This window comes from Dongia sp. P2_B8, from assembly GCF_056404715.1.
In genome coordinates this window covers 228,423-286,093 of sequence record NZ_JBFUDM010000003.1, presented here as the reverse complement: position 1 = coordinate 286,093, position 57,671 = coordinate 228,423, and the positions used below count along the sequence as shown (strand labels likewise).

Annotated in this window: 51 protein-coding genes (2 of these 51 cut by a window edge); 19 read left to right on the top strand and 32 right to left on the bottom strand. The window is 61.5% G+C overall.

Translation table 11 applies throughout. The features are described 5' to 3' along the window. Window positions 1-709: the beginning of an alkaline phosphatase D family protein gene (locus AC1DWZ_RS08935; protein ID WP_477168532.1), read on the bottom strand. Its footprint begins 998 nt before the window's first position; the window shows 709 of its 1,707 coding nt (coding positions 1-709); the start codon lies at window positions 707-709; the stop codon falls past the left edge of the window. A gap of 207 nt (window positions 710-916) precedes the next feature. Between AC1DWZ_RS08935 and AC1DWZ_RS08930 the strand changes: the two genes are divergently transcribed. Together AC1DWZ_RS08930 and AC1DWZ_RS08925 are read left to right on the top strand one after the other, a co-directional pair. Next, window positions 917-2,710: an acyl-CoA dehydrogenase gene (locus tag AC1DWZ_RS08930; protein ID WP_477168531.1), complete on the top strand. Its 1,794-nt coding sequence runs from the start codon at window positions 917-919 to the stop codon at window positions 2,708-2,710. 3 nt (window positions 2,711-2,713) lie between these two features. Further along, complete coding sequence (locus tag AC1DWZ_RS08925; RefSeq protein WP_477168530.1) at window positions 2,714-3,346, top strand: HAD hydrolase-like protein; 633 nt, start codon at window positions 2,714-2,716, stop codon at window positions 3,344-3,346. Window positions 3,347-3,355: 9 nt separating this feature from the next. Here AC1DWZ_RS08925 and AC1DWZ_RS08920 read toward each other — a convergent pair whose 3' ends face one another. The 5 genes from AC1DWZ_RS08920 to AC1DWZ_RS08900 form a co-directional block, all read right to left on the bottom strand. Beyond that, window positions 3,356-4,453, bottom strand: coding sequence for an ABC transporter ATP-binding protein (locus tag AC1DWZ_RS08920; protein WP_477168529.1), 1,098 nt, complete (start codon window positions 4,451-4,453; stop codon window positions 3,356-3,358). A 28-nt stretch (window positions 4,454-4,481) separates the two neighbouring features. Beyond that, on the bottom strand, window positions 4,482-5,267 hold the full coding sequence (locus tag AC1DWZ_RS08915; protein WP_477168528.1) for an ABC transporter permease: 786 nt from the start codon (window positions 5,265-5,267) through the stop codon (window positions 4,482-4,484). After that, a complete protein-coding gene (locus tag AC1DWZ_RS08910; protein ID WP_477168527.1) occupies window positions 5,264-6,169 on the bottom strand; it encodes an ABC transporter permease in 906 nt (301 codons plus the stop codon). Before AC1DWZ_RS08910 ends, AC1DWZ_RS08915 begins: the two co-directional genes overlap by 4 nt. 145 nt (window positions 6,170-6,314) lie before the next feature. Next, a complete protein-coding gene (locus AC1DWZ_RS08905; RefSeq protein ID WP_477168526.1) occupies window positions 6,315-7,427 on the bottom strand; it encodes an ABC transporter substrate-binding protein in 1,113 nt (370 codons plus the stop codon). Window positions 7,428-7,677: 250 nt separating this feature from the next. Next, window positions 7,678-8,865: an ABC transporter substrate-binding protein gene (locus AC1DWZ_RS08900; RefSeq protein ID WP_477168525.1), complete on the bottom strand. Its 1,188-nt coding sequence runs from the start codon at window positions 8,863-8,865 to the stop codon at window positions 7,678-7,680. Between the two features lie 443 nt (window positions 8,866-9,308). On the opposite strand from AC1DWZ_RS08900, the gene AC1DWZ_RS08895 reads away from it, so the two are divergent. Next, on the top strand, window positions 9,309-10,871 hold the full coding sequence (locus AC1DWZ_RS08895) for an alkaline phosphatase family protein (protein ID WP_477168524.1): 1,563 nt from the start codon (window positions 9,309-9,311) through the stop codon (window positions 10,869-10,871). 134 nt (window positions 10,872-11,005) lie between these two features. Here AC1DWZ_RS08895 and AC1DWZ_RS08890 read toward each other — a convergent pair whose 3' ends face one another. From AC1DWZ_RS08890 to hisD, 5 genes are all read right to left on the bottom strand, one after another. Then, the gene (locus AC1DWZ_RS08890; protein ID WP_477168523.1) at window positions 11,006-13,213 is read right to left on the bottom strand and encodes a N,N-dimethylformamidase beta subunit family domain-containing protein; all 2,208 of its coding nucleotides are present in this window, start codon (window positions 13,211-13,213) and stop codon (window positions 11,006-11,008) included. 65 nt (window positions 13,214-13,278) lie between these two features. Further along, window positions 13,279-13,593 carry a N,N-dimethylformamidase alpha subunit family protein gene (locus AC1DWZ_RS08885; protein WP_477168522.1) on the bottom strand — a complete coding sequence of 105 codons (315 nt, stop codon included), beginning with the start codon at window positions 13,591-13,593 and terminating at the stop codon, window positions 13,279-13,281. A gap of 76 nt (window positions 13,594-13,669) precedes the next feature. Then, on the bottom strand, window positions 13,670-15,316 hold the full coding sequence (gene pgi / locus AC1DWZ_RS08880; protein ID WP_477168521.1) for a glucose-6-phosphate isomerase: 1,647 nt from the start codon (window positions 15,314-15,316) through the stop codon (window positions 13,670-13,672). Continuing rightward, the gene (locus AC1DWZ_RS08875; RefSeq protein ID WP_477168520.1) at window positions 15,313-16,953 is read right to left on the bottom strand and encodes an alpha-D-glucose phosphate-specific phosphoglucomutase; all 1,641 of its coding nucleotides are present in this window, start codon (window positions 16,951-16,953) and stop codon (window positions 15,313-15,315) included. Before AC1DWZ_RS08875 ends, pgi begins: the two co-directional genes overlap by 4 nt. 4 nt (window positions 16,954-16,957) lie before the next feature. Then, window positions 16,958-18,313 (bottom strand): histidinol dehydrogenase, encoded by a 1,356-nt coding sequence (gene hisD / locus AC1DWZ_RS08870; protein WP_477168519.1) that lies wholly within the window; start codon window positions 18,311-18,313, stop codon window positions 16,958-16,960. A gap of 878 nt (window positions 18,314-19,191) precedes the next feature. On the opposite strand from hisD, the gene rimO reads away from it, so the two are divergent. Further along, on the top strand, window positions 19,192-20,520 hold the full coding sequence (gene rimO, locus AC1DWZ_RS08865) for a 30S ribosomal protein S12 methylthiotransferase RimO (protein WP_477168518.1): 1,329 nt from the start codon (window positions 19,192-19,194) through the stop codon (window positions 20,518-20,520). On the opposite strand, the gene AC1DWZ_RS08860 is transcribed toward rimO, so the two are convergent. Continuing rightward, complete coding sequence (locus tag AC1DWZ_RS08860; protein ID WP_477168517.1) at window positions 20,521-21,234, bottom strand: substrate-binding periplasmic protein; 714 nt, start codon at window positions 21,232-21,234, stop codon at window positions 20,521-20,523. 250 nt (window positions 21,235-21,484) lie between these two features. Here AC1DWZ_RS08860 and AC1DWZ_RS08855 point away from each other — a divergent pair, with 250 nt between their 5' ends. The 8 genes from AC1DWZ_RS08855 (at window position 21,485) to infA (ending at window position 29,283) form a co-directional block, all read left to right on the top strand. Then, window positions 21,485-22,492 carry an arginase family protein gene (locus tag AC1DWZ_RS08855; RefSeq protein WP_477168516.1) on the top strand — a complete coding sequence of 336 codons (1,008 nt, stop codon included), beginning with the start codon at window positions 21,485-21,487 and terminating at the stop codon, window positions 22,490-22,492. A gap of 19 nt (window positions 22,493-22,511) precedes the next feature. Continuing rightward, a complete protein-coding gene (locus tag AC1DWZ_RS08850; protein ID WP_477168515.1) occupies window positions 22,512-23,216 on the top strand; it encodes an alanyl-tRNA editing protein in 705 nt (234 codons plus the stop codon). Between the two features lie 278 nt (window positions 23,217-23,494). Then, window positions 23,495-25,057 carry an ABC transporter substrate-binding protein gene (locus tag AC1DWZ_RS08845; protein ID WP_477168514.1) on the top strand — a complete coding sequence of 521 codons (1,563 nt, stop codon included), beginning with the start codon at window positions 23,495-23,497 and terminating at the stop codon, window positions 25,055-25,057. Window positions 25,058-25,189: 132 nt separating this feature from the next. After that, the gene (locus tag AC1DWZ_RS08840) at window positions 25,190-26,212 is read left to right on the top strand and encodes an ABC transporter permease (protein WP_477168513.1); all 1,023 of its coding nucleotides are present in this window, start codon (window positions 25,190-25,192) and stop codon (window positions 26,210-26,212) included. A gap of 12 nt (window positions 26,213-26,224) precedes the next feature. Next, the gene (locus AC1DWZ_RS08835; protein WP_477168512.1) at window positions 26,225-27,127 is read left to right on the top strand and encodes an ABC transporter permease; all 903 of its coding nucleotides are present in this window, start codon (window positions 26,225-26,227) and stop codon (window positions 27,125-27,127) included. A gap of 7 nt (window positions 27,128-27,134) precedes the next feature. Then, the gene (locus AC1DWZ_RS08830) at window positions 27,135-27,992 is read left to right on the top strand and encodes an ABC transporter ATP-binding protein (RefSeq protein WP_477168511.1); all 858 of its coding nucleotides are present in this window, start codon (window positions 27,135-27,137) and stop codon (window positions 27,990-27,992) included. Beyond that, complete coding sequence (locus tag AC1DWZ_RS08825; protein ID WP_477168510.1) at window positions 27,989-28,777, top strand: ABC transporter ATP-binding protein; 789 nt, start codon at window positions 27,989-27,991, stop codon at window positions 28,775-28,777. The genes AC1DWZ_RS08830 and AC1DWZ_RS08825 overlap by 4 nt, the downstream gene beginning before the upstream one ends. A gap of 230 nt (window positions 28,778-29,007) precedes the next feature. After that, window positions 29,008-29,283, top strand: a complete 276-nt coding sequence (gene infA / locus AC1DWZ_RS08820; RefSeq protein WP_477168509.1) for a translation initiation factor IF-1 — start codon at window positions 29,008-29,010, stop codon at window positions 29,281-29,283. Window positions 29,284-29,308: 25 nt separating this feature from the next. On the opposite strand, the gene AC1DWZ_RS08815 is transcribed toward infA, so the two are convergent. Next, window positions 29,309-30,196 (bottom strand): LOG family protein, encoded by an 888-nt coding sequence (locus AC1DWZ_RS08815; protein ID WP_477168508.1) that lies wholly within the window; start codon window positions 30,194-30,196, stop codon window positions 29,309-29,311. Between the two features lie 73 nt (window positions 30,197-30,269). Between AC1DWZ_RS08815 and AC1DWZ_RS08810 the strand changes: the two genes are divergently transcribed. After that, on the top strand, window positions 30,270-32,348 hold the full coding sequence (locus tag AC1DWZ_RS08810) for an aminotransferase class III-fold pyridoxal phosphate-dependent enzyme (RefSeq protein WP_477168507.1): 2,079 nt from the start codon (window positions 30,270-30,272) through the stop codon (window positions 32,346-32,348). A 10-nt stretch (window positions 32,349-32,358) separates the two neighbouring features. Continuing rightward, on the top strand, window positions 32,359-32,991 hold the full coding sequence (locus tag AC1DWZ_RS08805) for an FkbM family methyltransferase (RefSeq protein WP_477168506.1): 633 nt from the start codon (window positions 32,359-32,361) through the stop codon (window positions 32,989-32,991). Here the strand turns inward: AC1DWZ_RS08805 and AC1DWZ_RS08800 are convergent. The 17 genes from AC1DWZ_RS08800 to AC1DWZ_RS08720 all read right to left on the bottom strand — a co-directional run bounded on the left by AC1DWZ_RS08800 (window position 32,988) and on the right by AC1DWZ_RS08720 (window position 49,739). After that, window positions 32,988-33,266, bottom strand: coding sequence for a hypothetical protein (locus AC1DWZ_RS08800; RefSeq protein ID WP_477168505.1), 279 nt, complete (start codon window positions 33,264-33,266; stop codon window positions 32,988-32,990). The genes AC1DWZ_RS08805 and AC1DWZ_RS08800 overlap by 4 nt on opposite strands. Next, window positions 33,263-33,940, bottom strand: a complete 678-nt coding sequence (locus AC1DWZ_RS08795; protein ID WP_477168504.1) for a hypothetical protein — start codon at window positions 33,938-33,940, stop codon at window positions 33,263-33,265. Before AC1DWZ_RS08795 ends, AC1DWZ_RS08800 begins: the two co-directional genes overlap by 4 nt. Before the next feature lie 142 nt (window positions 33,941-34,082). Next, window positions 34,083-35,501 (bottom strand): APC family permease, encoded by a 1,419-nt coding sequence (locus tag AC1DWZ_RS08790; protein WP_477168503.1) that lies wholly within the window; start codon window positions 35,499-35,501, stop codon window positions 34,083-34,085. Window positions 35,502-35,504: 3 nt separating this feature from the next. Next, window positions 35,505-35,675, bottom strand: coding sequence for a hypothetical protein (locus AC1DWZ_RS08785; RefSeq protein ID WP_477168502.1), 171 nt, complete (start codon window positions 35,673-35,675; stop codon window positions 35,505-35,507). 52 nt (window positions 35,676-35,727) lie between these two features. Next, window positions 35,728-36,159 carry a hypothetical protein gene (locus AC1DWZ_RS08780; RefSeq protein WP_477168501.1) on the bottom strand — a complete coding sequence of 144 codons (432 nt, stop codon included), beginning with the start codon at window positions 36,157-36,159 and terminating at the stop codon, window positions 35,728-35,730. Between the two features lie 67 nt (window positions 36,160-36,226). Then, complete coding sequence (locus AC1DWZ_RS08775) at window positions 36,227-36,505, bottom strand: hypothetical protein (protein ID WP_477168500.1); 279 nt, start codon at window positions 36,503-36,505, stop codon at window positions 36,227-36,229. 306 nt (window positions 36,506-36,811) lie between these two features. Continuing rightward, window positions 36,812-38,119, bottom strand: a complete 1,308-nt coding sequence (glnT, locus tag AC1DWZ_RS08770; protein WP_477168499.1) for a type III glutamate--ammonia ligase — start codon at window positions 38,117-38,119, stop codon at window positions 36,812-36,814. A 69-nt stretch (window positions 38,120-38,188) separates the two neighbouring features. Continuing rightward, window positions 38,189-39,520 (bottom strand): FMN-binding glutamate synthase family protein, encoded by a 1,332-nt coding sequence (locus tag AC1DWZ_RS08765; RefSeq protein WP_477168498.1) that lies wholly within the window; start codon window positions 39,518-39,520, stop codon window positions 38,189-38,191. A 15-nt stretch (window positions 39,521-39,535) separates the two neighbouring features. Further along, window positions 39,536-40,219: a protein glxC gene (locus tag AC1DWZ_RS08760; protein WP_477168497.1), complete on the bottom strand. Its 684-nt coding sequence runs from the start codon at window positions 40,217-40,219 to the stop codon at window positions 39,536-39,538. 1 nt (window position 40,220) lies between these two features. Then, entirely contained in the window at window positions 40,221-41,120 is a 900-nt protein-coding gene (locus tag AC1DWZ_RS08755; protein ID WP_477168496.1) for a class II glutamine amidotransferase, read from the bottom strand. 230 nt (window positions 41,121-41,350) lie between these two features. Then, the gene (locus tag AC1DWZ_RS08750) at window positions 41,351-42,112 is read right to left on the bottom strand and encodes a helix-turn-helix domain-containing protein (protein WP_477168495.1); all 762 of its coding nucleotides are present in this window, start codon (window positions 42,110-42,112) and stop codon (window positions 41,351-41,353) included. Between the two features lie 117 nt (window positions 42,113-42,229). Further along, window positions 42,230-43,222, bottom strand: a complete 993-nt coding sequence (locus AC1DWZ_RS08745) for a GlxA family transcriptional regulator (RefSeq protein ID WP_477168494.1) — start codon at window positions 43,220-43,222, stop codon at window positions 42,230-42,232. Between the two features lie 15 nt (window positions 43,223-43,237). Further along, window positions 43,238-43,972 carry a hypothetical protein gene (locus tag AC1DWZ_RS08740; RefSeq protein ID WP_477168493.1) on the bottom strand — a complete coding sequence of 245 codons (735 nt, stop codon included), beginning with the start codon at window positions 43,970-43,972 and terminating at the stop codon, window positions 43,238-43,240. Window position 43,973: 1 nt separating this feature from the next. Continuing rightward, on the bottom strand, window positions 43,974-46,892 hold the full coding sequence (locus tag AC1DWZ_RS08735; RefSeq protein WP_477168492.1) for a 2Fe-2S iron-sulfur cluster-binding protein: 2,919 nt from the start codon (window positions 46,890-46,892) through the stop codon (window positions 43,974-43,976). Beyond that, a complete protein-coding gene (locus tag AC1DWZ_RS08730) occupies window positions 46,892-47,209 on the bottom strand; it encodes a sarcosine oxidase subunit delta (RefSeq protein WP_477168491.1) in 318 nt (105 codons plus the stop codon). The genes AC1DWZ_RS08735 and AC1DWZ_RS08730 overlap by 1 nt, the downstream gene beginning before the upstream one ends. 14 nt (window positions 47,210-47,223) lie before the next feature. Continuing rightward, window positions 47,224-48,480: an FAD-dependent oxidoreductase gene (locus tag AC1DWZ_RS08725; RefSeq protein WP_477168490.1), complete on the bottom strand. Its 1,257-nt coding sequence runs from the start codon at window positions 48,478-48,480 to the stop codon at window positions 47,224-47,226. 326 nt (window positions 48,481-48,806) lie between these two features. Beyond that, a complete protein-coding gene (locus AC1DWZ_RS08720; protein WP_477168489.1) occupies window positions 48,807-49,739 on the bottom strand; it encodes a LysR substrate-binding domain-containing protein in 933 nt (310 codons plus the stop codon). A 243-nt stretch (window positions 49,740-49,982) separates the two neighbouring features. Between AC1DWZ_RS08720 and AC1DWZ_RS08715 the strand changes: the two genes are divergently transcribed. Both AC1DWZ_RS08715 and AC1DWZ_RS08710 read left to right on the top strand, forming a co-directional pair. Continuing rightward, window positions 49,983-51,161, top strand: a complete 1,179-nt coding sequence (locus tag AC1DWZ_RS08715) for an aromatic ring-hydroxylating oxygenase subunit alpha (protein ID WP_477168488.1) — start codon at window positions 49,983-49,985, stop codon at window positions 51,159-51,161. 81 nt (window positions 51,162-51,242) lie between these two features. Beyond that, window positions 51,243-52,940, top strand: coding sequence for a glycosyltransferase family 4 protein (locus AC1DWZ_RS08710; RefSeq protein ID WP_477168487.1), 1,698 nt, complete (start codon window positions 51,243-51,245; stop codon window positions 52,938-52,940). Here AC1DWZ_RS08710 and AC1DWZ_RS08705 read toward each other — a convergent pair. Both AC1DWZ_RS08705 and bioB read right to left on the bottom strand, forming a co-directional pair. After that, entirely contained in the window at window positions 52,937-54,235 is a 1,299-nt protein-coding gene (locus AC1DWZ_RS08705) for an adenosylmethionine--8-amino-7-oxononanoate transaminase (RefSeq protein WP_477168486.1), read from the bottom strand. The two genes, AC1DWZ_RS08710 and AC1DWZ_RS08705, sit on opposite strands and share 4 nt — an antisense overlap. Continuing rightward, entirely contained in the window at window positions 54,228-55,226 is a 999-nt protein-coding gene (gene bioB, locus AC1DWZ_RS08700; RefSeq protein WP_477168485.1) for a biotin synthase BioB, read from the bottom strand. Before bioB ends, AC1DWZ_RS08705 begins: the two co-directional genes overlap by 8 nt. A 148-nt stretch (window positions 55,227-55,374) precedes the next feature. Between bioB and bioD the strand changes: the two genes are divergently transcribed. From bioD to AC1DWZ_RS08685, 3 genes are all read left to right on the top strand, one after another. Then, window positions 55,375-56,046 (top strand): dethiobiotin synthase, encoded by a 672-nt coding sequence (gene bioD / locus AC1DWZ_RS08695; RefSeq protein ID WP_477168484.1) that lies wholly within the window; start codon window positions 55,375-55,377, stop codon window positions 56,044-56,046. Then, window positions 56,043-57,317 (top strand): flavin monoamine oxidase family protein, encoded by a 1,275-nt coding sequence (locus tag AC1DWZ_RS08690; RefSeq protein ID WP_477168483.1) that lies wholly within the window; start codon window positions 56,043-56,045, stop codon window positions 57,315-57,317. Before bioD ends, AC1DWZ_RS08690 begins: the two co-directional genes overlap by 4 nt. A 67-nt stretch (window positions 57,318-57,384) precedes the next feature. Next, a protein-coding gene (locus tag AC1DWZ_RS08685) for a PAS domain-containing protein (RefSeq protein ID WP_477168482.1) crosses the window boundary here: on the top strand, window positions 57,385-57,671 show its 5' portion. It continues 217 nt past the right edge of the window; only the first 287 of its 504 coding nucleotides appear in the window; it begins with the start codon at window positions 57,385-57,387; its stop codon lies beyond the right edge, outside the window.

The window sequence follows — 57,671 nt, the reverse complement described above, 5'->3', positions numbered from 1 at the left end:
CCGAATATGTGTCGGCGCGTCCGACGGGAATCATGCGGTTGAGCAGGTCCGCATAGATCTGGTCTCCCGCCATGACGGTGAACCGTGCTGCCGGCATCTCGGCGGTCCCCGCGAGATGCCGCGCCATCGGCCGGAAGATCTGATCTGCTTCCTTCGTCTTCCACAGCAGGCCGGGATAGCGGCACGATCCCAGCAGGAATGCCATGGGCGCCTTGGCATCAGGTTTCGGTGACGTACGGAAAGTTACCTCACACCCTTCGGCCGGCAATTCCAAGAGACCGAATTTGATGCTGTCGATGGCCGGCAGCCTCTGGACCAGATCGAAATCGGTGACATTCTCGCTGTCGCCTAAGGGATCGTCGATCGAGAGTGTGCCAACCCGGGCTGAATATTGCGTGTCCGATTGAAGCGGCACGGGCGTATCCTGCAGTTCCGGCGGCACGTCGTTCATGTGATGGCCGAGGGCCACATCCTTGCCGAGCGTGAAGATACCTGTCCGGTCGAATTCACGGTGCAGGCGGAAATAAAATGCGTCGGCGACCGATTGCCGGTCCGGCGTCATCAGGCCGATAACGCCGATCGTGCGCCGGTTGGAATTGAATGACGTGCCTTTGTCTTCGGGATCAGCCGCCTGGACCCAGATACGGCAGCTTTCATGCGTCGTGTGGCCGATGATCGGGCCCAATCCTGGTATGCGCAGGGCAGTCATATTACACATCTCCAAAAGATTGCATGACGGTCCACCACGTTATTTATACGTGTATTCCTTTTGCGACCTTTGATCAAGTGGATATATAAAATATCAACTTTTACGTTTTACTCGAATATTCAAGCAGATAGGTCAGCCGGCCATTGCTTGCGGCAGCTGTCCGCACCTGCAATGATTCAAGAAATCGAGTCACTGCGGGGGAACGTCATGAGTGCCTATGAAGCACCGTTGAAAGAGATCCTGTTTGCCCTGGACGAGGTGGCGGGCTTGCCCGACATCGCGAAGCTACCGGGTTATGAAGAGGCTGGCGCGGACACCATCGCCGCCATTTTAGAGGCAGCCGGCACGTTCTCCGGCGAGGTGTTGGCGCCCATCAACAAGAATGGCGACAAGGGCTGCAGCCTCAAGGATGGCAAGGTCACGACAGCTGAGGGCTACCGCGATGCCTATCAGCGTTTCGTGGCCGATGGCTGGAATGCGGTTGCCTTCGATCCTGCCTTCGGCGGCCAGGGCATGCCCTGGGCGGTGACGACGGCGCTGCAGGAAATCTGGAACAGCGGCAGCGTCGCCTTCGCCGCTTGCCCGATGCTGACCCAGGCCGCGGTCGAGGCGATCTATCATCACGGCACTGAGGTGCAGAAGGCGAAGTATCTGCCCAAGATGGTCAGCGGAGAGTGGACCGGCACCATGAACTTGACCGAGGCGCAGGCCGGCACCGATCTTGGTGCCATCCGCACGCGCGCCGAGGAAGATGGGAAAGGCGCCTATCTGCTCAAGGGGCAGAAGATCTTCATCACCCATGGCGAACATGATTTCGTCGAAAACATTATCCATCTGGTATTGGCGCGTCATCCCGGCGGACCGGCCGGTCACAAGGGCCTCTCACTGTTCGTCTGTCCGAAATTCCTGGTCAATGACGATGGCAGCCTGGGTGCGCGCAACGATGTCACCTGCGTCTCGATCGAGCACAAACTGGGCCTCCACGGATCGCCCACCTGCGTCATGGCCTATGGCGACAAAGGCGGCGCGCAGGCCGAGCTGATTGGCGAAGCGCTGCAGGGCCTGCCGCACATGTTCACCATGATGAACAATGCGCGCCTCACCGTCGGCGTCCAGGGTCTGGGCATTGCCGAGCGCGCAACGCAGCATGCGGCCCATTACGCCCGCATCCGCGTGCAGTCGGCCGTGGTGGGGGCACCCACCGGCGCCGGCAACCTCCCGATCCTTCACCATGCCGATGTGCGCCGCAATCTCGCCACCATGCGGGCGCTCACGCAAGGGTCGCGGGCTCTTGCCTATTTCACAGCCGGCGCACTCGACCGGGCCAAGCATCATCCGGATGCCGATGAACGGAAGCGGCAGCAGGCGCTCCTTGATCTCATGATCCCGATCGTGAAGGCCTGGAGCACCGATAATGGTGTCCGCACCAGCTCGCTGGGCGTGCAGGTTCATGGTGGTGCCGGCTATATCGAAGAGACGGGAGCGGCGCAATTCTATCGCGATGCCCGCATCTTCCCGATCTATGAAGGCACCAATGGCATCCAGGCCATTGATCTGGTCGGCCGCAAGATCCAGCGCGACGATGGCCGCACGATGCATGATCTGATCAGCCTCATGACCGCCAATCTCAACGAGCTTGGCATCAAGGGTGAGGAACTGCCAGCCCTTCATGACCGGCTGATGCCGGCCTTGCAGCGGCTGGGGTCTGGCACCGATTACATCCTGATGGCTGGCAAGACCGATCCCAATTTGGCGCTTGCCGTGGCACAGCCTTATCTCAATTTGTGTGGGACCGTGATTGCCGGCTGGCTACTGGCGAAATCGGCGCTGGCGGCATCGCGGCGCCTGGAGGCCGGCGATAGCGATGTCGGTTTCATGAAAGCCAAGATCGCCATGGCCTGCTTCTATGCCGACAATATCCTCGCTGAGAGTGCCGGACACCTGTCGCAGATCACGAATGGTGCCAAGAGCCTGCTCGCCATCGATCCGGAGAGTTTGTAAGGATTGCGATACAAGCTCGCCATTTTCGACTTCGACGGAACGCTGGCCGATAGCGTCGGCTGGTTCATCCCCGTTCTCAACGAGCTGGCGCCACGCCACGGCTTCCGCAGCGTGAACGCGGCCGAAATAGAGGATTTGCGGCATTGCGACAACCGCGAGATCATGCGGCGCCTTGGCGTCCCCATGTGGAAGCTGCCACGCATTGCCGATGAGGTACGAGCGCGGATGGCGCGAGATGCCGACCAGATTCAGCTGTTCGAGGGCATGGCGGCGCTGCTCGAAACTCTGCATCGCGCCAAGGTCATCTGCGCCATCGTCAGCTCGAATGCAGAGGCCAATGTGCGCAAGATCCTAGGTCCCGACAGCATCGCCGCCGTCACGCATTTTGATTGCGGCGCCAGCTTGTTCGGCAAGGATAAGAAATTCCGCCGGACCATCAAGAGGGCCGGCGTTCCTCCCGACCAGACGATCTGCATTGGCGATGAGCAACGCGACGTCGAGGCTGCCCATTCAGCGGGCGCCGCCTCCGGCATCGTGATGTGGGGCTATGCCAGCCCCAGCCTGTCGGCTCGTTGTGGCGCGACACTCACCTTCGAGAAGCCGCAAGACATCGCACGAGCGCTCCTGCCCGCGTGAGTGTTCGCACTACTTCCCTTCCAGCACCAGCAGATCCGCTGGCGAGAAGGTGACGGTCGCCTGCGCGCCGCGTTCCGGCGGGGTGACGCCGGGATTGTTGAACGTATCCAGCGACAGCAGATTGTCGCCGAGGCGCACCTTGATGCGGATGACGGACCCGAGGAAGGCCACGTCTTCGATGGTGCCCTGCAGGCGGTTGCGCTCGGCACGATCTGCCATGTTGGTGGTGGCACCCTGGCCACCGAAGCCTTCCAGGCGCGCCGCTTCCGGCCGCAAGGAGACGGCGCAAGTGTCACCCGCCGTGGCTCCCGGGAAACCGCGGCCGGCCACGATCTTCTGCCCGCCGACCTCAAGCACGCCGCTCGCCGCATCGACCACCTTGCCGCTCAGCACGCTCAGCGTTCCCACGAAGGATGCGACGAAGCGTGTCTTGGGCTGGTTGTAGATCTCGAAAGGAGCGCCCACCTGGTCGACGCGACCCTCGTTCATGACCACGATGCGGTCCGACATGGAAAGGGCCTCTTCCTGGTCGTGGGTCACATAGATGGTGGTAATGCCGAGCTTGCGCTGCAGGTTGCGGATTTCTTCGCGCAGGGAAACGCGGATCTTGGCGTCGAGGGCCGAGAGCGGCTCGTCGAGCAACAAAACTTGCGGTTTCACGGCAAGCGCACGGGCTAGCGCCACGCGCTGCTGCTGTCCACCGGAGAGCTGGTAGGGATAGCGGGTAGCGAGATGCGGCAGCTTGATGATGTTCAGCATTTCCTCGACACGCGGCGCGATCTGGGCCGCCGACCATTTGGCGACCTTGAGGCCGAAGGCGACATTTTCCGCCACCGTCATGTTGGGAAAGAGCGCGTAGGATTGGAACACCATGCCGACATTGCGCTGGTTGGGCCGCAAATGCGTGATGTCCTTGCCGTCGATGCGGATCGTGCCGGCAGTCGGCAATTCGAAGCCCGCGACCATGCGCAAGGTCGTGGTTTTGCCGCAGCCCGATGGCCCCAGGAACGACACGAATTCGCCGCGCTCGATGGCGAGGTCGACATTCTGCACCACGACATTCTGCGCAAAGGCCTTGCGGACCTGGCTGATTTCGAGAAACGCCATACTCATACCCTCTTGATACAAGCGCCGGTCACGGCGCGTGTTTGATCTGTTTGGCGCGGCCAAAGACATTGATGAGCCCCATGCACGCCCAAGTAAGGACGAAGGCCATCACCGCCAAGGCCGACGGTTCGTAGGCGCGGTTGGCGCCGATAAGCTGCAGATAGGGACCGAAGGCCGGCCGGTTGAGGAGGCTCGCCATGGTGAACTCGCCGATCACGATGGCAAAGGTCAGGAAGGCACCAGAGAGGATCGCGGTGCGCACATTGGGCAGGATCACCTTGAACAGGATCGTGGCCCATCCGGCACCGAGATTTTCCGCAGCTTCGGTCAGCGTGCGCACATCGATGGCGCGCAACCCCGTATCGACTGCGCGGTACATGTAGGGCAGCGCCAGCGTGACATAGGAGAAGGTCAGCAACACGTTGGTTGACCAGATCTCCGCGGTGAGGGGCAGGAAGGACGAGCTGTTATAGAGCCGCAGATAGCCGAACACGATGACGATGGCCGGAATGACCAGCGGCAGCAGCGTGATGAATTCGATGAGCGGCCGCAGCTTGCGCAATCGCAGCTGCACCCAATAGGCCGTCGGCACCACAAGCAGGACCCCAACGACGATCGTGGCCAGGGCCAGCAGCGTCGAATAGAGAAAGGATTCCTGGAACGCCGAATCGGCAAAGACCGAGCGATAGGCATCGAGACTGTATTCGCCGCGCCGCATGCGCAGTGAGAATTCAAAGGTCCCGGCCAGCGGCACGACGAAATAGAGCGTGCCGATGATGAGGGCGATCCAGGATCCGAGACGGGATTGCTTCATCGCAGCCACCTTTCGCTGCGACCGCGCAGCCAGATATAGGCCCCGTTGGTGAGCCCGGTAATGAAGATCATCCCCAGCGCCAGCGCGTAGCCGAGATTGGGGTTATGCAGCACATCGCCGCGGATCTGCGCATAGAGCAGGATGGTAATGATGTTGAGCGAGCTGCCGGTGAGCGCATAGGCCGTGGCGATGGCACCGAACGCATTGGCAAACAACAGCAGGGTGCAACCCAACACACTCGGCCACAGGATCGGAAAGGCGACATGCAGCCAATATTGGAGTGCACTCGCCCCCAGGATCTCCGACGCCTCGCGCCATTCCCGCTTCAGCCCGTCGAGGGCCGGGGTCAGGATGAGCACCATGAGCGGGATCTGGAAATAGAGATAGGTGAGCGTCAGGCCCCAGAAGCTCAGGAGGTTGAAGCCGGTCGAATAGATGTTGAAATCGAATAATTGTATCAGCAGGACAGTCACCAGACCGGTACGGCCCAGCGTGGCCAGGAAGGCAAAGGCGAGCGGCAGGCCGGCAAAATTCGAGGCAACACCGGAGAAGGTCATCAGGGTCGGGCGGATCCAGGCGGGCAGCCCACCCATGACAACGGCGTAGGCGAGGCCAAAGCCGATGACCGCACCGACGATCGCCGACGCGCTGCTGACCTTGATGCTGATCCAATAGGCGCTGAGGATCGACGGATTGAACAGGTCGATGATGTTCTGGAAGGTGAAATTGCCTTCCGGGTCCTGGAAGCCACCGACGATCAGGTAAAGGGTCGGCAGAATGAGGAACATGAGGGCGAAAATCAGGAAGGGTGCCACCCCCACCCAGGCCCAGGCAGATTGGGCAAACTGCGCCCGAGACGCAGCAGCTGCCGGCGCCGGTATTGTTTCTTGAGACTGTGCCATTTTCCCCGATGTGGCCAAAGTGCGCGTGCGGGCAAGTACGCTCCCCCGAACGACCCTAGATGAAGCCTATACTCTGAAAACAAGGGCCGCGCCAGCGTCCGGGAAACCAAAATCCGACGCTGGCACGGCCTTAACTATTTAATCTTTACTGGACGTTGGCGCCGACGACGGCATCCCAATTCTTGGTGATGACTTCCTTGGCGGCCGCCTGCTCGTCAAGCGTCGGAAAGACGGCACGGGCGTAGGCATCGGCCGGCGGCAGCTTCGCCAGGAGGTCCTGCGGCACCTTGCCATTCTTCACCAGATCGTTGAATCGGATCGGATGGCAATAGCCCTTGAGCCAGCCGATCTGGCCTTCGTCCGAATAAAGATATTCCATCCACAGCTTGGCAGCATTGGGATGCGGCGCGTAGGCGCTGATCGCCTGGACGTAAACGCCAGCCACGACATCGCCTTCCGGCACAATCACATCGACCGGCGGGTTGCCTTTCAACGTGTCGCGGTCGGCGAGAGCCAGATAGTCCCAGCGCACGATGATCGGGGTCGAGCCCTGCGCGAGGCTGTTCGCCTTGGCGCTCACGGGCACGAAATTGCCGATCTTGTTGAGCTCGGCAAAGAATTTGAGACCAGCTTCACCGGCCGCTTCGCCGGCCTTGGCGCCGGTCGACATGCCGGCGCCATGGACCGAGATGATCGAGGCGTTCGAGGTGCGCGGATCCCCCGAGAGGGCGACCGAATTGGCATATTCCGGCTTCATCAGGTCAGCCCAGCTCTTGGGCACGTTCTTGACGATATCGCTGTTCACTTCGAAGGACAGCACGCCGTAATAGTCGCCGTACCAGTGACCATCGGCATCCTTGGCACTGTCGGGGATCGAATCCCAGGTCGAGACCTTGTACGGCTGGATAAGGCCTTCGGCCTTCGAGGACGGGCCGAAGGAGAGACCCACATCGATGACGTCGGGCGATTGTGGGCCCTTATTGTCTTTGTTMGCCTTGATCGCCTCGATCTCGTCGCCGGAACCGGCATCGGGATTGAGCTCGTTGACCTTCAGGCCGTATTTCGCCTTGAAGCCCGCGATGAGATCGCCGTAGCCACACCAATCATGGGGCAGCGCGATCGTGGTGAGTTCGCCTTCGGCCTGCGCGGCCTTGACCAAATCGTCAATCGAGCCGGCGGTGGCGAAGCTGGTCATGAGCGCGGTCGTCGACATGAGAGTCGCGAGCGATAGCGCAGCGGTGCGCGTAGCGGATGTCATAAATTTCTCCCGAGGTCCATTGGAGTGCCAAGCAGGTTCTGCGCGACGGTTCGCCGGGCCGATTGCACATGACGCGCAACCAATTTACGGCAACCTTCACAGCCCGCGGTGAGGCTTAGACCACAGCGTCGATGACGGTTTCATGAGACCGGCATGTCAGTTTTGCGACGCAACAAGCGGGAGGTCGGAAAGGCGCGCGGGGCAATTGCTCAGATGCCGGCGCGGCCTGTCAGATCAATCGTGGCAGCGTTTACTGAACGTTGGCGCCGACGACCGTATCCCACTGCTTGGTGATCACTTCCTTCGCGGCACTCTGCTCGTCGAGCGTCGGGAAGATCGCCTTGGCGTAGGAATCAGCCGGCGGCAACTTGTCGAGGAGATCCTGCGGCACCACACCACGCTTCACCATGTCGTTGAAGCGGATCGGGTGGCAATAGCCCTTCAGCCAACCGAGCTGGCCTTCGTCGGAATAGAGATATTCCATCCACAGCTTGGCAGCGTTCGGGTGCGGCGCGTAGGCGCTGATCGCCTGCACGTAGACACCGGCAAGAACGGTGCTGGTCGGCACAACGACGGCAACCTTGGGGTTGTCCTTCAAGGTGTCACGATCGGCGAGCGCCAGATAGTCCCAGCGGACGATGATCGGGGTCGAACCCTGGGCGAGGCTGGCAGCCTTGCCGATGACCGGCACGAAGTTGCCAGCCTTGTTGAGGTCGGCGAAGAACTTCAGACCAGCATCACCAGCAGCCTGGCCGGCAGCAGCGCCGGTCGACATGCCAGCACCATGAACGCCAATGATGGCGGCGTTCGAAGCGCGCGGATCGCCAGCAAGGGCCACTGAGTTGGCATATTCCGGCTTCAGAAGATCGGCCCAATCCTTGGGCACGTTCTTGACGATATCGGCATTCACTTCGAAGGAGAGAACGCCGTAATAGTCACCATACCAGTGACCGTCGGCATCCTTGGCGCTGTCGGGGATCGAATCCCAGGTTGCGACCTTGTACGGCTGAATGAGACCTTCAGCCTTCGAGGACGGACCGAAGGAGAGGCCGACATCGACCACGTCTGGTGCCTGCGGGCCCTTATTGTCTTTGTTAGCCTTGATCGCCTCGATCTCGTCGCCCGAACCCGCATCCGGGTTGAGCTCGTTGATCTTCAGGCCGTACTTTGCCTTGAAGCCTTCGATGAGACCGCCGTAACCGCACCAATCATGGGGCAGCGCGATCGTGGTGAGTTCGCCTTCCGCCTTGGCGGCGGCGATGAGTGCATCGAGATTGGCAGCCGGCGCCGCGGGCGCGGTGGCTACGGCATTCGTTGCCGGCGCGGCTTCCGTGGCGGCAGGGGCAGCGGCTTGTTCAGCCGGCTTTTTGTTCTGCACCACGTAATACGCAATGGCGGCAGCCGCGATAATCGCGATGACGATAAGCGCTTTCTTCATGAGAATACCTTTGCGGAGTTGTTTCGCCAGATCACCGACATGTCAAACCATCGACATAGCGGGGAGGCGAGTTTTTTGATTGTAGAAAATTAACAAACACGTCACTTGACAGCCAATCAGTGTGATTGCGCCACCCATCTTTGTCAAGGTTAGGCGGCCCGATCGGCCTGTTGCCAACGTGTTGTACCTGTGCGCAGCCGCGTCGCGGTCACACGCCAGAAAGTGCCGCGCTGCGACCGGAACCGGTCGCTCTGCTTAAAGCATGCGAGCCATGACAGTTTCATGAAACGCCCCAAATCAAATCACGGAGAGAGCGCCAGATCGATTTTGCGGCGCAGCGCGACAGGCAACCAATTCCTAACGCGACTTGGCGGCCAAGCGGCGGCGGGTCTAGGATGCCGCCCGATTCGTCCTGCTGCAGCCCTGATAGAGGAAGGCCCTTCATGACCGCGCCGCGCAAAGTCCTGTTCATTTCCGCCGACCAATGGCGCGGTGAGTGCTTGTCGGCTTTAGGCCATCCGACCGTTAAAACACCGCATCTTGACGCTCTCATCGCCGATTCGGTGCTGTTCAAGCGGCATTATACGGTCGTGGCACCCTGTGGTCCGGCCCGTGCCAGCCTGAATACAGGTCTCTATCTGATGAACCACCGGTCCGGCCGGAACGGCACGCCGCTGGATGCGAGGCACACCAACGTGGCCTTGGAGGCACGCAAGATCGGGCTCGACCCTACGCTGCTTGGCTACACAGATACCAGCGCCGATCCGCGCGGCCGCCATCCCAGCGATCCGGCACTTAAGACCTATGAAGGGCCGCTCCCCGGCTACAAGCCGACCCTTCTCTTCCCGGAATATATGGCCGCCTGGATGAACGACCTTAAGTCCAAGGGCTATAAATTCGAGGGGCGCCACGACGTCTATCAGCCCAAGCCCGGTTTCAAGAAGCCGGCAGACCGCGGCCATCGCTACATCCCGACCCTGTTCTCGGCCGAAGATAGCGACACCAATTTCATGGCCAACCGGGTCATCGACTGGCTGGGCGACCGCCGCCACGACGATTGGTTCCTGCATTGTGTGTTCCTGCGCCCGCACCCGCCAGTGATCACACCCGAACCCTATAATGCGATCTACGACCCAGCCGAGGTCCCCTTCCCCAAGCGCAAGATGACGCCGGAGGAAGAAGCCAAGCAGCACCCTCACCTCAAGACCCTGATCGAGAAATTCGGCAAGCCGAATTCCTATGAAGAACACAACCCCAACAATCTGGTGACCATGCCGGATCTGGAACTTCGCCAGATGCGGGCTTGCTATTACGGCATGATGAACGAGGTCGACGATGCAGTCGGCCGCATCGTGGCGCATCTCAAGGCCACCGGCGAATACGACCACACGCTGATCATCTTCACCTGCGACCATGGCGAGATGGGCGGCGACCATTACTGCTGGGGCAAGGAAACCTATTTCGACCAGAGCTTCTTCATTCCGCTGATCATCCGCGATCCGCGCGACCTCGCCGATGGCACACGCGGCACCATGGTCGATGCATTTACGGAATCAGTCGACGTCATGCCGACCATTCTTGATTGGCTGGGTGCCGAGGTGCCGGCACAGTGCGATGGCCGCTCCCTCACCGGCTTCCTCACCGGCGAAGCGCCTGCCCGCTGGCGGGAGGAGGCGCATATGGAATTGGACTTCCGCTCCGGTCCCTATGGTGGCATCGACGCGGAACGCGCCTTCGGTATCGAGACCCATGAGTGCCAGATGGCGATCCTGCGCGGCCGGCGCTGGAAATATGTGCATTTTGCCGCCCTGCCACCGCTGCTGTTCGATCTGGAGAACGATCCCGATGAGATGAACGATCTTTCAAAGGACCCGCAACACGCCGGCATCATGCTGGAAATGGCGCAGAAGATGCTCTCCTGGCGCCTGAAGCATCAGGAGCATGTGCTGAGCGATCTCCACAATGGCCCGAACGGGGTTGAAGACCGCGGCAGGAAGCGAGCGTGAGAGATCCAGGCTGAACCACCCCCGCCCAGGCCCTCCCCCAAAACAGAGAGGGGGAAGAGTAAAGCGAGATTGAACTATCTGTCTCGATCCAAAAGCCCTCTCCCTTTAGGGGGAGGGTTGGGCGGGGGCTCTTCTCAGAACGGTGTCGGATCGACGAACCGCTTCACGACATTCTCAGTCAAGCGGCTGACATTGTTCTTGTAGCCATCATGCGCCAGCGATCCGCCATAGGAGATCGAGCCGGTCGAGAAGACGGCGCCGCCATTGGGCGTTTCGAAAAACATCATGTCGCAGCGGATGCGCGGGTTGGTGTCGCCGTTGACGGCCGAATGAGTGTGGTTCATTTCCTCGTTCACCCAATGATAGGTGTCGGGGAAATCCGTGGCCGCCGCAACGATCAGCGCATGGGGCGGGGTGCCAAGGCGTGCATCGGCGCGATCGATTTCCCAGCCGGCGGCACCGCCACCCACTGTGCCGAAATCACCAATCACCTCATCGGCCCCAATCCCTTCGAACATGAAGCCGACGCGCACATCCTGGCTTTCCGGCGTGCGGTGATAAGGGACGGCTTCAACGAAGCCCTGTGCGGCGAAGGCATTGCCGACCAGCATGTTGGGCGGGCGGCCATTCCGGGCCCACAGGCCCGACATTTCGCCGGTGAAGCTCATGAAATACTCGCCGGATTCCGAGAACCAGGCGCGCATACCGTCTTCGGCGCGGCGGTGCTCGATCACACCCGGCATGCCGGCATGATAAGCGATGCGCCAATAGAAACCGTTGGCGCCCATATACATCAGCCGGCCGCCGCCGTTGGTGAAAGCCTGCAGCGCGTCCAGCATCGCCTTGGAATAATATTCGGGATGCGTGCCAGTCATGACGCAGCGATAGGGCCGCAGGCACTCGACACCTTCGGCATGAAGATCGTCATCGGTGATGACGTCATAGGGGATCTTCTTCTTCTCCAGCCAGTCGATGAGATGCGTGTCGGCGTTGAACTGCCACAGATCGGTCTTCGGCCGCATGTTGAGGATGGGCCGCAGATGCGAGGAATAGCAGACACCGCTGCCGTCATTATGTTCGTCATAGACCGAGAGGCCGAAAGTCTCATGCTCCTCGAGATACTGGTCGACCGCGTTCATGGTGGCGAACTTGCCGCTGGCGAGTTCGTCGAACCACCAGCTCGACACCATCTGCTGGTTGGCATAGGCAAGATAACTCGCCGTCGGCACCAGGAAGGCCAGGGGCGCCGTCGCTGTCCCGCGCACCGGACGCACGAAGAAAGGGACATAATCCTCGATCTTCCCGCCATCTGCGCTTTTCTGCCAGATATGAGCGCAATAGACGCCTGATTTGAGATCGTCGGGCACCGTCAGTGTGAAATCGGTGCGCCAGCCGCAATCGTAGAGATCATCATCGTGGAAATGGATGGCGCCGTAATGATCAGGCTTCGACTGCCAGTTGAAGTCCGAGGAATCCCAGTTCCAGCCGGTCATGGCCCGGGTTGGCAGGTTGATGGCACGGCCATGATAGCGATTGCCGGAGACGTCGGTCACCTTGACCGTCGACATGCCGCGCGAAAAATCCCAGGCCGCAACGACATATTGCGCAAGGTCGACATCCAGCGGCAATTCGCGCAGGCGTTCGACTTCGGCCGGCTTCAAGGCACGGGAGGAGACCCGGGGACTGTCGATCTTGCCGTTGAAATGGGCTGCCGGGAATTTGTCGTTGTTCCAGGCGCTGATCAGGAACCGGCCGCCCTCACCAAAGGACTCGGTCAGCATCTCAGTCTGGCTGACCGCATTTGGGCTACCGTGATAGGTAAGCATCATGTTCTGGCCGATGGTAACGCGGCCGGTGCCGGAATCGAAGATGGCGTAGACTTCGTACCAGTGGCGGCCGAGCAGCTTGACGCCGGTCGAAACCGGCGCGTTGCTGCCGGCGCGGAAGGCAAGGCAGCCTGCCTCGTCAATATAGAGCGCATAGCCCGACTGGCTGGCAGCGTCGTAATTGCCGAGGATCGCCTGCGGCTTGCCGTTACCCGGCAAGGTCGGCCAGATCATTGCCTGCACGGTGAAATTGAGGAGATCGAAAGGCTGACGGGCGGTCACCCAGATATAGGAGCCAGCCATGATGGGCTGCTGGCGTGCTGGATAGGTGCCGTCGATCTCGCTATCGATGTTCTTCGCCTTGAAGCCAGGGCCATCGGGCGAATCGTCGCCACAAATGAGGCGAATGAGCCGCGCCTTGAACTTTCCGGGCAAGGGCGCGCTGACCTTGAAATTGACCGCGTCGCCAGGCACGGCGCTCAGGCGGTCGGTATAACCGAGGATACGTTCACTCATGATATTTGCTGTCTCGTCAGATGAACTGATGAATCACTAAAACCAGGAAACACTTGGCCCAGGGCCTACTTTACGGGGCAGGGCTGGCCAACGACTTCCTGCCAGCGCGCGCGGAAGCAGGCCCAGGCCGCAGCGCCGTAATCGCTGAACACATCCGTGTCGCTGATCTCGACCTTCATGCCGCGTTGCGGCCCCATGCGGCCGAGGCGCCATTCCTGGTAAGGCTTGGTGCAGATGATGATGGTACGGCCGCGAGCAAAGCCCCAGCGCAGCAATTGCAGCAGCTTCTGCAGATCGGCGCTGTACGGACCAAAAGGTGCTGCTTTGAATTGCGAGGCAAGCTCTGCACTGTGCGCGCTCGCCGGATCGATCTTAATCATGGCTTATGGAACCCCCATCCCAAACACCGACTGGACCAATCCCGCCCAGCGCGGCGTGCCGTTCTACTCATCTGGCCTATTTCCGATGAGCGAAGCCATCATATAGAGCCATGAGCCCCTCTGTCGAGGAATCGGCCGGGCCGCCTTTGCCGGCAAGGAGCGCATTGGCCATCTCTTTGCCGAGCTCGACACCCCATTGATCGAATGGATTGATGCCCCAGATCGTGGCCGCAACGAAGACCTTGTGTTCGTAAAGCGCCACGAGGGCACCCACATGATAGGCATCGAGCACTGGCAGCAGGATCGTGGTTGACGGCCGGTTACCCGGAAAGGTGCGATGCGGCGTGAGTTTGGCGACCGACGCGGCGTCGCGACCGGCAGCCTGCATTTCCTTGGCAACGGCGTCGCCCGACTTGCCGAAAGCGAGGGCTGCCGATTGCGCGAGACCATTGGCCACCAGCATGTGATGCTGATCGGGGAAAGCCGAGCGGTCGCGGGCCACCAGAATGAAATCGCAGGGTACAGCCTCCGACCCTTGATGCAGCATCTGATGGAAGGCATGCTGGCCGTTGGTGCCTGCCTGACCCCAGATCACCGGCGATGTGTTCCAGGTAACAGGCACGCCCTCGCGGGTCACCGACTTGCCGTTGCTCTCCATTTCCAATTGCTGGAGATAGGCCGGCAGGCGCCACAGATCCTGTGCATAGGGCAGGATCGCTTGTGCCCCCATGCCGCAGAAATTGCGGTGCCAGACCTGCAGCAAGCCAAGGATGATTGGAAGATTTTCGGCGGCTGGCGCTTCGAGGAAATGGCGGTCCATGGCAGCTGCCCCCGCCAGCAGGTCGCGGAATTTGTGCGGCCCCACGGCGAGGATGATGGAAAGGCCGATGGCCGACCAAAGCGAATAGCGGCCGCCGACCCAGTCCCAGAAACGGAACATGCGCTTGGGGTCGATGCCGAATTGCTGCACCGCAGCGATATTTGTCGAGACAGCGACGAAATGCCGGTCCACCGCCGCGACGCCAATCTTATCCGCCAGCCACTTTCGCGCCGCGCGCGCATTGGCCATGGTTTCCGCGGTCGTGAAGGTCTTCGAGGCAATGATGAAAAGCGTCTTTTCGGGATCAGCCCGGGAGAGAACCTGATCCAGATGCGCGCCGTCGACATTGGAGACGAAATCGAGCTGGAACTTGCCACCGATATCCGGCCGCAGCGCATCGACGATCAAGGCGGGACCAAGGTCCGACCCGCCAATCCCGATATTGACGATGTGACGGATGCGCTTGCCGGTTGCCCCCTTGAATGCGCCATGGCGGACCTCATCGGCGAAATCGCAGAGGGCGTCGAGTTCCTGTTCGACCAGCGGTGACACATCCTTGCCGTCGATCGCAAATTTCAAGCCCGAACCGTCATAGGCAGCAGGGGCGCGCAGCGCCATATGCAGGGCCGGGCGCTCTTCGGTATTATTGATACGTGCGCCATCGAACAGTTGCTGGCGCGCCGACGCGAGATTGGCCTCGTTGGCAAGGCCGAGCAGCAAGCCCATGGTCACATCGGTGACACCGTTCTTCGAATAATCGAGCACGATATCGCCGAAGCGCGCCGAAAAATTCTTGAAGCGCGCATGATCACTGGCAAAAAGCTGCGCCAGGCTGATGCCGTTCAGCTTCGCATGATGGTCCTTGAGTGCCTTCCAGGCAGGCAATTGCGTTGGATTTGTCATGTCACCACATCCGGTTGAGTACGGCCTGACAGGCGTTTGATGCCGATCAGTTCTTCGGCAAGGCTGATGAGATCGGCCAGTGCCGTCTGGGGCTCCAGGTCAAGGACACCCGTGCGCGGCTCGAAGCGTTCGATATAGAGGCGCAGGGTGGCGCCCTCCGTGCCGGTGCCCGACAAGCGCAATACCAGGCGGCCACCGTCGGCGAAGACCAGGCGCACACCCTGGCGTTCGCTGATCGATCCATCAATCGGGTCCTGATAGCGGAAATCATCGGCAAGCTCGATGCGCCTGCCATTGTGCGCGCGGCCTTGCAGATCAGGAAGACGCTGGCGCAGGGTGTTGACGATCTCGTTGGCGCGGTCGCTATCGACGGCCTCGTAATCATGGCGCGAGTAATAGTGCCGGCCAAAGCGGCGCCAATGGGCATCCATGATTGCCGGCACCGATTTGCCGGTTGCCGCCAGCAGGTCGAGCCAGAAGAGGACAGCCCACAGCCCGTCTTTTTCGCGCACGTGATCGGAGCCGGTGCCGTAGCTTTCCTCGCCGCACAGCGTTACCCGGCCGGCGTCCAGCAGGTTGCCGAAGAATTTCCAGCCGGTCGGTGTCTCGAAACTCTCGATGCCCAGTTCCGCTGCGACCGCGTCGGCGGCCCGGCTGGTCGGCATGGAGCGTGCAACACCCTTGATGCCCTGGGCATAACCCGGGATCAACGTCGCATTGGCAGCGAGGACCGCAAGGCTGTCGCTGGGCGTCACCGCAAGCTTTGCGCCCACGATCATGTTCCGGTCGCCATCACCGTCGGAGGCTGCACCCAATGCCGGCGCATCGGCAGCCCACATCCGCGCCATCAACTCTTCGGCGTGCGCAGGGTTGGGATCCGGATGATGATTGCCGAAATCGGTCTTGGGCACGAAGTTCAGCAAGGATGCAGCCGGCGCTCCCAGGCGCTTCAGCAGGATTTCCTCGGCATAGGGGCCGGTCACCGCATGCATGGCGTCGAACAGGATGCGGTTGCTCTTCAACCATCCGCGCATGCGCTGGAAATCGAACAGGCGCTCCATCAGGGCAGCATAGTCGGCCACGGGATCGACGATTTCGACCGCCATGCCGCCAAGCGATTGCCCGCCCACGCGGTCGAGATCGATGCTGCCGGCAGCATCATCCAGAATGTCGTAGCCGGTGAGTTTTTGCGACCGTGCGAAGATGGCTTCGGTCAGCGCTTCTGGCGCCGGACCACCATTGGCGACATTGTATTTGATGCCGAAATCGCCATCCGGGCCGCCGGGATTATGGCTGGCCGACAGGACGATGCCGCCTTTCAGCCCGCGCTGGCGGATGAGGTTGCTGACCGCAGGCGTCGAGAGAATACCGCCCTTGCCCACCAACACTTTGGCAATGCCATGAGCCGCCGCCAGGCGCAGGATGATGGCGCTGGCTTCGCGATTGAAATAGCGGCCGTCACCACCCAGCGCGATGGTTGTCCCTCTGAGATCGCCGACACCATCGAAGATCGCCTGCACGAAAGTTGCCAGATAATGCGGTTCAGCGAACCGCTTCACCTTCTTGCGCAGACCCGACGTACCGGGCCGCTGGTCTTTAAAAGCTGGGCAGGAAACGTGCTGGACGGTCGGCGCCATCAATTCATCCTTTTCGTGAAGCCATAATTTCAGCGCGCGTTTCCGAGACGGCATTGGCATGCGCGTCGAACCCTTCGTAGCGCGCCAGCACTTCGGCGGCACCGGCGAGGCTCGCATAGCCAACGGGCGTCACATGCGCCACGGTCGCGCGCTTCATGTAGTCAAAGACCGACAAAGGCGACATGGTCTTGGCCCAGCCGCTGGTGGGCAGCACATTGTTGGGGCCGATGACGAAGTTCGCGAGCGTGTTGGAACTGTTCTCGCCCAGCAGGATTTCGCCCGCATTGCGGATATGCCCAAGATGGGCATAGGGCTCCTTGGCATGGATCATCAGATGTTCGGGAGCGTAGTCGTTGACGAAATCATAGGCGCTTTGAATATCCGGGGTAAGCACGATGCCGCCCCGCTCCGATGACAACACCGTCATCGTGTAATCGATCCGCGTCTCGCTCATCTTGCCGAAGAAACCTGGAATGGCTTTCATCGCTATCTCGGCGACCGCGCGCGATGGCGTCACCAGGAAACCCGATGAATCCGGCCCATGCTCGACCTCGACCAGCAGGTCAAGGGCAGCAAGCCGACCGTCGGCCGTGTCATCCGCCAGCACCAGCGCCTCGGACGGACCTGCCAACATGCCGGGATCGATCCGGTCGGCCAGCAATTTCTTGGCGGCAATGAGATAGGGGCTGCCTGGCCCCACGATCTTGAGGCAGCGCGGCACGCTCTGTGTGCCGTAGGCGGCAGCGGCCACGGCTTGGGCACCGCCCACGCGGTAAACTTCCGAAACGCCGGCAAGCTTGGCCGCGATCAAGGTTGCGGCATCGGCACGGCCATCGGGACCGGGCGGCGTCAGCATGACCACGCGCGTCACGCCGGCGACCACGGCCGGGATCGCGGTCATCAGGGCGACCGAGGGAAATGACCCCTTGCCGCGCGGCACATAGCAGGCAACGGAATCAATGGGCGACCAGCGTTCGCCGGCAAAGACCCCGGGCTGCATTTCCTTCAGCCACATTTCCTCGGGCATCTGCGCCTGGTGGAAGCGGCGGATATTGTCGGCGGCGAACTTCAGGGCTGCCATCACCTCAGCCGAGACATGAGCCTCCGCCCAGGCGAAATCCTCTGGCGGCGTCAGGATTTGCGCAAAGTCTTGAGGTGCCCCGTCAAATCGTTGGGCGCAGCGGATGAGGGCGGCATCCCCCGCCGCCGCGACGTCGGCCACAATCGGCCTCACCGCGTCGACAAAACCCTGCAGGTCCTCCTCCGACCGGACCATCAGCCGGGCGCGGGCAGCACTATCCATGCTGGCAAGGTCGTAAAGGCGCACCGTACGGTCGGTCTTGTGCTGGGGGGCGGTCATGTCGGGCGGGTCCGGCTATTCAAGGAAAGGTGCTGGGAAAAACAGCTTAGCCAAGGGATGTATTGGCTTTCCACCCTGAAAGCAATGCAGTGCAGCAAAATGAATGTATCCGGCGCATTTGCCCCAAAAATCAGCAATCCAGGCAAAAAAACGCCCAACCGCAAAGAGGAGGCGGCTGGGCGTTTGGACCGATTTCGGCAGGGGTTCCCTTTCGGGGGGTAGGTCCGTGGGGGTTCACCAAAATCGGTCGACCAGTTTTGCAACGTCAGTCGAACTCGTGGTCAGGTCGTCAGTTAGGTCTGGCAATACGCAGATTTAAAAGACAGGCTCGGGGTCAAAAACAACAGGCTGGGAGAAAAGATCAGACAGTCAGAGAGAATGTCGGCTGCGGGTGCAGACGCGACCGCAAGAGCCGCGACCTCTGCAAGAAGACGTGCAGCTTGGTGCCGCGAGAGCGGTTGAAGGGGCCGATCCAGGCCGGCGCCAACCCCAGGCAAATAACCCACATCACCAGGGTCACCGCCGCGATCGTCATTGAGAAGGTCATATTCCCCCCATATCCACAAAAGGCGCCCACAAAAACGCGCCACGGCCCAACGGGCCGCAGCAGCCGCGTTAATCTGTCGTTAAGGTAGATCGGCGGGCGTCGCGCCGCTGCCGACAAGCCGGTGACGTGCGTGACAAGGCTGTGACCTAAAATTCCCCATTTTATACAAATACTTAGGAGATATCTTGCGGCCTGGGGAAAATACCGCTAGGTGAAGCCCGAACGGTGGATGGGCAAAGTGCCCGCGCGGCCCCAATTTGACCCCCGATGCCCAGGACATGGGCGCGGGTTCAGGCGCGCTGATCCCCCAGGAATTTCAGGACCGCGTTCCATGAGCAAGAGCCAGCCGCGCGTCGGCATCGTCAGCCTGGGCTGCCCCAAGGCATTGGTGGATTCCGAGCGCATCCTCACCCAGTTGCGGGCCGAAGGGTATGATATCTCCGATTCCTATGCCGGGGCCGATGTCGTCATCGTCAACACCTGCGGCTTCCTCGATTCCGCCCGCACCGAAAGTCTGGATGCAATCGGCGAGGCCTTGCACGAGAACGGCAAGGTGATCGTCACTGGTTGCCTGGGCGCCACCCCCGATCTCATCCGCCAGCAGCATCCCAAGGTGCTCTCCATCACCGGTCCGCAGCAATATGAGACCGTGGTCAATGCGGTCCATGACGTGATCGCGCCCAAGCACGACCCGTTCTATGATTTGGTGCCGCCGGCCGGGCTCAAGCTGACGCCGCGCCACTATGCCTATTTGAAGATCTCCGAAGGCTGCAACAACCGCTGCACCTTCTGCATCATCCCGGCGCTGCGCGGCGATCTCGCCTCACGCCCGGCGCGTGAAGTGCTGATCGAGGCCGAGAATCTGGTCAAATCCGGCGTCAAGGAATTGCTGGTCATCAGCCAGGACACCAGTGCCTACGGCGTCGATATCAAATATGCCGAGAGCAAGTATCAGGGCCGCATGGTCAAGGCGAAGTTCCTCGACCTCGCCCGCGAGCTGGGGTCGCTGGGTGCCTGGACGCGCCTCCATTACGTCTATCCCTATCCGCATGTCGACGACGTCATTCCGCTGATGGCCGACGGCGTGGTGCTGCCCTATCTCGACATCCCGTTCCAACATGCCAGCCCCCATATCTTGAAGGCGATGAAGCGCCCGGCACATCAGGAAAAGGTGCTGGACCGGATCAAGAAGTGGCGCGACATCTGCCCCGACCTCACCATCCGCTCGACCTTCATCGTCGGCTTCCCCGGCGAGACCGAAGCCGATTTCGACTTCATGCTGGATTGGCTGGAAGAAGCTGAACTGGACCGGGTCGGCTGCTTTAAATACGAGCCGGTCGACGGCGCCAAGGCCAACGATCTCGGGCTCGAGCCGGTCGATGAGGATGAGAAGCATGATCGCTGGGATCGCTTCATGGAAACCCAGCGCGTCATCAGCGAAAAGCGCATGCAGCGCAAAGTCGGCAAGACCATGGACGTGCTCATCGACGAAGCCGACAAGGTGCAGGCGATCGGCCGGTCCTCAGCAGATGCGCCGGAGATCGACGGCCAGGTATTCGTCGGCAACCTCGGCAAGAAGCGCCTCAAAGCCGGCGACATGGTCAAGGTGAAGATCGACCGCGCCGAGGATTACGATCTGTGGGGCAGCCTGGTCAGCTGATCACTCAGCCAGACCGTTGAGATAGTCGCGCTGGGTCTTGGGCAATTCGATTTTCTGGAGGCCCGCGTCGAACAGCCGCTTGAAGGCAGCACCCTCTGCGTTCTTCTTGAAGCAGACATGCACGGTCATTTCGATAAGTGGCTTCACATTGAATTCAATCTGGTCACGCCGCGGCAGCACGACGACATCAGTCGCAGCATAATATTCCATCACCGCGTGGTCGATCACCGCCAGTGAGAGATGGCCGACCGCCACCTTGCGGAGGTTGTCGAGATCCTCGGTCGCCCCTTCGGTGTGCAGGATTCCGCCGGCCACCAATTGGTCGAACTCCGCGCCGTTGGCATAGCCGTTGACGACGCCGATCGTCCGGTCGGCAAGATCGCTGAGCTTGTCCCAGTGTGCCGGTGCTTCCTTGCGCTGCACGAAGCCCACTTCACTGATGCCGATAGGATCGCTGAAACTGCAGGTCTTGGCGCGTTCTTCAGTCCAATAGGCCGGGAAATAACCGGCATAGTTCGGATCTTCCTGGCCATAGCGCATGGCACGCACCCAGGGCAGAAAGGCAAAGCGCGCGTCGCTGCCATGCTCCTTGGCGATATCGCGGAGGATCTTCGCCGTCATGCCGGATTCCGGCAGATGCGAGGAGACATAGGGCGGCCATTCCAGCGTCGCAAAGCGGATGGCGTCCTGCGCTTGCGCCAACCCTGTCATCACCACAAGAAGAATTCCCGCCGCCAAAAGACTTATGCATGGAGCGCTGACGCTGCCCGAATTCAGGGTCCTTCTTATCAAATATAATCGCATTGCGATGGGCTGCTCCTCATGTTCGACGCGCAGTTTAGCGCAGCAGGCTGGTTTCAAACAGGCTGAAGGACCATGCCCCTCATTGTCAGCCACTACTGCCGTCGTTAGGTTGCTGACAGCCGAGGCGCGGCGCTAGATTCTGCCGATCGAGGGGGACGAGATGGACGAAGCTGAATTCCAACGCAAGAAGGCCGAGATGGAGCCCTGGTACTGGTGGGGCATCCAGACTTTCTTCAAATGCAAATTTGACGAGAATCCGGCCAATTGCGACATCGCCCTGGTTGGCGTCCCGCACTCCTCCGGCAATGGGTCGACGGAACGCGATCAGCATCTGGCGCCGCGCGCCGTGCGCAACGTGTCCGGCTGGTACCGCCGCGGCCATCAGAAATACGGCATCGTGCCGTGGGAATCCGCCCGCATCAATGATCTGGGCGACGTGCCGCTGCCCCACGCCATGGTCAATGATATCTGCGTCAAGGATATCGAAGGTTTCTATAAGCGCCTCGACCGCGCCGGCACACGGCCAGTCTCGATCGGCGGCGATCATGCCATCACTGGCCCCATTCTGAAGGCGCTGGCTGGCAAGGATGCCAACCTCACCGGGGGGCGCAAATGCGCACTCCTCCATTTCGACGCCCATCGTGACGATTACGAACACATCCCGCATTGGCTGGGTGCCGAGCGGTCGGCAGCACATTGGGCCGCCTATACGGTCGCCGAGCAGCATGTCGATCCCGCCCACAGCGTGCAGCTCGGCATGCGTGGCAACCCGATCCGCCCGCGTGCCGACCTCAATTTTAGCAAGCTCGGCTACCGCCTCATCCCGGCCGAGGAATTCTTTGAAATCGGCATCGAAAAGACCATTGAGATCATCCGCGAACGTGTCGGCGACATGCCGCTCTACATTACCTTCGATCTCGACGTGCTCGACCCCGCCGATGCACCGGCCGTCTCCAACCTGGAGCCGCTGCATGAAGGGCTGCGCGCCTCGCAGATCGTCAAGATCTTCCATGGCCTTCGGGGCATGAACATCATCGGCGGCGACATCGTGTGCATGATTCCCACCAAGGACAATCCCAACAACATCACCGCCATGAATGCGATGGCGATCATGTTCGAAATGGTGGCGCTGATCGCCGATCGTATGGAGCAGGCCAAGAAGGGGTAATATTGTTTCGGGACACCCCTTGATTGCCAATCCGGTGGCACCGACAATGCTGCTGGTTGCCCTTCATGAGATGACCATGCTGCGCAAGATTTTCTGGGAAGATCCTTACCTCACACGTCTCGACACAAGAGTCACCACCGTTGCGGGTGATGCGGTGACCTTGGCCGAGACGATCTTCTATGCTTTTTCCGGCGGGCAGGAGAGCGATGCCGGCGCGATCGGCGGCCATCCCGTGCTGGATGCGCGCAAGGATGGCGCCGATATCATCTATACCTTGGCGCCGGATCATAGCCTGCGGGCCGGCGAAGAGGTCAGCGTTGATATCGATTGGGAGCGCCGCTATCGCCTGATGCGCCTCCATTTTGCTGCCGAGATCGTGCTGGAGATCGTCTATCGCGATCTGGGCCCGATCGAAAAGATCGGCGCCCATATCGCTGCCGACAAGGCGCGCATCGATTTCGCGCGTGCAGCACCGGTGACCCCCGAACTGCCAAGGCTGCTGGCCAGCGCCACTGCTGTCATCGAAGCCGACCTGCCCATCACCAGCGCCTTCAGCGATCAGGCCGCCGGGCGTCGTTACTGGCAGGTGCCGGGCTTCGACCCGGTTCCCTGCGGCGGCACGCATCTGAAGCGCACCGGCGAGGTCGGGCCGCTCACCCTCAAGCGCCGCAACATCGGCAAGGGCAAGGAACGGATTGAAATCTTGCTGGAGGCAGTTGCCTAAGCGATCCGCTTTCGATCGGCACCCCGCCTTCCGATCAAACTCTTCCGATCAAACTCTGGGCAACCTTGCCCAGGATTCCGGCAATCACCGGCGGCGGCGGGTCCTGGGCAAGAAAAGATCGTGTCCGGCCTTGCCCTGTTGGTCAGAATTTCATTGCAGATTTGTGATCGCGGTATAGCCTAGCGAACACATTTGCCATGGTCTCCATAGGTTACGCGGGTTTGGGGTCATGGCGGGGATGCAAAAACAATTTGAGATCACCAACCAGGAGGCTTTCGATGAATATGCTTCTTAAGGCCGGCGTCGCCGGTCTTGCCCTTGTTATGGCCAGTGGCTTTGTTGCCGCTGAGGCCAAGACCCCCAAGGACACGCTGGTCATGGCCTGGGTGTTCGACGACATTATTTCGCTGGACCCGGCCGAAATCTACGAGTTCTCGAGCTCGGAATACATGGCCAACACCTATGACCGCCTGATCGTGCTGGATCTCGCCAAGCCCGGCGAACTGAAGCTACAGGCCGCAGAGAGCTGGTCGGTGTCCGACGACGGCAAGGTTTTCACCTTCAAGATCCGCCCCGGCATCAAATTCGTCTCCGGCAATGAGATGACCGCCGAAGATGTCGAGTTTTCGTTTGAGCGCTATGTGCTGCTCGACAAAAACCCGGCCTTTATCCTGACGCAGTTCGGCCTGACCAAGGAGAACGTCAAGGATAAGGTTCGTGTGAAGGATGCCTCGACTGTCGAAGTCGAGCTCGACGCTGCCTATGCCCCCAGCTTCTTCCTGAACTGCCTTTCTTACACGTCGTCCATCGTCGACAAAAAGGAAGTCATGTCCCACGAAGCCAATGGCGATCTGGGCTATGAATGGCTGCGCACCAATTACGCCGGTTCCGGCCCGTTCTTTTTCAAGAGCTGGAAGCCCAACGAATCGCTGGTTCTCGAAGCCAATGAAGGCTATTGGGGCGGCGCGCCGAAGATCAAGCGCGTGCTGGCGAAGAACGTGACCGAAAGCGCCACTCAGCAGCTACTGCTGCAAAAGGGTGACGTCGATATCGCGCGCAACCTGACCGGCGACCAGTTGAAGGCCATTGCCACGGACAAGAATGTCGCCATCCAGGCAACGCCGAAGGCGACGCTCTGGTACATGGGCCTCAACACCAAGAACCCGAACCTCGCCAAGCCCGAAGTGCGCCAGGCGATGAAGTACCTGGTCGACTATGACGGCATTGCCAAGACCTCGTTCAGCGGCATCGGCATCAAGCACCAGACCATCCTGCCGGAAGGCCAGCTCGGCGCTGACAACGAAACGCCGTTCACCTTCAACCTCGCCAAAGCCAAAGAACTGCTGGCCAAGGCCGGCCTGCCCGACGGCTTCAACGTGACCATGGACACCACCAACAAGACCGAGACCCGGGTTCTGTCGGCCTCGATCCAGAACACCATGGCCAAGGCCGGCATCAACATCATCATCAAGATTGCTGATAACAAGACCACACTGACCAAGTACCGTGCCAGCGAGCATGACATCTATATCGGCCAGTGGGGGTCGGATTATCAGGATCCGCATTCCAACGCCGAAGGCTATCTGATGGCCCCGCTCGCCAAGCGCAACGTGTGGCAGCTCGAAGAGAACAAGACCGCCGTTCTCGCCGCCCGCGACGAGAAGGACAGCGGCAAGCGTGCCCAGATGTATATGGACCTCCAGAAATACGCCCTGGAGAACAGCCCCTATATCATCATGTTCCAGCAGGTCGAGAATGCGGCGCTGCAGACCAATGTGAAGGGCTTCGTCATCGGACCGACCTTCGATTCCAATCTCTATGCGAATGTCGTGAAGGAATAAGATACCGCTGATGCGGGATCTGATTTCGACGGGCCATGTAGATGGCCGTCACCTGCACCACCCCGGGCGCAAGCCCGGGGTGGTTTCTTTCCCCTGCGGCCGCTTGCTGTCGCCCGTTTTCAGAAATTTCCCATGCTGTTGAAATCGCGACGCCTGAAGGGCGCCTTGCGCACCTTTACCTCGATCGCCACCACCCTTTTCGGGTTGCTGCTGGTGACCTTCATCATCAGCCGCATGCTGCCGGCCGACCCCGTTCTTGCCATCGTTGGCGACCACGCGACCGATGAATATGTCGCGCGCGTGCGCGAAGAAATGGGCCTCAATCAGCCGATTCTGGTGCAGTTCTGGATCTATATTTCCCATGTGGTCCAAGGTGATCTCGGTCAATCGATCCGCACCAGCCAGCCCATCGCCCAGGAATTGATGACCGTCTTCCCCGCGACGCTGGAACTGGCGACGCTTGGCACCATCATCGGTATCATCCTCGGCATCCCGCTCGGCGTGCTGGCCGCGGTGCGTAAGGACACCATGGTCGATCATCTGGTGCGCTTCTTCGGCCTGGTCGGCTATTCGGTGCCGATCTTCTGGCTAGGCCTCATGGGCCTCCTCGTCTTTTACGCCAAGCTCGACTGGCTGCCCGGACCAGGGCGCCTCGATTTCGGTTATGAGGAAATGGTGACACCCGTGACAGGCCTCATGACCGTCGACACGCTGATCGCCGGCGACATGGATCTCTTCAGGAATGCGCTGGGGCATCTCATCTTGCCGGCAAGCCTCTTGGGTTACTACAGCCTCGCCTATATCAGCCGCATGACGCGCTCCCTGATGCTGGGGCAGCTATCCCAAGAATATATCCTCACGGCCCGGGTCAAAGGTGTGTCCGAAACGCGCATCATCTGGAAGCACGCCATGGGTAACGTGCTGGTGCCGCTCATTACGGTCGTCGCTCTTTCCTACGGCAACCTCCTGGAGGGCTCCGTCCTCACCGAGGCTGTCTTTGCCTGGCGTGGCCTTGGCCTTTACATCACTGATGCCATCTTCGGCCAGGACATGCCGGCCGTCATGGGAGGTACCATCGTCGTGGGCGCGGTCTTCATCATCATCAACGTGCTGACCGACGTGGCCTACCGGCTGCTCGATCCACGTGCAAAATAAAGGAGGGGCGAAATGACCTCTACTGCCCTCCGCTCCTGGCTCCTCAGCGACACACCGGATTCCCGCTTCCAGGCACGCATGGGCCGCTTCTATCTGGGCTGGCTCACCTTCGCCCGGAATCCACTGGCGATGCTGGGCCTTATCATCCTCGTTCTGCTGGTGGTGATGGCGGTCTTTGCGCCCTGGATATCGCCCCACGACCCCCTTTCGGGCGACGACCTGCTTCGACTGTTGCCCCCGAGTTCGGAGTATCTTCTTGGTACCGACGAAGTGGGGCGCGATATCTTCAGTCGCATCGTCTTTGGCGCACGTACGACACTCTACATTGTCGGATTGGTCGCGATCACGGCGGCGCCGATCGGCCTGCTGATCGGCACGACCGCAGGTTATGTCGGCGGCTGGGTTGAAACGACCCTGATGCGCCTCACGGACGCCTTCCTCGCTTACCCGAAGCTGATCCTGGCCCTCGCCTTTGCGGCGGCTCTGGGCGCGGGCGTGGAGAATGCAGTCCTTGCAATTGCCCTCACCTCCTGGCCGCCCTATGCACGCATCGCCCGCGCCGAAACGCTGACCGTGCGTAACAGCGATTATGTCGCTGCTGCCCGCATGACCGGCGCCGGGTCCCTGCGTATCCTCTTTGGGCACATCATGCCGATGTGCATCCCCTCGCTCATCGTGCGCGTCTCGCTCGACATGGCAGGCATCATTCTGACCGCCGCCGGCCTCGGCTTCCTGGGCCTTGGCGTGGCACCGCCGCAACCGGAATGGGGCTCGATGGTGGCGGAAGGCCGCTCGCAGATTCTCGAACAATGGTGGGTGTGCACCTATCCCGGCATCGCCATCTGCATTGTCAGCCTCGGCTTCAACCTCATCGGCGACGGTTTGCGCGACGTCCTCGACCCGCGCGGTAAGTGAGATGGCTATGACCGAGACACCGATCCTCGACGTCCAGAACCTCAATATCCGCTTCGACACGCCGAAGGGCGAGTTCCATGCGGTGAAGGATGTCAGCTTCACCATGGGCCGCGAGAAGCTCGCCATCGTCGGCGAATCCGGTTCTGGCAAGACACAGACCGGCCGCGCCATTCTGGGCCTCACGCAAGGCCGCATCACCGCCGACCGCATGACCTTTCATGGCAGCAACCTCCTTGGCCTCAGCCCCAAGGCCTGGCGCGAGATCCGCGGCCGGCGCATCGCCATGGTGATGCAGGATCCGAAATATTCCCTCAATCCGGTGATGAGCATCGGTGATCAGTTGATCGAGGCCGGCCAGCGCCACACTGGCAATATCAGCCCACGCCAGCGAGGGCTGGAGATGCTGGAAGCCGTCAAGATCCGCGATCCCTTGCGGGTATTCCGCGCCTGGCCGCATGAATTGTCCGGCGGCATGGGGCAGCGCGCCATGATCGCCATGATGCTGATGGCGGAACCGGAATTGCTGATCGCCGACGAGCCCACCTCGGCACTCGACGTCACGGTGCGGCTGCAGGTTCTGGCGATCCTTGATGATCTGGTGAAGACACGCAATATGGGCCTCATCTTCATCAGCCATGACCTCAACCTGGTGCGCACCTTCGCCGACCGGGTGCTGATCATGTATGGCGGCCGCGTCGTTGAGGAACTGCCGGCGCGCGATCTCTATTCGGCGACCCATCCCTATACCCGCGGCCTGCTCGCCTGTGCGCCGGAAGTGGACAAGCCGGAGAAGCGCCTGGCGACGCTGACGCGTGACCCGGCTTGGGCCGACGCACCGGCAAAACGCGTGGGAGGTCGCCCATGACCCGCGCAACCATGATCGATATCGAAAACCTGTCCGTCGTCTTCGGCGATGGTGGCGACCTGGTGCGCGCCGTCGACAAGGTCAGCCTGCAAGTCGAAGCCGGGGAAAGTTTCGGCCTGGTGGGAGAATCCGGTTCCGGCAAATCGACCATCCTGCGTGCCGTTGCTGGACTGGTCGACGGCTGGAGCGGCAATATCAGCATCGACGGCAAGAAGTTGGGACGCAAACGCGACCGCAGCTTCTACGCCCAGGTGCAGATGGTGTTCCAGGATCCATTCGGGTCGCTCCATCCCAAGCACACGATCGACCGGATCTTGAGCGAACCGCTGATCGTCCACAGCCTCGATAACCGCGAGGCCCGCGTTCGGGCAGCCCTGGACCAGGTGCAGCTTGGCCCCAGCTTCCGCTTCCGCTATCCGCACCAATTGTCCGGCGGCCAGCGCCAGCGCATCGCCATCGCCCGCGCCCTCATCCTCAATCCACGCATCATCCTGCTGGACGAGCCCACCTCGGCGCTCGATGTCTCCATCCAGGCCGAAATCCTCAATCTCCTCGATGATATCCGCACCCAGTTGGGGGTGACCTACCTGCTGGTCAGCCACGATCTCGGCGTGGTCGCCCACATGTGCAACCGCTTTGCCGTCATGCGGCAGGGCAGCCTGGTCGAGGTGGCCCAAAGCGCCCATTTGGGCACCGGGGCGCTCGGCCACGCCTATTCGCGCCAATTGCTGCTGGCCAGCAAGGGCTATGACCGGGCTTTGGTGGACACCTTCGCGGATCTGTGATTTCAGCACAAATACATATATATCAAATACTTATATGAAAAGCGCCAGAACTGCGCGCCAGCCCCGTCTGGAATGAGCTTGAACGGGTGCGTGACCTGCTTTATTTCATGGCGCCATCTGCAATCATCCCAGCATGATTCCGGCGCGCAAGCCTTTATGGAGCGCCTGGATGTCGTGCGGATTGCCCCACTGATATCGTTTTGCCACTGATATCCTTTTGAAAGAGAACCATGTCGAAAGAAGACGTCATCACCTTTGACGGGACCGTCACTGAGATGCTGCCGGATCTGCGTTACGTGGTGCAGCTCGATAACGGGCACCAGACGCTGGCCTATACCTCCGGCAAGATGCGCAAGAACCGCATCCGCATCCTGGAAGGCGACCGGGTCACGGTCGAAATGACCCCCTATGATCTGACCAAGGGCCGCATCACCTTCCGCTTCAAGGACGAACGCGCCAACACCGGCAGCGCCCCGCGCCCGGCCCCGTTCAAGCGTCGCCACTAAGCCCCGCGCCACTCATGTGGCGCCATTAAGGTTGTTCCGGTAATCCCGGCCGGCGGCCCATCTTTCCGGATCGGGCGCTGGCCGGTTTCAATCCCCGCGCCTTGAGAGCAGCCCAAGCCTCGGCGCCGGTATCGACGATATCGAAGATCCCGAGATCCGCGGCCTCAATGAGGCCGCTGTCGATCATGGCGTCGAAATTGATGACGCTGTTCCAATAATCCTTGCCGACCAGCACCACCGGCGTCGTGGTGACCTTGCGCGTCTGCTGCAGGGTCAGGATCTCGAACAATTCGTCCATCGTGCCGAAGCCGCCTGGAAACACCGCCAAGGCCCGGGCGCGCATGGCCAGGTGCATCTTGCGCATCGCAAAATAATGGAAGCGGAAGGTAAGGTCGGGCGTCGAATAGGCGTTGGGCTCCTGCTCGCCGGGCAGCGTGATGTTGAAGCCGATCGACGGCGCCCCCGCCTCATGGGCGCCACGGTTGGCCGCTTCCATGATGCCGGGGCCGCCACCGGTCGCGATCACATTGTCGCGCTGGCCATGAACCGGCTTGAGGGCACCGCCCTCTTCCGACACCAGCCGGGCAAAGGCGCGCGCTTCTTCGTAATAACGCATCCAAGCGCCTAGCTTCTCCGCCCGTTCCCGCCCTTCCGGCGGGGCAGCGGCGATCCGGATCGCCGCCAATTCCGGCGAGGGAATGCGCGCCGAGCCAAACACGATGATGGTCGACCGCACGCCCCAATCCTGCAGGATCATGTCCGCTTTGTAATACTCCAGCGCAAAGCGCAGCCCGCGCAGTTCTTCGCGGTTGGCAATGAAGTCGATGTCCTGGGCCGGCAGCGTGTAGGAAGGGGCGTTGCGCTGCTGGGCGTTGTCGGGCTTGGAACTGCCGGGCTTTGGCGTATCGGTCATGCGCATTGCTTTCATCGAGGTGACGCGAAATGATAAAAGGAGCTGGCTCACCCCTGTTCAAGAAGAATTTGCCATGGACACCCCCGAACCGAAACAGTTGATCGCAGAGATGCTGGCGCGGGTGGCTGCCGGATTGCCGGCCCATGAGCATGTGCCGCATTTGCGGCGCTGGCTGGATTTCAACAATCATCGCTTCGGCCCAGTCATGCGGGCACCGCTCGACCGGGCGCATGTCGCGATCATGGACGCGGCAGACCATGCCGGCAGGCTGACGCATGGAAGCCGCAATGGTGGCGAGAATCTCACAGCCTGGTGGCTGCAGCGGCAACGGGAGATTGCGCCGAAGACCGGCATCGGACGCTATTGCGAAGATCGGGGGATCTATGATCACCCGGATGAGCCGCGGGAAGAGAATCCCCGCAAGATCCACCACGCCATCGACATCTTTGAGCCGGCCGGGACGGACATCTTCGCGCCCTATCCAGCCACGGTCGAAACCGTGGGCAACGATACCAGCCGGCACGGCTTCGGCGGCATCGTGGTGCTGCGCCACGAGACCGACGACGGCGTGCCGTTCTGGACGCTCTATGGCCATTTGGCGCCTGGCAGCATCAAAGGGATGAAGCCCGGACAGCACATCGCCAAGGGTGATGTCCTTGGCACGCTGGCACCACCTGCCGAGAATGGCGACTGGCCGCCGCATCTCCATTTCCAGCTGATGACGCATCTCATGGGCTGGCATGTCCTCGATATCATCGGCATCAGTTGGGCAAGCCAGTGGGAGCTGTGGCGCGAGATCTGTCCCGACCCCAACATCATTCTGGGCATCGAGGCCGATTGCGCGGCACCCGTGATGCGCACCAAGGAACAGCTGCTGGCCGAACGGCGGCGGCACCTCGCTCCCTCCTTCAGCCTGGCCTATGACTCGCCGCTCAAGATCGTGCGCGGTGCTGGCTGCCATCTTTATGACGAGACTGGCCGCACCTATCTCGACATGGTCAACAATGTTGCGCATGTCGGCCATAGCCATCCGCGTGTCGTTGCAGCAGCGACGCGGCAGATGGGCGCGCTCAACACCAACAGCCGCTATCTCCACGACCATCTCACCACTTATATCCGGCGCTTGTGCGAAATCCTGCCGCCGGAATTGTCGGTCATTTACCTCACGAATTCAGGCAGCGAGGCCAATGATCTTGCCTTGCGCCTGGCTCACGCTCATACCAAGGCGCGCGACGTGGTGGTGGTCGATCATGGCTATCACGGCCATCTCTCCAGCCTCATCGACATCAGTCCCTATAAATTCGATGGCAAGGGCGGCGAAGGGCGGCCGGGCCATACCTGGGTCGCCGAAATGCCCGACCCCTATCGCGGCCGGGTGAGGAAGGGTGATAAGGATGTCGGCCCGGCCTATGCCGACAGCGTCTCCACCCTGGTCATGGACATGGTGGCGCTGGGCCGGAAGCCGATGGCCTTCATCGCGGAGGGGGTCCAGGGCTGCGGTGGACAGATCCCCTTCCCTCACGGCTATCTCGCCAGTGTCTACAGCCATGTGCGGCGCGAGGGTGGCCTCTGTATCGCCGACGAGGTCCAGGTCGGCTTCGGCCGTGTCGGCACCCATTGGTGGGCGTTCGAGACGCAAGGTGTCGTCCCCGACATCGTCACCATGGGCAAGCCGATCGGTGCCGGCCACCCGCTGGCCGCGGTCGCAACCACCCCGCAGATCGCCGCGTCCTTTGCCAATGGCATGGAATATTTCAACACTTTCGGCGGCAATCCGGTCTCGGCCGCCATCGGCCTTGCCGTCCTCGACATCATCCGCGACGAGCGCCTGCTCCACAATGCAAGGGCGCGGGGTGTGCAGCTGATGGACGGGTTGCGGCTGCTTTCGACCCGCCACCGGGTGATCGGCGATGTCCGCGGCCTTGGGCTCTTCATCGGGGCGGAATTCGTCAAGGACCGGGAGACGCTGCAGCCCGCCGCCGCCGCCCTCAAAGCCACGATCGAGGCCATGAAAGGGGCGGGCGTGTTGCTATCCGCCGAGGGACCACATAACAATGTGCTGAAGATCAAGCCGCCGCTGGTCATCACCGCGGACGATTGCGCACATTTCCTCTCATCGCTGGATCGGGTCTTGAGCGATCTCGGCCTTTAAAGGTGCCCCAATGACCTTTCCGATCGACAGCTACTCATCCTTCGGCGAGGACCGGCTGATCCAGAAGTTTCTGGCCAAGCTGCCGGTCGGCTTCTATGTCGACGTCGGCGCCCACGCGCCGATCGACTATTCCAACACATATGCGCTCTACCAGCGCGGCTGGCGGGGTATTGCCATTGATCCCGATCCCGACGCCATTTCCGCTTTCCAGGCCACGCGGCCCGAAGACACGGCCCTGCAGATCGCCATCGGCAGCAAACCTGGCAAGGTCAGGCTCCATCTCTTCAACGATCGTTCGATGAATACGGTCGATGAGGCCCTCTACAAGAAGACACTTACCAATCCGAGGAAGCGGCACCTCGGCGATATCGACGTCGAGCGGAAGACCCTCGCCGACGTGCTGGCCGAGCATGTTCCCGCCGGCCGCACGGTTGATTTCATGAATGTCGATTGCGAGGGTGTCGATCTCGACGTGCTCCGCTCCAACGATTGGGCGCGCTTCCATCCGAAGCTGCTGGCGGTCGAAGATCTGGACCTTGATCTGGAACGCGTGGTGGAGAGCAAGATCTTCCGCTACCTGCGCCCGCTCGGCTACCGGCTCGTCTCACATCTTCATTACACGTCGATCTACCGGCTGAGCTAGGCCTTGGGCGCTTCGCCAGCCTGGTACCGCGCCCAGCGAAATCGGGCGATGCGGTAGGCATCCATGATCGAGACGGCATAAACTAGCAGGCCGCCGGAGAGACGCCCAAGCAGGCTCAATTCCGCCGGCGTGATCTTCCAGGTGATAAAGCCCAGGATGAACATGAACCAGGCGAACATCATGCCGCGCTGGATATTGCCGGCGGCCCAATGACCACTGCCCGGCGCCACCACGGCGATCAGCATCACCAGATAAGGATGAATGGGCGGCTTCATCGGACAGTCTCCACGGCTGGGCTGGTGCGCAGAGTATCGGCCAGTGCCAGCGCGCGGTCGAGAAGATCCGTCACCATCTCGCGCGGAACAACCACCGGGCCAAACAGGGACTGCCGCAGCACAAGATATTCGGCCCGTGACGCCTGTGCCGCCTGCCGCACCAGCCGGACGCCCTTGGGTGTCACCAGCAGTTCCTTGACCCGCTCATCGTCGAATACCCGGATATGGCGGTCCAGCAGCGCCTGCGGCGGCACGACATCCGGATTGTCGCTCTTGATGGTGAGATGTTCCGGCCAGCCCGGGGGCAGCGGCAGGACATGATCGAAACTGTTGGAGGGTGCATAGAATTCCACATTATGAGCGCGCGCCAGGATATCGCAGCTGCCGGCATAAGGGACATCGGCCAGCACCGTCACCCGCAGCCAGAGCGAAGGCAGCTTGCGCACCGCAAGATTGTCCAGCACCGCATCGATCGTGACTTTGTGGCCGCGATAGAGGCCCCGCAGCTTGGGATAGTTCAAAGGCGCCCGGGTGAGCTCCGACTCGCTCAGCAAGCCCCGAAGATTATCGAACAGCATGGCGCGCTCGGCTTCAAAGCGCCGCCGGTCGCGGCGATAGATCCAGATCAGGGCGCCGACCGCCACCAGGATCGCCGCCAGTATTTCATAACGCATGGTCGATCCCAAAAACCTTCCGACAAAAAAGACTCGGGCAAAAAAGACTCGGGCAAAAAAGACCGGGCGAGGGGAGTCGCCCGGTCTTTAAGTCGTCATAGGAAGAACTCAATAACCCCAGACTTCCAATAACCCCGGGCCCTCAATAACCCTTGGGCCTGGGCCAGTTCATGGTGAACTGATCGGCCCGGCGGACGAATTGGTAACGCCGCAGGCTGAACCAGATCGAGATGATGATGTAGAAGGCCATCATCGCCAGCAGCTGCCGTCCGTAGCCGAGATAGACTGCAAAGAAGGTGGTGATGCACAGGATCATCAGCACGATCGCCGGGATCGGGTGGAACGGATGTTCATAGCCGCGCCGGATCGAGCCCAACGGCCACATTTTGCGGAACTTCCAGACATTGATCGGCATGAAGGTGTAGTTGAGCAGGCCCGACAGAATCGAGAAGGTGATGATCTGGGCCAGCGGCACCTTCAGCGCGAAGATGGCCACCACCGGGATGAGGAAGATGATCGAGCGGAACGGCGTGCGGTATTTGGGATGCACGGCGCTGAACCAGGCCGGCAGGTAGCGGTCACGGCCCATCGAGAACCAGGCGCGCGCCGCATCGTTGATGCAGCCGTTGGCCGAGGCGATGGCCGAGAACAAGGTGCCGACGAACAACACGGTCTCCAGGAACGGCGATCCGGTGATCTTGGCGGCGTCATAGAGCGGTGCCAGTTCCAGATCCCAGCCGACATATTCCCAGGGTRGCATGCCGCAGGCGATATACCAGGTGAGGGCCGCTGCGATCAGCAGCGTGATGATGCCTGTCATGGTACCAAGCGGCAGTGCCCGGCCCGGTGAGCGGACTTCTTCCGCCGCCTGGCAGGTACCTTCGATGCCGAGATAATACCAGATGCCGAAATGCAGCGAGGCAATGACGCCGAGCCAGCCATAGGGCAGATCGGTGAGCAGGCCTTCGTGCAGCAGCTGCGCATCCGGGTTCCAGCCCTGGACACCGAAGAAGAGGATGATGATCGAGGCGAAGGCCGCCGCGGTGATGATGAAGTTGACCGTGAGGGTCATCAGCACGCCGCGGTAATTGAGCCAGGCCAGGAACATCAGCGAGAGCACGGTGAAGGACCACCACCATTCGGCATGCAAGACCGCAGCCCCTTCCGGGTCGACGCGGCCGATGCCGATCTGCACCAACTGGCCGACCACCTGGACATCGGCGGCCTCGAGCATCGAGTAAGCCAGCACCAGATAGAGGCCGACATTGAAGGCCATCAATGGCCCGATCGTGTGCTTGGCCTGCGCATATTGCCCGCCCGCCGCCGCCACCGTCGAGGTGACCTCGGAATCGATCATGGCAACACAGGTATAAAGAAGGCCGATCACCCAGGCGGCGATGAGTGCCCCGAAGGCACCACCCTTGCCGACGCCATAGTTCCAACCCATGAATTCGCCGACCAGCACGATGCCAACGCCCAGGGCCCAGACATGGACTGGCCCCAGGACCTTGAGGAGGTTGATGCTTTTCGACTCAGTCTTGCCCACGGTCGTGTCAGCCATGACTCAGGCCCCCTTGCCTTGGTCGCCAAAGAGATCGTCGACGCCTTCGCGCGAGCTCAGCAGCGTATCTTCATCATATTGCTGACCCACCCGCCACGCATCAATCACCATCCAGGCGAACATCAGCGCCGAGATTGCCCAAGCTGCCCATTCCAACATCTGCCAGATATTCATGTTCGGCTTCCCCCTGCCTTCGCGTTGCGATCAGATCATCATCGCAAGCTGATTAGTCGAATTTCTCTCGCACTACTTCGCGATACTCTTTTTCGGAGACGCGGAGCACATAGATGTAGTAGCCGAGGATCACCAAAGCAGTAATCAAGATGCCGAGATAGTCGATGTCGTATTCGAACGGCATGGTGATGATGTCGGCAGCGGCTTCCGGCGTGTAGCCGAGCTTTTCCCATTGCTGCTGCATGGTTGGATTCTGGCCCATCGACTCCCATGTGAGGCCGGTCCAAACTTTGGATTCCGTTCCGTCAGCCCCAGCCTGCATCGTATAGCTCACGCCAGCCGGCAGTTTCTCGACGCGTGACGGCACCGCGATCTCCAGCCAGAGCGGCAGGAACAGCGCCAAGAACACCAAGGCCAGCACCACGATAACGTCGATAATCTGGCCGGATTTGCTTTGTTTGGGTGGATTGTAGCGTTGCGCCATGTTCCCCTCCCCCGAGAGCATTTAAAGTCAGCAGTTGCAGCGTTAGGACAGCATCAATCGCCGCGGCTTAGTGGCCCGCATCCAGATGCTTGATATCGATGCCATAGACATGGTCCCGGTCCTCGCCGTAGTGGCGGACCATGGCTGTGATGGAGGCGGTGTTGAACAGCAGCAGCAATGCGGCTGCGATCCAGCAGACCACTTCAATGCCGCGGCTTGGAATGTGACTGTGCACAGCCAGCAGCACGAACAGCACAACGATCCACAGGGCTACGACGAATCCGTAGGCCCACAGGCGATCTCGGCTGTACATGGCATTGATGCGCGACTGAAGGTCGTTCGCCATTTCACTCTCCCCTGAGACGGCGATCGGTGTCAGCTCGATCGCTTCATCCGACTGTTTCATCGCCTCGGTCGAGGCGTCACTCCCAAATCACGTCCCCTTTCCGGGGTATCGTGGCGCTCCTCTTCTGGGAGCTTTCGTCCAGTCAGTTTTGCTATGCAAAACCGACTCGTCTGCGTCATTAGCGGCAGTTATCAATTTTTAACATGCCGTTTATGACTTTACTAGCCTTAAATGAAGTTTCCTACGCGGAAACATCGGCACTGAGAAGAAAGCCGCCCGAAACTCTTTCGGGCGGCTTCAATCTCGTCAGCAATCGAGCGTGTTGTGACGCTCCCATTCGGTGAGGTGCTTGGTGAAGCTGTTCCATTCCTCGGTCTTCATCCGCACGTAGGAATTGACGAAGGAATCGCCGAACTGCTCGCGCACCACCTTGCTGGCATCGGTCAAGCGCAACGCGTCGAGAAGATTGAGCGGCAGTTTCCTGGCACCCTTCACCGTATGGCCATCGGTATACATGTTGATGTCGAGGCGCTTGCCGGGATCGCGCTGGTTGGCGATGCCGTCTAGACCAGCCGAGACGATGCCCGCCTGCAGCAGATAAGGATTGGTGGCGCCATCGGCGAGGCGCAACTCGAAACGCCCCTCATCCGGCACGCGGATCATGTGCGTGCGGTTGTTGCCCGACCAGGTGATGGTGTTGGGCGACCAGGTGGCGCCCGAAATCGTCCGCGGCGCGTTGATGCGCTTATAGGAATTGACCGTCGGGTTGAAGAACGAGCACAGCGCGTCGGCGTTATGCTGGATACCGCCCAGCACCTGATAAGCAAGCTTCGAAAGGCCCAACTCGCCCTTGGGATCGCCGAACAGATTCTTCTTGCCGCTCATATCCCAGAAGGAGATATGGGCGTGGGCTCCGTTGCCAGTGAGATTGCTGAACGGCTTCGGCATGAAGGTCGCACGCATGCCGTGCTTCTCGGCGATCGATTTTGCCATGTATTTGAAGAACACATGACGGTCGGCGGTAAGGAGCACATCGTCGTATTCCCAGTTCATTTCGAACTGGCCGTTCGCGTCTTCATGATCGTTCTGATAGGGCTTCCAGCCCAAGGTCAGCATGGAATCGCAAATCTCGGTAATGACGTCATAGCGGCGCATCAAGGCGAGCTGGTCATAGCAGGGCTTGTCGGCGGTATCGGCCGCATCGCCGATTTCCTTGCCGTCCGGCGTGATCAGGAAGAATTCGCATTCGACGCCGGCCTTGGCGCGCAGGCCTTTCTTGGCAGCTTCGGCGATCTTGCGCTTGAGCAAATTGCGCGGTGAATCCGCGACCGGCTTGCCGTCCATCCAGAGGTCGGAAGCAAGCCAGGCCACTTCCGGCTTCCATGGTAGCTGGATGAGGCTTTCGGGATCGGGCTTGGCGAAAAGGTCAGGATGCGCCGGCGTCATATCGAGCCAAGTTGCGAAGCCGGCGAACCCGGCGCCGTTCTTCTGCATCTCGGCGATGGCCGCGGCAGGCACCAGCTTGGCGCGCAGCGCGCCGAAGAGATCGGTATAGGAAATCAAGAAATACTTGATTTTGCGGTCCTTCGCGACCTTGGCGAGGTCGGTTGCCATGCTTTATTCCCCTCTGTTGAAAGCCTCAAACTACCTGTTGTCGTTTATTGTTTGGCCGCGCTGACGCGCCTAGTACTTGCCCTGCCCTGGGATCCAGTTGGTGCCGGCGAGTGGCACGCCAGCCATCGCCGCGGACTCGACGGTGAGCGCCACCAGATCATCCGGCTCAAGATTGTGGACATGGCTCTTGCCGCAGGCCCGCGCGATGATCTGCGTTTCCATGGTGAGGACAGCGAGATAATTGGCGAGGCGATGGCCGGCCTTGACCGGATCGAGCCTGGCCGCCAATGCCGGATCCTGCGTCGTGATGCCGGCCGGATCGCGCCCTTCATGCCAATCGTCATAAGCACCGGCTGTTGTGCCAAGCTTCCTGTATTCCTCTTCCAGGCTTGGCGCGTTGTCGCCCAGCGCAATAAGGGCCGCCGTACCGATGGCGACCGCATCGGCGCCCAGCGCCAGGCATTTCGCCACATCGGCACCGTTGCGGATGCCGCCTGAGACGATCAACTGCACCTTGCGGTGCATGTCGAGATCCTGAAGCGCCTGTACCGCCGGGCGGATGGCAGCGAGGATCGGCAGGCCGACATGCTCGATAAAGACTTCCTGGGTCGCCGCTGTCCCACCCTGCATGCCATCCAGCACCACCACATCGGCCCCGGATTTCACGGCGAGCGCCGTATCGTAATAGGGCCGCGTGGCACCCACCTTCACATAGATCGGCTTCTCCCAATTGGTGATCTCGCGCAGCTCGGTGATCTTGATGGCAAGATCGTCAGGCCCGGTCCAGTCGGGATGCCGGCAGGCCGAGCGCTGGTCGATGCCGATGGGGAGGTTGCGCATGCGGGCCACGCGCTCGGTGATCTTCTGCCCCAGCAGCATGCCGCCACCACCAGGCTTGGCGCCCTGCCCGATGACCACTTCAATGGCATCCGCCTTGCGGAGATCGTCGGGGTTCATGCCATAGCGCGAGGGCAGCAGCTGATAGACCAGCATGTTTGAATGACCGCGCTCCTCCGGCGTCATGCCGCCATCGCCGGTGGTGGTGCTGGTCCCCATGGCGGAGGCGCCACGGCCAAGCGCTTCCTTGGCGTTCCCGGAGAGAGCACCAAAGCTCATGCCTGCAATGGTCACCGGAATCTTGAGCTCGATCGGCTTCTTCGCGAAACGCGTGCCAAGGGTGACGTTAGTGCCGCATTTCTCGCGGTAGCCCTCCAGCGGATAGCGCGAGATTGAGGCACCGAGGAACAGCAGATCGTCGAAATGCGGGACCTTGCGCTTGGCGCCGCCGCCGCGGATGTCATAGATGCCAGTCGCTGCCGCGCGCTGAATCTGGGCAATCGCATCCTGGTCGAAGGTCGAGGAGAAACGCGGCGGCGTATGGAAGGGACTATGGTCGCTCATCAGAATTCATTCCCCTCAATACGCATCGACATTGTCGACGTGGAAATTATAAAGGCTCCGCTTTGAGCCATAGCGCTTGAACTTTTTCGGATCGGCATCGAGACCGGCCTTCTTGAGAAGCCGCCCCAGTTTTTCGACATGATGCGGCGTCATCTTCTTCTCGATGCAGTCGGACCCCAGGCTTTCGACCTTGCCCTGCACATAGAGCCGCGCCTCATAGATCGAATCACCCAGGCTGGCGCCGGCATCGCCGCATACGACGAGCGCACCGCTCTGGGCCATGAAGGCGCTCATGGCGCCCACCGACCCTTTGACGACGATGTCGATGCCCTTCATGGAAATGCCGCAGCGCGTCCCGGCATCGCCCTCGATCACGAGGAGGCCACCCTGGCCCGTGGCACCGGCAGCAGCACTCGCCGTACCCTTCACCCGCACTTCGCCGGACATCATGTTTTCGGCAACACCGACACCGCATTGACCGTGAATGACCACGGTCGCCTTCTGGTTCATGCCGGCGCAGTAATAGCCGATATGCCCTTCGACATGGACCTCGATCGGCTGTGTCAGACCCACTGCGCAAGCATGCTCGCCATGGAGATTGGTGAGACGCCAGACCTTTTCATTGGTGTCGGCGGGCAGGTTTTGGAGCTTAGCATTGACCTCGCGCAGCGTGGTCTTGGTGAGATCGAAGGAATTCATATCAGTGGAGGCTCCAACTGTAGACGGTCGCCGGCGCCGGCTCCCAGATCTTGGCTTTTTCGATATTGGGGAGATAGGCAAGGCTGCGGAATTCCGAGGCCATCGCCACCCAATCGTCATTTTCCGCAAGTACGGCCGGCTTGCAGGCGACGCCATCGCGCACCACGGCAAAACCGTCCTTGGTGCCCATGGTGAAGGTGAAGAAACCGTCGAGGTCCACGAGACCCGCTTCCAGCGCCTCCTTCAGCGTCGCACCCTCCGAGAGGCGATAAGCGAAATAGCGTGCCGCGACTTCCGAATCATTGTCGGTGTCGAATTCCTGCCCCTGCTTCCGAAGCCAGCGGCGGAGATTGTTGTGGTTGGAGAGCGACCCATTATGAACCAGGCACATATCGGGGGCCGGGGTGAAGGGGTGCGAATGTTCCGTGGTGACGGCGCTTTCCGTGGCCATGCGGGTGTGGCCGATGGCGTGGCTGCCCTGCATGCCGGCAAGGCCGTATTTCTTGGCCACATCCTTGGGCAGGCCCATATCCTTGTAGACTTCCATCAGCTTGCCATAGCCCATGATGCGGACATCCGGGCGCTGTGCTTTCAGCCACCGGATGATGGCGGACTCCGTCGCGTCCGCGCTCAGCAGGACGTGGTTGCCGCGCTGATCGACATCGACCTCGATATTGAGGGCGGCCCCCAGATCGCCGGCGAGCTTGCGCCAGGGATAGGCCGTGTCGGCATTGAACAAGGTGAGCTTGCTGCGTTTGCCGGTGACCGGGCTGTGATAGACGGCAATGCCGGCGCTGTCGGGACCGCGATCGGTCATGCCGATCAGCATGGTTTCGAGATGCTTGCCGAGCACCGGCTCAAGCGCCGGATTTTTCAGGAAAAGGCCAACGATACCGCACATGGCGCGTACCTCCCTTGGGGAACGGAACAATATTGGCCCAAAGATAGCCTGCCCCCACCCCCTGTCAAGGGTAATGAAACTTTTTTTACTGTGAGGAAACTCTATTCCTGAGGAGGGATGCTCGTCCCTTCTAGATCGTCATCCCCGGGCGAAGACCCGGGGATCCACCGCGGTAGTTGAGACTGTGGATGTCCGGATCAGGTCCGGGCATGACCGCCCACCTTGCGTGATCAGTCGTTATCCCGGGCATAGGTGATGATGGACAGGAACCGGATCGGCAGCTTGATCAGCTGTTCCGGCCCATGCGGGACGTCCGAATCGAAATAGAGACTGTCGCCGGGATGCATGTGATAGAGCTTATCGCCATGCCGATAACCGACTTCGCCTTGTAAAATATAGAGAAACTCGACCCCGTCATGCTGGAAGATCGGGAACACGTCGGAATTCTCGGTCAATGTCACCAGATAGGGCTCGACCGCGAGGCCGCGGCTGAAACCGTGCCCGAGCAGCTGGTACTGGTGCCCGGCACGGGTGCCACGACGCTCGATGGGGAGCCCCTGCCCGGCCGAGACGAAGGTCGCCGATCGCTCCTCCTCGAACCCCCGGAAGAAGGACGTCACCGGCACCTGCAGCGCCTTCGAGAGCTCATGGAGGGTGGCCAATGAGGGCGAGGTCTGTCCATTCTCGATCTTCGAAAGCATGCCGGCCGACATGCCGGAGGCCTGCGACAGTTGCGCCACCGTCATGCTGAGCTGATGGCGGAAATTGCGCACCTCGCGGCCGATAGCGGCTTCCAGCGAGCGGCCCTTGCCGGAGACATGATGCGGGTCTTGTTGCAAGGCAGCGGCATGTTTCGCCTGCTTGGCCGTCAGCTTGGCGGGCGCGCCGGAGATCGAGGTGGTGGATTTGCCTTTGACCGCAGCTGCCGGCTTGGCGGGTTTGCCGCCCTTCTTGCTGCCGTTTTCGCGGTTAATGATGCGCTCACGCGCCATGGCCCTGTCCCACCGAATATTGTCCTGCGACCGACTCAATCGGTCGATGGCGGAGCATAGCGGCAGAATCCTGCCGCGTCATGTCCTCCAAAAGTCAGGACATCACGCCGCCAGTCTTCAAGCAGCTTGCCGGTCCTGGCGCGGACTGACGCTGAACTGGCGGCGATAGGCCTTGGCGAAATGCGAGAGCGAGACGAAGCCGCAGGCAATTGCGATCTCGGCCACGGAGAGTTCGGTCTGGCGCAACATGCGCCGCGCCCGCTGCAATCTCAGCTGGGCATGGAATTTGGCCGGCGTGCAGCCGAGATAGCGCTTCGACAACCGCTCCAGCTGGCGTTGGCTGACGCCGAGTTCATGGGCGAGCTTGGCGGGCGAGACCGGTTCTTCGACCGTCGCTTCCATCCGCTGGACCGCGCGCTGCACCACCGTGTTGCGCACCGCCGCCCCCAACAGCACTTGGCGCTGGCCTTCGGTCGCCCCGCGGATGCCGCCATGGAGGAACTGGTCGGCGATTTGGCGGGCAAGCTCGCGACCATGATGGCACTGGATCAGCTCCAGCATCATGTCGAGCGCCGCCGTCGCACCGGCACAGGTGAGGATGCGGCCATCCACCACGAACAAATCGTTGAGCAGCTCGACATCGGGAAAGGCTTCACGGAAGGAATCGGCATAGTCCCAATGCACCGTGCAGCGCCGTCCGGTGAGGAGCCCGGCCCGCGCCAGCACGAAACTCCCGGTGCTGACCGCTGCCAAAGCAAGGCCCGCGCGATGCAGGCGCCGCGCCGCTGCCTCCACGTTCATGAATCTTTTGGCTTCCGCGTGCGTCGCCGCACAGACGATCGCCATGTCGAAATCGGCAGGATCGATCTCGCTCACTTGCCGCGCTGCGACCTCAATGCCGCTGTTTGACTCAACGCCACCGGCCGTCGTCCCGAACAGGGCCCATTGATAGAGCTTGCGCCCGGACATGCGGTTGGCCGCACGCGCCGGCTCGATCGCCGAGGCAAAGGACATCAGCGCAAAGCCTTGAACCAGGATGATGGCCAGGCGAAACGGTGCGGCCCCGATAGTGCGGGCGGCCGCGAAATCCGCGATTTCCCGCTCGGTCATCCTGTATGCCCCCGCTTATTGCTCCAGATCTTGCAGAGCTTGCAGGCCCACCGGGCGAATGTCGAATTCCTTTCCCGCATCCATCAAGCAGGACCAGAGATATTCGGCCGAGGCGATATCCGCCAGCACATGATAGGCGGCATGCTGACGGCCATCCTTGGCCTTCCGGTCGGCACGGATGATGATGGCGCTCATCTTGGCGACCGACGTCTGGGCAATCGCCCCTTCGGCAAAGCGATCGCGCCGGAGATCGACACCGCACATTTTGGAGAACATGGCCGGTGCGAACTCGCCCGCCAGCATGAACCAGCCATGGCTGTCCTGGCGCGGCAAAGGATAGCCCTGTTGCGGGCGCGGTGCCGCCGCAGCCCATGTCCAGGCAGCATTCAGCCGCTGCATCAGCGCACCCGTGCCGGCAAGGCTATCGAGCAGGAAGATTTCGGTGGGCGCTAACCGTGCCGCCAGTTCGCCGCCAGCCTGCCCATATGCCTTGTTGCTGTCCGGGCCGATGCTGAGCCCCTGGGCCGTCAGCCATTCCGCCGTACCTTTGCCCTTGAAACCGGCATGGGGCATGACGGAGAGGTCGGCCAGCGCCAACCTGCGGGCAGAGGCAAGTTCGGCCTCGCGCCCGGCACCGAAATGAAGCGGGATGGCAGCGCCATTCACCTCGCCAAACTGTGCGCCCAGCGCCGCGAGATCCCGGTAGGTGAAGCTGCGCCGCGTAAGGCTGGCAGGGTTGATATTGTTCATCTCACATCTCCTGCCGCTTGTTCTCGGGATCGTAGAACGGATATTTGGTGACGATACCGGTGATGCGCCTGCCACCATCGACCTTGATGGTGAACTCGCTGCCCAGCGCCGCATCGTCCGCATGAACATAGGCGAGGCCTACGACCTTGCCCAAACTTGGCGAGGTCACCGCCGAGGTAACGCGGCCCACGATCTCCTCGCCTTTGAGCACCAGATGGCATTCTTCCGGGCAGACATCCCCGGCATTCTTCAAGGTGAAGCCGACCAGCTTCCGGACCAGCTTGGTCTTGGCGAGAATCTCGGTCGAGCGCCCACCAACGAAGAACGGCTTGGTCTTGGCCAGCGCCCAGGGCATGTCGGCTTCCCATACATTGGTAAGGCCGTCCGTGTCCTGGCTGACGATGATATGGCCCTTTTCCAGGCGCAGCACGCGTTGCGCCTCGACACCGAAAGGCTTGATGCCTTCAGGCTTGCCGGCCTCGATCAATGCATCCCACAGTGCCTCGCCATAACCGGCGGGCACGTGGATTTCATAGCCCAGCTCGCCCACGAAACCGACGCGCATCAGGCGTGCCGGGATACCGGCCACGGTGCCGAGCTTCACACCCATATAGGGGAAGGCTTCCGCGGAGAGATCGATATCCGTGCACACCTTCTGCAATACCGCGCGCGATTTCGGCCCGGCGATGTTCACACCGGCCAAGGCTGCCGTCACGTTCGCCACATCGACATCGAGCCGCCATTGCGCGTTCCAGAACAGCATCTGGCGGTAGACCACATCGACGCCGCTGGTGGTTGCAGTCACATAGAAATGCTCGCCATGGAACCGGCAGGCGACGCCATCATCGGTGATGACGCCGGAATTGTCGGTCATCAGCACATAGCGCGAGCGGCCGATCGGCTGCTTGGTGTAGCTGAATGTATACATGCGGTTGAGGAATTCCGCCGCATCCGGCCCACGCACATCGAGCCCGCCCAGGGTCGAGACGTCGATCAACCCGACATTCTCGCGCACCGCCTTCACTTCCGTGACGATCGCGGCGGCGCGCTCGGCCTTCGTGCCGTAATAGGCCGGCCGCCACCAGACACCGGCCGGCATCATCTGCGCCCCCAGTTCCAGATGGCGATGATGCATGGCTGTGCGGCGTTCCGGGTCGAACACGCGGCCGGCCAGATGGCCGAACTTCTCCGGCGTATAAGGCGGCCGCTGTGTGGTCACGTTCATGTTGGCGATATCGGTCCCGGTCTCGCGCGACACCACGCGCACCGATGTCACCGCGGAATGGCGGCCCTGGCTCGGCCCCATGCCGACGGTCGAATAGCGCTTCAGCAATTCGACATTGTCATAGCCATCGGCGATGCCGTTGATGAGGTCGTGATATTTGAGGTCCTCGTCGAAATCGACGAAATCGAAACCGCGCGCATGCGGGAAGATCGGCCAGGGATGCGTGCGGCCGATATGGCCCCGTTCCGTGGGTGCAGCCGGAATCGCTGCCACAGCACAGCCCGCATCCTTGGCGGCGGCCAAGCCAGCGCGCCTGCCGTCGTTAATCACCGCATCGAGATCATAGACATTGTTGACCGAACCCGCGGCATGAACACCCGCCGGCAGGCTCACCGGCTGGAACATGTGCGAGTCACGGCAATAGCCGAATTTCGCCCCCGCATGATGCAGCAGCTGTCCCGCCGGGCTGAAGCCCACCGACAACAGGATAAGGTCGCAGGCGACATTCATGCCACCTGTGCCCAAGCGGCCTTCACCGGTCACTGGTGCCAGCGCCGCCCCGGAAATATGCGTCTTCTGCGCATAGAGCGCTTCGCCAATCCCGTAACCGACATGGACCGCGATACCTTTCGCCTTCACCGCCGCCACCATCGGTGACGTCGACAAAGCGGGCCTGAGATCGGCAATAGCCGCGACCGTGACGCCGGCCTCGATGAGGTCGAGGGCCGCACCATAGGCATCGTCGTTGGCGGCGAGGATGACAGCAGTCCGGCCGGGTCGGACGCCATAGAGCCGGATGAGGCGCTGTGCTGCACTCGCCATCATCACGCCGGGCAGATCGTTGTTGCGGAACACCGCCGGCTGCTCGATCGAGCCGGTGGCAATGACGATGGATTTCGCGCGCAATTTGTAGAAGCGGTTGCCCTTGATCACCGGAATCCAATTGTCGGAAAAAACACCGGAGCAGATGGCGCCGGTCATGACGGTGAGGCCCTTGACGCTCTCGATGTTGCCGCCAAGCTCGGCGAGCAGCGACGGACTGCGCACGCCCTCGGCATCGAAGCGGGCATAACCCAGCGAGCCGCCCAGCATCGGATTCTCGTCGATCAACACGATCTCGGCACCAGCTTCCGCCGCCGCACGCGCCGCGGCCAGGCCCGCTGGACCGCCACCGATCACCGCAACATCGGCAAACAGATATTGCTTGTCGTAATAGCTCTCGTGAAAATCCGCCTTGGGGTCGATGGCACCCAGGCCTGTCATGGCCCGCACGATCGGCTCCCAGAACGCCCAGGACTTCTTCTTCTCGTTGAAGGTTTTGTAGTAGAAGCCCACGGGCAGGAAGCGGTGCATCAACTCGACCACCCGCGCCATGTCGCCGTCGAAGGAGCCGAAATAGTTCTGCGCCTTCACCTTCAAGCCATTTCGCGCCGGATATTTGTCAGCGAGGCAATTAGGCTCCTGTGGCAGCTGCACCAGCGTGTTGGCATCCTGCCCCGCCATGGTCAGCACACCGCGCGGCCGGTGATACTTGAACGAGCGCGAGATCATCCATTGACCGTTGGCACATAGCGCCGAGGCGATCGTATCGCCTTTGAAACCGGTGATCGTGCGGCCTTCGAAATCGAAACTTACCGTCTCGCTGCGGTCGATGAGGCGCCCGAAAGGGGCGGCCAGGCGGTTGATCTCGCTCATCACTTTGTCCCCGTCTTGGAATCGGTTGGGGCTTTTTTCGCCGCAAACTCGACGCGCGCGCTGAACACATCGCCCGCTGCATAGGTCTTCAGAATCTCATCGGTGATCGTGTTGCGCTCCGCGATGAACCAGAAGGATGTCGGCACATGGCACCACCATTCGCGCACCAATCCGGCCTCGTTATTTTCCAGGAACAGCCAGTCGGCCCAGACCTTGTCATCGACGCTGGCTGGATCGGGCATCGGCTTCACCTCGCCACCCCAGGCGAATTCGCTGATGTTGCGCGGGCCGTTCAAGGGGCAATTCATGATTTTCATGGCGTCTTTCCCCCTTAATGGCCGACCGAGGCCGCGCCCTTTTCACCGACCTGGGCATAGTCGACGAAACGGTCGAGATAGAATGGCTTGATGAGATCATGCGGCGTGTCGTTGGCGATGGTGTGCGCCATGGTCATGCCGCAGACCGGCGTCGCCTTGAAACCCCAGGTGCCCCAGCCGCTGTCGATGTAATAATTCTTGACGGGTGTGAGGCCCATGATCGGGCTGAAATCCGGTGTCATGTCGGTCATGCCGGCCCATTGCCGCATGACCTTGACCTCGCCCAGCATGGGCAGAAGTTCCAGCATGTGGCCGAGGAGGCCTTCCTTGAAATCCAGAGTCGAGCGGGTGTTGTAGAGGCCGTAAGGGTCGGTCGAGCCACCCATCACCAGCTCACCGCGCGAGCTCTGGCTGACATAGACGTGGAGCGACCCGGAGACGATGATCTGGTCGAGGAACGGCTTTAGGGGCACGCTCACACAGGCCTGCAGCGGAATGGTGCGGATCGGCAGGCGGAAGCCCGCCATCTTGGCAACGACCGAAGTGTTGCCCGCCACCGCCTGCATCACGCGGTTGGCATAGACGGTGCCGCGCGAGGTCTCGACACCCTTCACCGTCCCGTTCTCGATGATGAGCCCATTGACCGCCGTCTGCTGGTGGATCTCGACGCCCATCTTGGCGGCACCCCTGGCATAGGCCCAGGCCACGGCATCATGCCGCGCGATCGATCCTGGCGGATGAAAGAGCGCTCCCATGATCGGATAGCGCACATGATCCGACATGTTGAGATGCGGACACAGCTTGCCGATCTGGTCAGGATAGATCAGCTCAGAATCGACACCCAATTGTTTGTTCACTTCGGCGCGCCAGCGGCTGGTGCGCATGGCGGCATCGGTATGCGCCAGCGTGAAATGGCCGCGTTCCGAATAAAGGATGTTGAAATCCAGCTCCTGGCTGAACTCGCGGTAGAGCTTCAGCGATTGTTCGTAGAAGCGCACACCTTCCGGCGTCAGGTAGTTGGAACGGATGATCGCCGTGTTGCGCGCCGTGTTGCCGCCGGCGAGATAGCCACGCTCCAGCACGCAGACATTGGTGATGCCATGGGTCTTGGCGAGGTAATAGGCGCAGGCCAGCGCATGCCCACCACCGCCGATGATCACCACGTCATAGGATTTCTTCAGATCCTGGGCCTTCGGGATGAACCGCTCGGCCGGATACTTGCCGCTGAGGCCATAGCGCAGGATCTTGAGGGGGAAAAAGGCGGGAAGCATGGGTGGAGCCTCGCTGAATCCGTCACATCCGTTGATGGCGGCAAGGCTATCTCAGCCGATTTTGCACCATTGTCAATTATCGACATACGATGACGTAAAATCGGCAGCGTGATTTTGGGGCCGCTGCCGAGCAGCGCCCACTTCTAAGCCCTCTCCCTTCGGGGGGAGGGTTGGGTGGGGGCATGGGCGATGGCTTTGTGAGAGCGAGACTGAATGCGGCCCCCMCCCCSGCCCTCCCCCTGAAGGGAGAGGGAGTTTCCAGCGGGTTCGTTAGAGAGCCCCTCGCCCCGCTTGCGGGGAGAGGGGCTAGGGGAAGAGAGGCAATCCTACGGCAGCGCCGTCCCTGCACTGACCCGTGCCTGGTCGAGCAGCCAGCTGCGCAGGAGTGTCGTTGCGGTGCGCGGCCTGGCCCCGATCGGCTCGATCAGATGGAACCCGAAATCGGTCACCATCACTTCTTCGACCGGCCGCACCAGCCTTTTATCGTGCAGGAAATCATCGACGAAATAGCGCCACCCCAACCCGATGCCTTCGCCGGCAATCGCTGCCTGAACCAGGAGGGGATAGGAGTTGAAACGAATGCGGGCTGCCGGCAGTTTGGGCTTTTCCGGCAAGCCTTGCGACCAATCCTCCCAATTCAACCAGCGTGGATCGGCCGATTCATATTCCAGCAGAGGCATGGCTCGGAATTCGTCCACGCTCAGCGGCAGCTTCTTGCCCTTGAGCAGGCTGGGGCTCGCCACCGGGAACATCTCGCCACCGAACATGCGGGTGGCATTCACCGCCGGCCAATGGCCATCGCCATAGCGGATCGCCATGTCGATACGCTCTTCGGCCAGATCGCCCAGCGCATCGGAGGCGACCAGACGCAGGTCGATGTTGGGATTGGCCGAACGGAAGTTGGGCAGGCGCGGCATCAGCCAGAAGGTGGAGAAGCCCAAGGTGGCGCCGATGGTGACATTGCGCCGTCCCTGCTGCTGGCGAAGGGTGGTCGCGGTATCCGAGATCGAGGTCAAGCCCGATGTCACCGAGCGATAGAGGATGTCCCCTTCCGGCGTCAGGCGCATGCCACGGCGCGAACGGGAAAACAGCAGCACCCCAAGATCGGATTCCAATTGCTGGATCTGCCGGCTGATGGCGGCCTGGGTCAGGCTGAGCTCCCGGCCGGCGGCGGTGAAGCTTTCCAATCTCCCGGCCGCCTCGAAGGCGACCAGGGAGTTGAGAGGCGGCAAAGAGCGGCGCAGTGAGGGGCGGGCCATGGCGATTCCGTCAGCGATGAGTGTGTCTCTATAACGCAGGGTTGCGACGGCATAAAGCCCGCGCATGCCCCGCACATGCTCCCGCACATGCTCTGGGCCCCATCTCGCCACCCTGGCGGCATTACAAGACTTCATGCCGGGATCACACAAGGGCGGATTTACTTCTCAGGTTCGGCGTCCGACATTGGCGCATCCGACATGAGGGCCCGGACATTGGGCCAACCGCCACGCCAGGAGCATTTCGTGCAACCCCGCCTCGATTCGTCACGCCTTCCCTTTGATCCCGCCGCCCTCGAACGGGTGCTGCAGCCGATCGAGACGGCCCGCGGCCTGCCCAATGACGCCTATACCAGCCCGGCCTTCCGGGAGTGGGAACGCGACCGCGTCATCGGCAAGACCTGGTTCTGCATCGGCTTTGGCCGCGATGTCGCCAATCCGGGCGATGCTTTCCCATCCGACGTGCTCGGCCTCCCCGTTCTCATGCTGCGGCGCTATGATGGCACGATCGGCGTCTTCCACAATGTCTGTTCGCATCGCGGTGCCCAGCTGGTGACGGAAGCCTGCAGCGTCAAGCGGCGCCTGCGCTGTCCCTATCATTCCTGGGTTTATGATCTCGACGGCATGCTCCTCGCCACGCCGCATATCGGCGGGCCGCGCGTCAACGAAACACCCGGCTTCGACAAAAGCGAACACGGACTGAAGCCGGTGCGCAGCGCCGTCTTCTGGGACATGGTGTTCGTCAACATCAGCGGCGATGCCGAACCGTTCGAAACCTTCATCAAGCCGCTCAAGGATCGTTGGGCGGATTTCGACATGAGCCGCATCCGCCATCCGGGTGCCGTGGGCAGTTTCAAGCTTACCGTCAACTGCAACTGGAAACTCGCAGTCGAGAATTACTGCGAATCCTATCACCTGCCCTCCATCCATCCGGGCCTCAACTCCTATTCGAAGCTCGAGGATCACTATCATATCGAGGAGCCGGATCATTTCTCCGGCCAGGGCACCCATGTCTATGCGCCGCTGCTGGTCAAGGACGGGCCCAATTTGCCGCAGTTCCCGGGCCTGCCGTCAAAATGGGACAAGGCTGCGGAATATGCCTCACTCTTCCCCAACGTGCTTCTTGGCATCCACCGCGACCATTATTATGCCATCCGCCTGGAGCCGGTATCGCTCGACCAGACGCGCGAGCATCTCGAAATCTACTATATCGACGATGCCTCGGCGGATCCGGTCTTCGATGACGTGAAGCGGGCCAACCTCAATGCCTGGAAGACCGTCTTTGCCGAAGACGTAGGCGTGGTCGAACGCATGCAGCTGGGGCGCCATTCGCCGGGCTATGACGGGGGCGTGTTCTCGCCGGCCATGGATGGGCCGACGCATGTTTTCCATCGGTGGCTGGCGAAAAAGCTGCTCGCTGGCTGAAATCCGGCGCGAAACATTCGCTTTTGCGGGCCGGTTTACCGCCCAGTTTACCACTCTGGGCATCCTGGCTATGCTCCAGCCATGAATGATGCGATTCCCGCGGCCAATGCCGCCATTTTCTATCAGCCGGAAGGCTATGATACAGGCCGCCAGAAGCTGATGGGGCGTCATGCCGCCGGCGAAGGCTTCCTCAAGGGCTTTTTGCGCCACAGCGGCGTCGACACGCTCTATTGCTATGCCGCCACCAAGGAATTCGCGGGGCATTTCCAGCGCCTGGTCGGTGGCTTCGGCAACAAGCGGCCGGTGCGCTGGCTGGATGAAAGTGACGCGGCCAGCCCGCGTGGGCCGGGCACGCTCTACCTGCCGGACCCCAGCCTCGCCGCCGCGGCGTGGCGGCGGCGCGCGGTCGGCCAGAAACTCTTCTCCATCACCGGCATCACCCACACCACGGCGTCGGCCGGCGCCATGGATTGGATTGCCGGCCTCCTTTCGGCCCCCGTGCAGGAATGGGATGCGCTGATCTGCACCTCGACCGTGGTGCGCGAGACGATCGAGGTGGTGCTGGATCAGCAGCAGGAATATCTCAGCGCCCGCATGGGTGCCGCCAAGTTCACGCGGCCGCAATTGCCGATCATTCCCTTGGGTGTTGATACCGAGGCGTTTGCACCGGACGCCGACAAGCGGAACGCGGCGCGGGCAGCACTCGGAATTGCCCCGGACGACGCCGTGGTGCTGTTCGTCGGCCGCCTCTCCTTCCATGCCAAGGCGCATCCTTTGCCGATGTATCTGGGTCTTGAACGCGCGGCGCAGGCTTTGGCCAAGAGCAGCGGCCGCAAGATCCATCTCGTCCAGGCCGGCTGGTTCGCCAATGATTTCATCGAGAATGCGTTCAAGAATGGGGCGGCGCAATTCTGTCCCAGTGTGAATGCCATCTTCCTCGATGGCCGCAAGCCGGACCTGCGCGGCCAGGCCTGGTATGCCGCCGATCTTTTCACCTCGCTCTCCGACAACTTCCAGGAAACCTTCGGCCTGACGCCGATCGAGGCCATGGCGGCGGGCCTGCCCGGCGTGGTCAGCGATTGGAACGGCTACCGCGATACGGTGCGCGATGGCATCGACGGCATCCGCGTGCCGACCTTGATGCCGCGCGCTGGTTTGGGCATTGATCTTGCCGACCGGCATGCCGCCGGCATCGACACCTATGATCTTTATTGCGGCTTCTCGAGCCAGTTCGTGGCGATCGATCCCAATGCCACCGCCCGCGCCTATCTGAAGCTCATCGAAGATGCGCCCCTGCGCCAGCGCATGGGCGCTGCGGCACGGGCGCGTGCCATCGATACGTTCGACTGGGCCGTGGTGGTGAAACGCTATCAGGATCTGTGGGCGGACCTCGCCGAGCGCCGCAAGGCCGGGTCTGAGAATGCACCCCGCGCCGCCGGCCAGCCTGCCAACCCGACGCGGCTCGACCCGTTCATCAGCTTTGCCAGCTATCCCAGCGATATTCTCTCGGATGCGCATATCGTGGCGGCCACGCAGGGCGCCGATGGCGCGCGCCTGCAGGCCCTTCTGCAATCGCCGCTCATTTCCTTCGTAAAGCCGGTGGCGCCGGATCCCGACGATTGCGCAAAGATCCTCGCCCATCTGCAGCGCAGCGGCCCGCTCAGCGTTGCCGATATTCTCGCAGAAGCGCCCGATTCACGCCGTGGCCGCATCGAACGCGGCCTCGCTTGGCTCGCGAAGCTGGGCCTGCTGTCGATCAAGGCCCCGGGGAAACCCTAGGCCCGCTCCCGCGACCACAGGGCTACCACCTCGACGATGGCCCCGGTCAGCTGCGCCAGTTCCGCATCGCTCACGATGAACGGCGGCGCCAGATAGACGACATCGCCGAAGGGGCGGATCCAGACACCGCGTTTGAGGAAATGCGGCCGCAGCCAGGCACCTTCGCCGGCACGGTCCAGCTGCACGACGCCGATGCCGCCCTTGACCCGCACATCGACAACACCTTTGAGGCCGCGGCAGGCCTCCAAATTGGCCTGCATATGCTTCTCAATTGCAGCGATCTGCTGCAGCCGCGGCTCGCGCTCAAAGAGGTCGAGCGAGGCGTTGGCGGCAGCACAGGCGAGCGGATTTCCCATATAGGTCGGCCCGTGCATCAGGGCCGTTTCATGGCGATCGGAGAGGAACGCCTGGAACACGTGCTGGCGCGCGATGGCAGCTGACAGGGGCAAGGTGCCGCCGGAAAGCGCCTTCGAAAGGGTGATGATATCCGGCACGATGCCGGCCTGCTCGCAGGCGAACATGGTGCCCAACCGACCGAAACCGGTCATGATCTCGTCCAAGATCAGCAGATGTCCGTTGCTGGGCATGTCGCAGATGCGGCGCAGAAAGGTCAGGACCGAGGCATCGTGAAACTTCATGCCGCCGGCACCCTGCACCAGCGGTTCGACGATGATGCCGGCAATCTCCGACCCACGCTGCGCCAGCGTTTCGATGAAGGCTGCCTCGGTCACGGCATCGCGCGGCAGGTCAACCACGATCTGCTCCGGCAGATAGCCCTTGAAATGCCCGTGCATGCCTTCGTCCGGATCGCAGATCGACATGCAGGCCATGGTGTCGCCGTGATAGCCGTGACGGAAGCTGACGAAGCGGGTGCGACCGGCAACACCACGGTTGATCCAATATTGGATCGCCATCTTCATGGCCACCTCGACCGAGACCGAACCGGATTCGCAGAAGAAGACGTGATCGAGATCGCCCGGCAGCAATCTGGCAAGCCGGGCAGCGAGGGTCATCGCCGGCTCGGTGGCAAGACCGCCCAGCATCACATGGGGCAGCTTTTCCAGCTGGGCTGCCACGGCCTCTCTGATGTGCGGATGATTGTAGCCATGGGCCTGGGTCCACCAGGAAGCGATACCGTCAACGAGGCTGGTGCCGTCGGCCAGATGCAGCCGCGCGCCTTCGGCACGGACGACCGGCAGCGGCACAGGCGCTGTCTGCATCTGCGCATAGGGCAACCAGAGGTGCTGGAAGCCCTCCTGCAACCAGGCAGGCGTGCCACCAAATGAATCAGGCATGGTGCGTATGGGCCGGCATCGGCTTCAGGCCGAGCTTGTCGAACAGCATCTCGTCGCGCGGCTGCGTCGGGTTGGCGGTGGTGAGCAGCTTGGGTCCGCAGAAGATCGAATTGGCACCGGCGAGGAAGGCCAGGGCCTGGATCTCGTCGGACATCGTCTCGCGGCCGGCCGAGAGACGCACCATGGAAGCCGGCATCATGATGCGCGCGACCGCGATGGTGCGCACGAATTCCAGCGGATCGAGCTTGTCGGTGCCATGAAGCGGCGTGCCTTCGACCTGGACCAGCATGTTGATCGGCACCGATTCCGGATGCTCCGCCATGTTGGCAAGTGTCACCAGCATGCCGGCACGGTCGCGGCGGCCTTCGCCGAGGCCGACGATGCCGCCGCAGCAGACTTTCATCCCCGAGGCGCGCACGCGGCCCAGGGTCTGCAGGCGGTCGTCATAGGTGCGGGTGGTGATGATCTCACCGTAATATTCCGGCGAGGTGTCGATATTGTGGTTGTAGTAATCGAGCCCCGCTCCGGCCAGCGCATCTGCCTGGGTGTCGGTCAGCATGCCGAGGGTCATGCAGGTCTCTAGCCCCAGATCCTTGACACCCTTGACGATGTCGCAGACGGCTTCGACATCGCGGTCCTTCAATTCGCGCCAGGCAGCGCCCATGCAATAGCGCGAGGCGCCACTCTCCTTGGCAGCCTTGGCTTCGGCCACCACCTTGGCGACGCTCATCAACCGGTCGGCCTCGACGCCAGTCTGGTATTGCGCCGCCTGCGGGCAATAAGCGCAATCCTCGGCGCAGCCGCCGGTCTTGATCGAGAGCAGGGTCGACATCTGCACCTCGTTGGCATCAAAGCGCTGGCGATGCACGGTCTGCGCCTGGAAGATGAGGTCGTTGAAGGGCAAGGCGAACAAGGCTTCGACCTCGGCCACCGACCAATCATGGCGCACATCGCTTTGTGACGATGTCCGCGCTTCTGCCAAACTGTTCATCGCCGCCAGCCCTTCCCTGTCCATGAGCCCCGTAACTTTCACCGGTAACTTTCGCTGGGGTTCGATTGCGCCGGACGCTAAGCTGCACCCGCCGCCCTGTCAAGCCGACGGGGTTCCTCAACCCACTGGAATAAATAGCACTTATCAGATGACCGGCTATTTCGTGACAGCCACCGGCACCGACATTGGCAAGACTTATGTGAGCGGCGCCCTGCTGCGTCATTGGCGCCGGGAACAGCGCGCCATTGCCGCGTTGAAGCCGGTCATGAGCGGCTTCGATCCCAGCGACGTGCCTGGCTCCGATGCCGGGCAATTGCTGCTGGCGATGGATGCGCCGATGGATCTCCCCGGCCTCAACCTCATTTCCCCCTGGCGTTTCCAGGCGCCGCTCTCACCCGACATGGCGGCAGCGCGCGAGGGCAAGACCATCCCCTATGACAAGCTGGTCGCTACCTGCCGATCAGTCGCCGGCATGATGCCGGAAGACGGCCGCCTCATCATCGAAGGCGTAGGCGGCGTATTCGTACCGCTCGATGACCGGCATACAGTGATGGATTGGATGCAGGATCTCTCGCTGCCGATCCTGCTGGTGGCTGGTTCCTATCTCGGCACCATCAGCCATACTCTGGCCGCGCTGGCAGCGATGCAGGCGCGTGGCCTCACGCCACATGCCGTGATCCTCAATGAATCGCCGGTGAGCCCGGTGCCCCTGCCAGAGACGGCGGCAACGCTCGCCCGACATTGGCCGGGACCGCCGGTCCACATCCTGCCGCGGAACGCGAGAGCAGCAGACATCGCCTGCCTCGCAGCCGCCCTATGACCGATATCGCCATCATCGGCGCCGGGGCTGCCGGCATCGCGGCGGCACGACACCTCGCAGCCCTGGAGCATGATTTCGTGCTGCTCGAGGCCAAACCCCATGCCGGCGGACGCTGCGTCACCGACCATGTAACCTTAGGCGCGCCGGTCGATCTCGGTGCCCATTGGCTGCATTCCCCGGCGCGCAATCCGTTGGTAGAGATCGCCGATCGGTACGGCATCCGCTATCGCCAGGGCGCCCAGGACGGCCGCTACTGCCGCAACGGTGCCTGGCTGGAGTCGGCAGAAAGCAAGGCCTGTGCTGCCTATGTCGAGGCCTGTTTCGACCGCGTCATGGCGGCGGGCCAGGCTGGGCGCGATGGTGCCGTCACCGATCTCTTCACCGGCGGGGAGGACCATCCCTGGTATGAATTGTTCCTGGCTGAATTGCAGGCCAAGCAAGGGGTCGCCCCCGGCCAATGCTCGATCCTCGATTTTGCGCGCTATGTCTGGGAGGGCGATGATTGGCCGGTGATCGACGGCTTTGGCACGGTCCTCGCCCGCCTCGCGGAAAGCCTGCCGATCCAGTATGCAACGACGGTCGAACGCATCGACTGGTCAGGATCCAAGGACGTCCGGCTGACGACGCCAGCGGGCACGGTCGCAGCGCGCGCGGTCATCCTCACAGTCTCGACCGGCATTCTGGCGTCAGGCATCCGTTTCGATCCCCTGCTGCCCGATTGGAAAGATGAGGCGATCGACGGCCTGCCGATGGGGTCCTGCAACAAGGTGGCGTTGCGTTTTTCCGGCCGCGTCTTTGCCGATTGCAATGCCAGCCTGGTCCTGCCCATGCGCGGGCTTTCGGAACCGGTCGAGTTCATGCTGCGCGAAGGTGAACATGAGATCGCCACCTGCCTGCTCAACGGCCCGTTCGGCAAAGCGCTGGCAAAGGCCGGTCCGGCGGCGATGGCGGATTATGCGTTGGAGCGGCTGATCGAAATGTTCGGGAGCCATCTGCGCCAGGCGCTGTTGCCGGGGCAGGTTACCGCCGATTGGGACGCCGATCCCTTTGTCCGCGGTTGTTACGCCGCTGCCCGGCCTGGCCGTGCCGATGCACGCGCGGACCTCGCCCGTCCGGTCGAGAACCGGCTGTTCTTCGCCGGCGAAGCCACCTCGCGCGATTTCATCGGCGATGTGCATGGTGCCTGGTTCAGTGGCATCAAAGCCGCCGAGGCCGCCCTGGCATCGCGGCCACCGGCCGCCCGGGCATCACGGCTCCATCCGCTCATCTAGGCCTTGACCATGGTCGGGAAGTAACGCTCCATCAACAGGATGGCAGCAACATCGTGGCAATGGTGGCATGACCGAGCTGGATGCCAAGAAATCGACCGACATTTTCATCACGGCCGAAGAATGCCCCGAAGAATGCCCCTCGGCCAAGATCCGCAAACTTGCTGACTATTGGGCAAAGCTGCGCGGCGATCTCAGATTCCCATCGCGCCATGCCCTCGACCCTGCCGACATCAAGGTGCTGCTCCCACACATCGTGCTGGTTGAGATACACCTTGACCCCTTGCGTATCCGCTATCGCCTGGCGGGGACCAAGTTCGTCGAGGCCTTCGGCACCGAGACCAGCGGCCGCTGGCT

Excerpts from the sequence above, each read along its gene's own strand:
- AC1DWZ_RS08855 (WP_477168516.1), top strand. The coding sequence starts at position 21,485 with ATGGACGAAGCTGAATTCCAACGCAAGAAGGCCGAGATGGAGCCCTGG.
- AC1DWZ_RS08875 (WP_477168520.1), bottom strand. The coding sequence starts at position 16,953 with ATGGCGCCGACCGTCCAGCACGTTTCCTGCCCAGCTTTTAAAGACCAG.
- AC1DWZ_RS08780 (WP_477168501.1), bottom strand. The coding sequence starts at position 36,159 with ATGGCGCAACGCTACAATCCACCCAAACAAAGCAAATCCGGCCAGATT.
- AC1DWZ_RS08890 (WP_477168523.1), bottom strand. The coding sequence starts at position 13,213 with ATGAGTGAACGTATCCTCGGTTATACCGACCGCCTGAGCGCCGTGCCT.
- AC1DWZ_RS08920 (WP_477168529.1), bottom strand. The coding sequence starts at position 4,453 with ATGGCGTTTCTCGAAATCAGCCAGGTCCGCAAGGCCTTTGCGCAGAAT.
- AC1DWZ_RS08750 (WP_477168495.1), bottom strand. The coding sequence starts at position 42,112 with ATGGCGCGTGAGCGCATCATTAACCGCGAAAACGGCAGCAAGAAGGGC.
- AC1DWZ_RS08895 (WP_477168524.1), top strand. The coding sequence starts at position 9,309 with ATGACCGCGCCGCGCAAAGTCCTGTTCATTTCCGCCGACCAATGGCGC.
- AC1DWZ_RS08805 (WP_477168506.1), top strand. The coding sequence starts at position 32,359 with ATGACCTTTCCGATCGACAGCTACTCATCCTTCGGCGAGGACCGGCTG.
- AC1DWZ_RS08830 (WP_477168511.1), top strand. The coding sequence starts at position 27,135 with ATGACCGAGACACCGATCCTCGACGTCCAGAACCTCAATATCCGCTTC.
- AC1DWZ_RS08930 (WP_477168531.1), top strand. The coding sequence starts at position 917 with ATGAGTGCCTATGAAGCACCGTTGAAAGAGATCCTGTTTGCCCTGGAC.
- AC1DWZ_RS08745 (WP_477168494.1), bottom strand. The coding sequence starts at position 43,222 with ATGACCGAGCGGGAAATCGCGGATTTCGCGGCCGCCCGCACTATCGGG.
- AC1DWZ_RS08915 (WP_477168528.1), bottom strand. The coding sequence starts at position 5,267 with ATGAAGCAATCCCGTCTCGGATCCTGGATCGCCCTCATCATCGGCACG.
- AC1DWZ_RS08725 (WP_477168490.1), bottom strand. The coding sequence starts at position 48,480 with ATGCTTCCCGCCTTTTTCCCCCTCAAGATCCTGCGCTATGGCCTCAGC.
- AC1DWZ_RS08730 (WP_477168491.1), bottom strand. The coding sequence starts at position 47,209 with ATGAAAATCATGAATTGCCCCTTGAACGGCCCGCGCAACATCAGCGAA.
- infA (WP_477168509.1), top strand. The coding sequence starts at position 29,008 with ATGTCGAAAGAAGACGTCATCACCTTTGACGGGACCGTCACTGAGATG.
- AC1DWZ_RS08795 (WP_477168504.1), bottom strand. The coding sequence starts at position 33,940 with ATGCGTTATGAAATACTGGCGGCGATCCTGGTGGCGGTCGGCGCCCTG.
- AC1DWZ_RS08775 (WP_477168500.1), bottom strand. The coding sequence starts at position 36,505 with ATGGCGAACGACCTTCAGTCGCGCATCAATGCCATGTACAGCCGAGAT.
- AC1DWZ_RS08900 (WP_477168525.1), bottom strand. The coding sequence starts at position 8,865 with ATGAAGAAAGCGCTTATCGTCATCGCGATTATCGCGGCTGCCGCCATT.
- AC1DWZ_RS08720 (WP_477168489.1), bottom strand. The coding sequence starts at position 49,739 with ATGGCCCGCCCCTCACTGCGCCGCTCTTTGCCGCCTCTCAACTCCCTG.
- AC1DWZ_RS08760 (WP_477168497.1), bottom strand. The coding sequence starts at position 40,219 with ATGAATTCCTTCGATCTCACCAAGACCACGCTGCGCGAGGTCAATGCT.
- AC1DWZ_RS08705 (WP_477168486.1), bottom strand. The coding sequence starts at position 54,235 with ATGCCTGATTCATTTGGTGGCACGCCTGCCTGGTTGCAGGAGGGCTTC.
- AC1DWZ_RS08910 (WP_477168527.1), bottom strand. The coding sequence starts at position 6,169 with ATGGCACAGTCTCAAGAAACAATACCGGCGCCGGCAGCTGCTGCGTCT.
- AC1DWZ_RS08810 (WP_477168507.1), top strand. The coding sequence starts at position 30,270 with ATGGACACCCCCGAACCGAAACAGTTGATCGCAGAGATGCTGGCGCGG.
- pgi (WP_477168521.1), bottom strand. The coding sequence starts at position 15,316 with ATGACAAATCCAACGCAATTGCCTGCCTGGAAGGCACTCAAGGACCAT.
- AC1DWZ_RS08735 (WP_477168492.1), bottom strand. The coding sequence starts at position 46,892 with ATGAGCGAGATCAACCGCCTGGCCGCCCCTTTCGGGCGCCTCATCGAC.
- hisD (WP_477168519.1), bottom strand. The coding sequence starts at position 18,313 with ATGACCGCCCCCCAGCACAAGACCGACCGTACGGTGCGCCTTTACGAC.
- AC1DWZ_RS08885 (WP_477168522.1), bottom strand. The coding sequence starts at position 13,593 with ATGATTAAGATCGATCCGGCGAGCGCGCACAGTGCAGAGCTTGCCTCG.
- bioB (WP_477168485.1), bottom strand. The coding sequence starts at position 55,226 with ATGAACAGTTTGGCAGAAGCGCGGACATCGTCACAAAGCGATGTGCGC.
- glnT (WP_477168499.1), bottom strand. The coding sequence starts at position 38,119 with ATGGCAACCGACCTCGCCAAGGTCGCGAAGGACCGCAAAATCAAGTAT.
- AC1DWZ_RS08835 (WP_477168512.1), top strand. The coding sequence starts at position 26,225 with ATGACCTCTACTGCCCTCCGCTCCTGGCTCCTCAGCGACACACCGGAT.
- AC1DWZ_RS08765 (WP_477168498.1), bottom strand. The coding sequence starts at position 39,520 with ATGAGCGACCATAGTCCCTTCCATACGCCGCCGCGTTTCTCCTCGACC.
- AC1DWZ_RS08825 (WP_477168510.1), top strand. The coding sequence starts at position 27,989 with ATGACCCGCGCAACCATGATCGATATCGAAAACCTGTCCGTCGTCTTC.
- AC1DWZ_RS08710 (WP_477168487.1), top strand. The coding sequence starts at position 51,243 with ATGAATGATGCGATTCCCGCGGCCAATGCCGCCATTTTCTATCAGCCG.
- rimO (WP_477168518.1), top strand. The coding sequence starts at position 19,192 with ATGAGCAAGAGCCAGCCGCGCGTCGGCATCGTCAGCCTGGGCTGCCCC.
- AC1DWZ_RS08845 (WP_477168514.1), top strand. The coding sequence starts at position 23,495 with ATGAATATGCTTCTTAAGGCCGGCGTCGCCGGTCTTGCCCTTGTTATG.
- AC1DWZ_RS08740 (WP_477168493.1), bottom strand. The coding sequence starts at position 43,972 with ATGAACAATATCAACCCTGCCAGCCTTACGCGGCGCAGCTTCACCTAC.
- AC1DWZ_RS08840 (WP_477168513.1), top strand. The coding sequence starts at position 25,190 with ATGCTGTTGAAATCGCGACGCCTGAAGGGCGCCTTGCGCACCTTTACC.
- AC1DWZ_RS08755 (WP_477168496.1), bottom strand. The coding sequence starts at position 41,120 with ATGTGCGGTATCGTTGGCCTTTTCCTGAAAAATCCGGCGCTTGAGCCG.
- AC1DWZ_RS08815 (WP_477168508.1), bottom strand. The coding sequence starts at position 30,196 with ATGACCGATACGCCAAAGCCCGGCAGTTCCAAGCCCGACAACGCCCAG.
- bioD (WP_477168484.1), top strand. The coding sequence starts at position 55,375 with ATGACCGGCTATTTCGTGACAGCCACCGGCACCGACATTGGCAAGACT.
- AC1DWZ_RS08800 (WP_477168505.1), bottom strand. The coding sequence starts at position 33,266 with ATGAAGCCGCCCATTCATCCTTATCTGGTGATGCTGATCGCCGTGGTG.
- AC1DWZ_RS08690 (WP_477168483.1), top strand. The coding sequence starts at position 56,043 with ATGACCGATATCGCCATCATCGGCGCCGGGGCTGCCGGCATCGCGGCG.
- AC1DWZ_RS08785 (WP_477168502.1), bottom strand. The coding sequence starts at position 35,675 with ATGAATATCTGGCAGATGTTGGAATGGGCAGCTTGGGCAATCTCGGCG.